50 protein-coding genes, 1 tRNA gene, 1 other RNA gene and 1 riboswitch (1 of these 53 only partly in view) are annotated in these 57,671 nt (G+C 64.4%); of the genes, 40 read left to right on the top strand and 12 right to left on the bottom strand.

Annotation, left to right across the window (positions count from 1 at the left end):
• The 5 genes in view from E1H16_RS11205 to E1H16_RS11185 are tightly spaced (at most 4 nt apart) and all read left to right on the top strand, a layout consistent with a single transcriptional unit that may run on beyond the window.
• Positions 1-510 carry the end of a magnesium chelatase subunit D family protein gene (locus tag E1H16_RS11205; protein WP_134323951.1) on the top strand. It extends 1,572 nt beyond the left edge of the window, so 510 of the gene's 2,082 nt are visible here — the last part of the coding sequence; the start codon falls outside the window, past its left edge; it ends in the stop codon at positions 508-510.
• Positions 510-1,124, top strand: coding sequence for a cob(I)yrinic acid a,c-diamide adenosyltransferase (gene cobO / locus E1H16_RS11200; RefSeq protein WP_134323950.1), 615 nt, complete (start codon positions 510-512; stop codon positions 1,122-1,124). The genes E1H16_RS11205 and cobO overlap by 1 nt, the downstream gene beginning before the upstream one ends.
• Before the next feature lie 4 nt (positions 1,125-1,128).
• Entirely contained in the window at positions 1,129-3,651 is a 2,523-nt protein-coding gene (cobBC, locus tag E1H16_RS11195; protein ID WP_134323949.1) for a bifunctional hydrogenobyrinic acid a,c-diamide synthase/histidinol phosphate aminotransferase CobBC, read from the top strand.
• A gap of 2 nt (positions 3,652-3,653) precedes the next feature.
• Positions 3,654-4,628 carry a uroporphyrinogen-III C-methyltransferase gene (gene cobA, locus E1H16_RS11190; RefSeq protein WP_134324032.1) on the top strand — a complete coding sequence of 325 codons (975 nt, stop codon included), beginning with the start codon at positions 3,654-3,656 and terminating at the stop codon, positions 4,626-4,628.
• The gene (locus E1H16_RS11185; protein WP_134323948.1) at positions 4,625-5,644 is read left to right on the top strand and encodes a cobalamin biosynthesis protein; all 1,020 of its coding nucleotides are present in this window, start codon (positions 4,625-4,627) and stop codon (positions 5,642-5,644) included. Before cobA ends, E1H16_RS11185 begins: the two co-directional genes overlap by 4 nt.
• Positions 5,645-5,714: 70 nt before the next feature.
• On the opposite strand, the gene E1H16_RS11180 is transcribed toward E1H16_RS11185, so the two are convergent.
• A complete protein-coding gene (locus E1H16_RS11180; protein ID WP_134323947.1) occupies positions 5,715-6,449 on the bottom strand; it encodes a cobalt-precorrin-6A reductase in 735 nt (244 codons plus the stop codon).
• A 64-nt stretch (positions 6,450-6,513) separates the two neighbouring features.
• Positions 6,514-7,143: a hypothetical protein gene (locus E1H16_RS11175; protein ID WP_134323946.1), complete on the bottom strand. Its 630-nt coding sequence runs from the start codon at positions 7,141-7,143 to the stop codon at positions 6,514-6,516.
• A gap of 110 nt (positions 7,144-7,253) precedes the next feature.
• Between E1H16_RS11175 and E1H16_RS11170 the strand changes: the two genes are divergently transcribed.
• Positions 7,254-7,715 (top strand): SRPBCC domain-containing protein, encoded by a 462-nt coding sequence (locus tag E1H16_RS11170; protein WP_134323945.1) that lies wholly within the window; start codon positions 7,254-7,256, stop codon positions 7,713-7,715.
• A 105-nt stretch (positions 7,716-7,820) separates the two neighbouring features.
• On the opposite strand, the gene E1H16_RS11165 is transcribed toward E1H16_RS11170, so the two are convergent.
• Positions 7,821-7,908: transfer RNA gene (locus E1H16_RS11165), tRNA-Ser, on the bottom strand.
• A 106-nt stretch (positions 7,909-8,014) separates the two neighbouring features.
• Positions 8,015-8,224, top strand: a riboswitch (cobalamin riboswitch).
• A gap of 28 nt (positions 8,225-8,252) precedes the next feature.
• Here E1H16_RS11165 and E1H16_RS11160 point away from each other — a divergent pair.
• The 7 genes from E1H16_RS11160 to E1H16_RS11130 all read left to right on the top strand — a co-directional run bounded on the left by E1H16_RS11160 (position 8,253) and on the right by E1H16_RS11130 (position 15,703).
• Positions 8,253-9,821, top strand: coding sequence for an ABC transporter substrate-binding protein (locus E1H16_RS11160; protein ID WP_134323944.1), 1,569 nt, complete (start codon positions 8,253-8,255; stop codon positions 9,819-9,821).
• A 2-nt stretch (positions 9,822-9,823) separates the two neighbouring features.
• Positions 9,824-10,843, top strand: coding sequence for an ABC transporter permease (locus tag E1H16_RS11155; RefSeq protein ID WP_134323943.1), 1,020 nt, complete (start codon positions 9,824-9,826; stop codon positions 10,841-10,843).
• Positions 10,840-11,730, top strand: a complete 891-nt coding sequence (locus E1H16_RS11150; protein ID WP_134323942.1) for an ABC transporter permease — start codon at positions 10,840-10,842, stop codon at positions 11,728-11,730. Before E1H16_RS11155 ends, E1H16_RS11150 begins: the two co-directional genes overlap by 4 nt.
• Positions 11,731-11,773: 43 nt before the next feature.
• Positions 11,774-13,312, top strand: a complete 1,539-nt coding sequence (locus E1H16_RS11145) for an ABC transporter ATP-binding protein (protein ID WP_208379005.1) — start codon at positions 11,774-11,776, stop codon at positions 13,310-13,312.
• Positions 13,309-14,049 carry a (2Fe-2S)-binding protein gene (locus E1H16_RS11140; RefSeq protein ID WP_134323941.1) on the top strand — a complete coding sequence of 247 codons (741 nt, stop codon included), beginning with the start codon at positions 13,309-13,311 and terminating at the stop codon, positions 14,047-14,049. Before E1H16_RS11145 ends, E1H16_RS11140 begins: the two co-directional genes overlap by 4 nt.
• Before the next feature lie 95 nt (positions 14,050-14,144).
• On the top strand, positions 14,145-15,317 hold the full coding sequence (locus tag E1H16_RS11135) for a thiolase family protein (protein WP_134323940.1): 1,173 nt from the start codon (positions 14,145-14,147) through the stop codon (positions 15,315-15,317).
• Positions 15,317-15,703 (top strand): Zn-ribbon domain-containing OB-fold protein, encoded by a 387-nt coding sequence (locus E1H16_RS11130; protein WP_134323939.1) that lies wholly within the window; start codon positions 15,317-15,319, stop codon positions 15,701-15,703. The genes E1H16_RS11135 and E1H16_RS11130 overlap by 1 nt, the downstream gene beginning before the upstream one ends.
• Positions 15,704-15,853: 150 nt before the next feature.
• Here the strand turns inward: E1H16_RS11130 and E1H16_RS11125 are convergent, their stop codons facing one another.
• Positions 15,854-17,044 (bottom strand): acyl-CoA dehydrogenase family protein, encoded by a 1,191-nt coding sequence (locus E1H16_RS11125; protein ID WP_243837825.1) that lies wholly within the window; start codon positions 17,042-17,044, stop codon positions 15,854-15,856.
• A 134-nt stretch (positions 17,045-17,178) separates the two neighbouring features.
• Here E1H16_RS11125 and E1H16_RS11120 point away from each other — a divergent pair, with 134 nt between their 5' ends.
• The 7 genes from E1H16_RS11120 to E1H16_RS11090 all read left to right on the top strand — a co-directional run bounded on the left by E1H16_RS11120 (position 17,179) and on the right by E1H16_RS11090 (position 24,603).
• On the top strand, positions 17,179-17,670 hold the full coding sequence (locus E1H16_RS11120) for a DUF3817 domain-containing protein (protein WP_208379004.1): 492 nt from the start codon (positions 17,179-17,181) through the stop codon (positions 17,668-17,670).
• A gap of 115 nt (positions 17,671-17,785) precedes the next feature.
• Positions 17,786-17,881: signal recognition particle sRNA small type (gene ffs, locus E1H16_RS11115), an RNA gene on the top strand.
• A gap of 114 nt (positions 17,882-17,995) precedes the next feature.
• Positions 17,996-20,524 carry a DNA polymerase III subunit gamma and tau gene (locus E1H16_RS11110; RefSeq protein WP_134323937.1) on the top strand — a complete coding sequence of 843 codons (2,529 nt, stop codon included), beginning with the start codon at positions 17,996-17,998 and terminating at the stop codon, positions 20,522-20,524.
• 74 nt (positions 20,525-20,598) lie between these two features.
• Complete coding sequence (locus E1H16_RS11105; protein WP_134323936.1) at positions 20,599-20,931, top strand: YbaB/EbfC family nucleoid-associated protein; 333 nt, start codon at positions 20,599-20,601, stop codon at positions 20,929-20,931.
• Positions 20,932-21,531, top strand: a complete 600-nt coding sequence (gene recR / locus E1H16_RS11100; protein WP_134323935.1) for a recombination mediator RecR — start codon at positions 20,932-20,934, stop codon at positions 21,529-21,531.
• Positions 21,532-21,667: 136 nt separating this feature from the next.
• Positions 21,668-22,858, top strand: coding sequence for a lyase family protein (locus E1H16_RS11095; protein WP_134323934.1), 1,191 nt, complete (start codon positions 21,668-21,670; stop codon positions 22,856-22,858).
• A gap of 395 nt (positions 22,859-23,253) precedes the next feature.
• The gene (locus E1H16_RS11090; RefSeq protein WP_134323933.1) at positions 23,254-24,603 is read left to right on the top strand and encodes an MFS transporter; all 1,350 of its coding nucleotides are present in this window, start codon (positions 23,254-23,256) and stop codon (positions 24,601-24,603) included.
• Positions 24,604-24,690: 87 nt separating this feature from the next.
• Here the strand turns inward: E1H16_RS11090 and E1H16_RS11085 are convergent, their stop codons facing one another.
• Both E1H16_RS11085 and E1H16_RS11080 read right to left on the bottom strand, forming a co-directional pair.
• On the bottom strand, positions 24,691-26,109 hold the full coding sequence (locus E1H16_RS11085) for an amidase (RefSeq protein WP_208379003.1): 1,419 nt from the start codon (positions 26,107-26,109) through the stop codon (positions 24,691-24,693).
• A 5-nt stretch (positions 26,110-26,114) separates the two neighbouring features.
• Complete coding sequence (locus E1H16_RS11080; protein WP_134323932.1) at positions 26,115-26,321, bottom strand: hypothetical protein; 207 nt, start codon at positions 26,319-26,321, stop codon at positions 26,115-26,117.
• 623 nt (positions 26,322-26,944) lie between these two features.
• On the opposite strand from E1H16_RS11080, the gene E1H16_RS11075 reads away from it, so the two are divergent.
• From E1H16_RS11075 to E1H16_RS11030, 10 genes are read left to right on the top strand one after another with little or no spacing between them, the layout of a single operon-like run.
• On the top strand, positions 26,945-27,970 hold the full coding sequence (locus E1H16_RS11075; RefSeq protein WP_134323931.1) for an ABC transporter ATP-binding protein: 1,026 nt from the start codon (positions 26,945-26,947) through the stop codon (positions 27,968-27,970).
• Between the two features lie 34 nt (positions 27,971-28,004).
• Positions 28,005-29,648 (top strand): ABC transporter substrate-binding protein, encoded by a 1,644-nt coding sequence (locus tag E1H16_RS11070; RefSeq protein ID WP_166741723.1) that lies wholly within the window; start codon positions 28,005-28,007, stop codon positions 29,646-29,648.
• Between the two features lies 1 nt (position 29,649).
• A complete protein-coding gene (locus tag E1H16_RS11065; protein WP_134323929.1) occupies positions 29,650-30,597 on the top strand; it encodes an ABC transporter permease in 948 nt (315 codons plus the stop codon).
• On the top strand, positions 30,594-31,553 hold the full coding sequence (locus E1H16_RS11060; RefSeq protein WP_208379002.1) for an ABC transporter permease: 960 nt from the start codon (positions 30,594-30,596) through the stop codon (positions 31,551-31,553). The genes E1H16_RS11065 and E1H16_RS11060 overlap by 4 nt, the downstream gene beginning before the upstream one ends.
• Before the next feature lie 15 nt (positions 31,554-31,568).
• Positions 31,569-32,615 carry an ABC transporter ATP-binding protein gene (locus E1H16_RS11055; protein ID WP_134323928.1) on the top strand — a complete coding sequence of 349 codons (1,047 nt, stop codon included), beginning with the start codon at positions 31,569-31,571 and terminating at the stop codon, positions 32,613-32,615.
• Positions 32,612-32,821, top strand: coding sequence for a hypothetical protein (locus E1H16_RS11050; protein ID WP_134323927.1), 210 nt, complete (start codon positions 32,612-32,614; stop codon positions 32,819-32,821). Before E1H16_RS11055 ends, E1H16_RS11050 begins: the two co-directional genes overlap by 4 nt.
• A gap of 34 nt (positions 32,822-32,855) precedes the next feature.
• Positions 32,856-34,283, top strand: coding sequence for an amidase (locus tag E1H16_RS11045; RefSeq protein ID WP_134323926.1), 1,428 nt, complete (start codon positions 32,856-32,858; stop codon positions 34,281-34,283).
• Complete coding sequence (locus E1H16_RS11040; protein WP_134323925.1) at positions 34,280-34,468, top strand: hypothetical protein; 189 nt, start codon at positions 34,280-34,282, stop codon at positions 34,466-34,468. The genes E1H16_RS11045 and E1H16_RS11040 overlap by 4 nt, the downstream gene beginning before the upstream one ends.
• Before the next feature lie 24 nt (positions 34,469-34,492).
• The gene (locus E1H16_RS11035) at positions 34,493-35,887 is read left to right on the top strand and encodes an amidase (RefSeq protein ID WP_134323924.1); all 1,395 of its coding nucleotides are present in this window, start codon (positions 34,493-34,495) and stop codon (positions 35,885-35,887) included.
• A complete protein-coding gene (locus E1H16_RS11030) occupies positions 35,887-37,146 on the top strand; it encodes an MFS transporter (RefSeq protein WP_134323923.1) in 1,260 nt (419 codons plus the stop codon). Before E1H16_RS11035 ends, E1H16_RS11030 begins: the two co-directional genes overlap by 1 nt.
• Here E1H16_RS11030 and E1H16_RS11025 read toward each other — a convergent pair.
• Positions 37,140-37,958, bottom strand: coding sequence for a GntR family transcriptional regulator (locus E1H16_RS11025; protein WP_134323922.1), 819 nt, complete (start codon positions 37,956-37,958; stop codon positions 37,140-37,142). The two genes, E1H16_RS11030 and E1H16_RS11025, sit on opposite strands and share 7 nt — an antisense overlap.
• A gap of 633 nt (positions 37,959-38,591) precedes the next feature.
• On the opposite strand from E1H16_RS11025, the gene E1H16_RS11020 reads away from it, so the two are divergent.
• The 4 genes from E1H16_RS11020 (at position 38,592) to E1H16_RS11000 (ending at position 45,682) form a co-directional block, all read left to right on the top strand.
• Positions 38,592-40,145: a hypothetical protein gene (locus tag E1H16_RS11020; protein WP_134323921.1), complete on the top strand. Its 1,554-nt coding sequence runs from the start codon at positions 38,592-38,594 to the stop codon at positions 40,143-40,145.
• Between the two features lie 1,237 nt (positions 40,146-41,382).
• Positions 41,383-42,852, top strand: a complete 1,470-nt coding sequence (locus E1H16_RS11010) for a hypothetical protein (RefSeq protein ID WP_134323919.1) — start codon at positions 41,383-41,385, stop codon at positions 42,850-42,852.
• 305 nt (positions 42,853-43,157) lie between these two features.
• Positions 43,158-44,543: a mechanosensitive ion channel gene (locus tag E1H16_RS11005; protein WP_208379001.1), complete on the top strand. Its 1,386-nt coding sequence runs from the start codon at positions 43,158-43,160 to the stop codon at positions 44,541-44,543.
• 245 nt (positions 44,544-44,788) lie between these two features.
• Positions 44,789-45,682 (top strand): alpha/beta fold hydrolase, encoded by an 894-nt coding sequence (locus E1H16_RS11000; RefSeq protein WP_166741722.1) that lies wholly within the window; start codon positions 44,789-44,791, stop codon positions 45,680-45,682.
• Between the two features lie 98 nt (positions 45,683-45,780).
• On the opposite strand, the gene E1H16_RS10995 is transcribed toward E1H16_RS11000, so the two are convergent.
• Complete coding sequence (locus E1H16_RS10995) at positions 45,781-46,065, bottom strand: hypothetical protein (RefSeq protein ID WP_134323917.1); 285 nt, start codon at positions 46,063-46,065, stop codon at positions 45,781-45,783.
• A 264-nt stretch (positions 46,066-46,329) separates the two neighbouring features.
• Here E1H16_RS10995 and E1H16_RS10990 point away from each other — a divergent pair, with 264 nt between their 5' ends.
• Positions 46,330-46,668: a helix-turn-helix domain-containing protein gene (locus E1H16_RS10990; protein WP_134323916.1), complete on the top strand. Its 339-nt coding sequence runs from the start codon at positions 46,330-46,332 to the stop codon at positions 46,666-46,668.
• Positions 46,669-46,796: 128 nt separating this feature from the next.
• Here E1H16_RS10990 and leuA read toward each other — a convergent pair whose 3' ends face one another.
• Positions 46,797-48,542, bottom strand: coding sequence for a 2-isopropylmalate synthase (gene leuA / locus E1H16_RS10985; protein ID WP_134323915.1), 1,746 nt, complete (start codon positions 48,540-48,542; stop codon positions 46,797-46,799).
• 280 nt (positions 48,543-48,822) lie between these two features.
• Here leuA and E1H16_RS10980 point away from each other — a divergent pair, with 280 nt between their 5' ends.
• From E1H16_RS10980 to E1H16_RS10965, 4 genes are all read left to right on the top strand, one after another.
• The gene (locus E1H16_RS10980) at positions 48,823-50,292 is read left to right on the top strand and encodes an MFS transporter (RefSeq protein ID WP_134323914.1); all 1,470 of its coding nucleotides are present in this window, start codon (positions 48,823-48,825) and stop codon (positions 50,290-50,292) included.
• 315 nt (positions 50,293-50,607) lie between these two features.
• The gene (locus E1H16_RS10975) at positions 50,608-51,873 is read left to right on the top strand and encodes an aspartate kinase (protein ID WP_134323913.1); all 1,266 of its coding nucleotides are present in this window, start codon (positions 50,608-50,610) and stop codon (positions 51,871-51,873) included.
• A 5-nt stretch (positions 51,874-51,878) separates the two neighbouring features.
• A complete protein-coding gene (locus E1H16_RS10970) occupies positions 51,879-52,913 on the top strand; it encodes an aspartate-semialdehyde dehydrogenase (RefSeq protein ID WP_134323912.1) in 1,035 nt (344 codons plus the stop codon).
• A gap of 275 nt (positions 52,914-53,188) precedes the next feature.
• On the top strand, positions 53,189-54,487 hold the full coding sequence (locus tag E1H16_RS10965) for a DUF4921 family protein (RefSeq protein ID WP_208379000.1): 1,299 nt from the start codon (positions 53,189-53,191) through the stop codon (positions 54,485-54,487).
• 28 nt (positions 54,488-54,515) lie between these two features.
• On the opposite strand, the gene E1H16_RS10960 is transcribed toward E1H16_RS10965, so the two are convergent.
• On the bottom strand, positions 54,516-54,809 hold the full coding sequence (locus E1H16_RS10960) for a hypothetical protein (protein WP_134323911.1): 294 nt from the start codon (positions 54,807-54,809) through the stop codon (positions 54,516-54,518).
• Between the two features lie 27 nt (positions 54,810-54,836).
• Positions 54,837-55,160 carry a hypothetical protein gene (locus E1H16_RS10955; protein ID WP_134323910.1) on the bottom strand — a complete coding sequence of 108 codons (324 nt, stop codon included), beginning with the start codon at positions 55,158-55,160 and terminating at the stop codon, positions 54,837-54,839.
• A 161-nt stretch (positions 55,161-55,321) separates the two neighbouring features.
• On the opposite strand from E1H16_RS10955, the gene E1H16_RS10950 reads away from it, so the two are divergent.
• On the top strand, positions 55,322-56,575 hold the full coding sequence (locus E1H16_RS10950; RefSeq protein WP_134323909.1) for a glycoside hydrolase family 3 N-terminal domain-containing protein: 1,254 nt from the start codon (positions 55,322-55,324) through the stop codon (positions 56,573-56,575).
• Between the two features lie 81 nt (positions 56,576-56,656).
• On the opposite strand, the gene E1H16_RS10945 is transcribed toward E1H16_RS10950, so the two are convergent.
• Positions 56,657-57,637 carry an LLM class F420-dependent oxidoreductase gene (locus E1H16_RS10945; protein ID WP_134323908.1) on the bottom strand — a complete coding sequence of 327 codons (981 nt, stop codon included), beginning with the start codon at positions 57,635-57,637 and terminating at the stop codon, positions 56,657-56,659.
• Positions 57,638-57,671: the final 34 nt, after the last annotated feature.

The raw sequence follows: 57,671 nt of genomic DNA, 5'->3' as shown, positions 1-57,671 counted from the left end.
GAAGTCAAAGCCGCTGTGCTGTCCTTGCTGATCGATGCTTACCGCAAACGTGACCGGGTCGGACTCGTCACCTTCCGTGGCCACGATGCGGAACTCAGCTTGTCGCCCACCTCGTCGGTCGAAGCCGCAGAACGCTGCCTGCGGCAACTCCCGCACGGCGGCCGTACGCCGCTGGCCGAGGGTCTGGAACAGGCCGCGCACACGCTGCGTGTGGAACATATTCGCGATCCGCGCCGCCGCGCGCTTCTCGTGTTGCTCACCGACGGTCGCGCGACCAGCGGTAAGGACGCGCTCGCGCGCGCCCAGCGAATCGCCGATGCATGGCCGGGGCTCGGTGTGGACAGCGTCGTGATCGACTGTGAGACCGGAAAGTTCCGGCTAGGGCTTGCCGCTGACCTTGCGGCGCGGATGGGCGCGACTTACGTGCCGCTGCCGCAGGTCGCCGCGGACGCAATCGTGGATATCGTGCATAACTCGAAAACCGACCTGCAGAAGGGACGGGCCGCCTGATGGTCCAGGGCAAGACACCCGTCGAGGCGAACGACGGCAAGACCACCCGCCAGCGGCGCAACCAGCCGTTGGTCATCGTCAACTCCGGAGCGGGTAAGGGGAAATCGACTGCGGCGTTCGGTCTGGCGTTGCGCGGGTGGAACCAGGGCTGGTCGATCGGCGTGTTCCAGTTCGTGAAGTCCGCGAAGTGGCGTATCGGCGAACAGAGCGCGCTGGAGACTCTCGCAGAGGTGCACCGCGACACCGGTAAAGGTGGCCCAATCGAGTGGCACAAGATGGGCTCCGGCTGGTCATGGTCGCGCAAAGAAGGCACCGAAGAGGACCATGCCCAGGCGGCCGTCGAAGGATGGGCCGAAATCAAGCGTCGCCTGGCCGAGGAGACGCACCAGCTCTACATCCTCGACGAATTCAGCTATGTATTGAAATGGGGCTGGATCGACGTAGCAGAGGTCGTCGAGACGCTGCAGAATCGTCCGGGCTACCAGCACGTAGTGATCACCGGACGTGACCCGCACCCGGACCTGCTGGCGATCGCTGATCTCGCCACCGAGATGACGAAGATCGCGCATCCCTTTGACCGCGGCCAGAAGGGGCAGAAGGGGATCGAGTGGTGAAGCGATGCTGAGCGTCCCGCGGGTCGTCATCGCGGCCGCAGCATCCGGGCAAGGAAAGACCACCGTAGCGGTCGGCCTGATGGCCGCACTGACCCGGTCCGGGCATCAGGTAGCGCCAGCGAAGGTTGGACCCGACTTCATCGACCCGGGCTACCACGCACTCGCGACCGGACGCGCTGGGCGAAACCTCGATCCCTGGCTGTGCAGCGAAGAACTGATGATGCCACTGCTCGCGCACGGCCACTTCAGCCCGCAACCCGCTGCGCTGTCGCTGATCGAGGGCGTAATGGGGCTGTACGACGGCCGGATCGGCACCGACGGGTACGCCTCCACCGCGCACCTGGCCGCGATCACCGGAAGTCCGGTGATCCTGGTCCTCGACATTTCCGCCGCCGCGCGCACGATCGCCGCAACCGTGCATGGATTGGCCACCTTTGACCCGGCGATCACCGTCGCTGGCGTCATCCTGAATAAGTCGGGGTCGCAGCGTCACGCGGACGAGGTACGCCGATCGGTTGAAGCCGCCGGCTACCCGGTGTTAGGCGTGCTGCCGCGCGATGCCGGCGTGAGCGCACCCTCGCGCCACCTCGGTCTCGTTCCGGTCGCCGAACGGCGCGATGTCGCTTCCGCCCTTGATCTGCTCGCCGAGCAGACCGCGACGTATATCGACCTCGATGCGGTACGCCGGATTGCTGACGGCGCACCGCAGGTAGCGATCGATCCGTGGTCGCCGCCGGTGCGGGAGCGGCCATCGAAACCCGTCGTCGCCGTAGCGGGTGGGCGAGCATTCACGTTCCGATACGCCGAGACTGATGAACTGATTCGCGCCCAGGGTGCTGAGCCCGTCGTGTTCGACCCAGCCACAGACTCGTCGCTGCCAGCCGGCACCGCCGCGATCTACCTCGGCGGTGGGTTCCCCGAAATGCATGCCGTCGAACTTGCCGGGAATCAATCGTTGAAGCGTCAGATCCGCGACGCCGTACTCTCGGGTATGCCAACGGTCGCCGAATGCGCCGGGATGCTGTACCTCTCCGAATCGGTCGACGGACACGACTTTGCCGGCGCGATCCCCGCCAGGGCAGCGATGGGCCCGCGCCTGAAGCTTGGTTATGAACGCGCGACGCTCGGTGCCGACAGCGTTATCGGAGGAGCGGGCCTGGAGGTTCGGGGCCACGAATTCCACCGAACCCAGATCAGCCCGGTGACCGCGAACCCGCCCGCGTGGCGGTACGAGACCGGAAACGCAGGATTTGCGCTCGATCCAGCCGCGACCGGCCGCGCGACAGTGCATGCGTCGTACCTGCATGTGCATTGGGCCGGAGCGCCATCGCTGGCCACCGCGTTCTGCGACGCCGCCGCCCAGTTCGCCGCATCATCGACCGCTACCGTCCCGGTGAGTGTGGACCAGAATGACCCTGCCGAGCGAACCATCACGCTAGCCAGCACGAGTTCACCAGGACTCGCCGACGAGCCCACCTCCGGTGCGTCAGCAGGGCGCGAATCGCTCGCGTCCCTCGATCACCACGGCGACGCGGAAGTCGCCAGCGGGCTGGCCGACTTCGCGGTCAACGTCCGCGCCGCCGCGCCGCCGGCCTGGCTGTCCACCCAGTTGCGGGACGCCGTTGGTGACGTCGGCCCTTACCCCTCCGTGGATGCGGCGCGCACCGCGATCGCCCGCAGACATGGGATCGCAGACGATATGGTGCTGCCCACCAATGGCGCCGCCGAAGCGTTCACGCTCATAGCGCGAGCTCTCAACACGCGGCGCCCGGTTATCGTGCACCCTCAGTTCACTGAACCCGAATCGGCGCTGCGCCGCGCCGATATCGCGCCCGAACATGTGCTGCTCAGCGAGCGAGACGGATTCGCGTTGCATGCTGCCGCAGTACCGGACGATGCCGATCTGGTGATCGTGGGAAACCCGACCAATCCCACCGGCGTCCTGCATCCCCGCGGTGCATTGGAATCTCTGCGACGCGCGGACCGGATGTTGGTCGTGGACGAAGCATTCGCGGATGCGATTCCCGGAGATCCACAGACGATGATCGCGGCCGATATGTCAGGTGTGGTGGTGATCCGGTCCTTGACCAAGACGTGGTCGATGGCCGGCGTACGCGCGGGTTACATCATCGCTGAGCCCGAGGTGATCGCTCGGCTCGCCGCCCAGCAGCCACATTGGTCGGTCTCCACGTTCGCCGCCGTGGCGATGGAGGTGACCGCTCGAGGAGACGCCGTTCGTGAGGCCGAAAACGGGGCGCGTGAGCTGCAACGCTGGCGGACGGAGCTCATCGAAGGCCTGCAGAAGTTGGGGCTGCGGTCTGTGCCCGGACACGCGCCGTTCGTGCTGGTCCGGGTCGGCATCGGTGCCCATCGCGCGCTACGCGAGGCTGGAATCGCAGTCCGCAGCTGCGATAGCTTCCCCGGACTCGACGGATCGTGGGTGCGCATCGCGGTCAGAGAACCTGCGGCCACCGCTCGGCTGCTGGAAACATTGGAACGAATCACTAGCTCGGAGAGCCTCGCGTGAGCATGCCCTTTTCCTTAGATGGCTGCAAAGTACTCCTGCACGCCCCCGCTGCCGGTGTCGCGGAGCGAGTGCATGCCCTACTCGATGCAGGTGCCCAGGTGAGCGTCATGGCGACCGAGCCAGACGCGACACTTCGGGACATCGCCTCCCGCGAGCTCATCGATCTGGTGACCGATGCCGACCCGCTGCAGTACGACGTCGTACTGCGCGACCGACCACGCGCCGAAGCTGTCCGGCCCGCGGCCGATGACGGCGGCGCGGTCACGCTCGTCGGAGGTGGACCGGGTGATCAGGGATTGCTCACCATCGCCGGTATGCAGGCGATCGCCGAGGCCGACGTCATTGTCTGCGACCGGCTAGCACCGTTGGGTGCGCTGTCGCGAGCCAAGCCGGACGCCGAGGTGATTCATGTCGGCAAGATCCCGCGAGGCGAGTTCACGCCGCAGGAAGCCATCAACGAGTTGCTGGTAACGCGTGCGCGTGCAGGGCTTCGAGTGACCCGGCTCAAGGGCGGGGACAGTTTCGTATTCGGCCGCGGTGGCGAGGAGTGGAACGCGTGCGTCGCTGCAGGCGTGCCGGTGCGGTCGATACCTGGTGTTAGTTCGTCTATCGCCGCGGCCGAATTGATCGGTGTGCCGGTGACGCATCGCTCCCTTACCCAAGGATTTATCGTCGTGTCTGGGCACGTCGCTCCCGACGATCCACGTAATACGGTCGATTGGGGAGCGTTGGCGCGATCGGGCCTGACGATCGTGGTGCTGATGGGTGTGGCGGTACTCGACGCCATTGCCAAGACCCTGATCGCCGCGGGAATGCCGGAGCACACTCCCGCGGCGTGCATCGCCGACGCGAGCATGCCGAGCCAACGATCGGTCACCTCCACGCTGAGCGAGATCGACCGGACGGCGTCCGACGCAGGGGTGGGTGCGCCCGCGGTGACCGTCATCGGTCCGGTCGTGTCCGCGCTCGCGCGATGAGCTTTCGCCGCACTCGTCCCGCAGCGTCAACTCGCGCTCGAGTTCGGCTAGGTGCCGCGTTCGGAGCCGGTCCGCCGCAGCGTGCGCGGACCCTCGATGCGGTGAGCATCGGGTTGCTGGCAGGCTTCACCGCTGACCGACTGCTCGGCGACCCACAACGCGGCCATCCCGTGGCCGGGTTTGGGCGGGTAGCGGCGGCGCTACAACGCCCGCTGTATCGCGATTCCAAGATCAATGGTGCGGCGTACGAGGCGGTACTAGTCGGCGGCGCAACCGCCCTCGGCGCCGCCCTGTACCGGGGGCCGGTGTGGCTTAGAGCGGGCGTTACTGCCGCTGCGACCTGGGCGGTACTCGGCGGGCGGACCCTGGAAAGCGAGGCGCGCGCGGTGGCTCACAGCGTCCAAGGCGACGATCTCAGCACGGCGCGTCGTCGAGTGCGGTCACTCGTGGGACGTGACCCGAGCAACCTGAGTGGCGATGAGCTCGCGCGAGCGTGCGTGGAATCGCTCGCGGAGAACACGTCGGACGCGGTCGTCGCTCCGCTGGTGTGGGGTGCTGCAGCGGGCGTGCCCGGATTACTTGGATATCGCGCGATCAACACCCTTGATGCGATGGTTGGTTATCGCTCGCCGCGCTGGGCGCGATTCGGCTGGGCCGCGGCTCGAGTGGATGACGCGGCAAATTTCGTTCCCGCGCGGCTGGCCGCGGGCCTGACGGCCCTATTGTCCGGGCGGCCTCGGGAGGTGCTGGCCGTCGTGCGACGCGACGCACGGCAGCACCCCAGTCCCAACGGCGGGCGGATAGAGGCGGCGTACGCCGCGACGCTCGGAGTCCGCCTCGGTGGCAGCAATACGTACGGCGGGGTGATCGAGGACCGCGGCGTGCTGGGCGACGGTGCGCCGGTCCGCGTCGCGGACGTTGATAGAGCCGCTCGACTCGGCCGTCGTCTGTCGGCCGCGTCGCTCGCGGTCTGTGTGATCTCGCGCATCGTCGTTCGTCGCCTCGCCCGCCGGTAGCACGGGTCACGGCCGGTCACTGACGTCGAGAAGCCATACGCGGCAACGGCGAAAGAGACTGCGACACGCGTCAACCGACTACCGCGGACAGCGCCTCGTGCAGTGTGGGAACCTCGAGGACCCCAGCGGGCGCCTCGGGACGCCCCACAACCACGACCGGTACCCCCAACGACGCTGCGGCGTCCAGTTTCGCGGAGGTGTAAGAACCGCCGGAATCCTTCGTCAGCAGCACATCGACTTCGTGCTGGCGCATCACGGCCAGTTCCCCATCAACGCTGTACGGCCCCCGATCGAGGAGTACCCGCCACGCCGTGGGCGGGGTCGATGACAGTGGCTCAACTACCCGGACCAGCACCGAACGCGACGCCCACGGCTCGAGGAAATGAGGCAGCGTCTGACGGCCCGTTGTCAGGAATGGTTGCGATCCAAGCTCCTGCGCGGCAGTGCGAGCCTCATCGTAGGACCGAACCCACGTCCATGATGCTGAGTCCGGCCGGGCACGCCATCCAGGCCGGGCGTACCGCACGAACGGTACGCCCGCGGCATCCGAGGCGTCGGCGCCGTGCCGAGTCATCGTCTGGGCGAACGGATGGGTGGCATCGATGACATGGGTGATGCCGTCAGTCTGCAGAAATGCGGCGAGTCCTTTGCTACCGCCGAAACCGCCGATCCGGACCTCGCCCGCAGGCAACCGCGGATTCTGTACCCGGCCAGCCAATGTGGAAATCACCGGGACGCCGAGGTCGACCAGTGCCGCGGCCAGCCCACGCGCTTCGGCGGTGCCGCCGAGAATCAGCACTCTCATTGATCCTGCTCCAATGGTTTCAACCCGTGTCGGGTACGCGTTGAAGTATCGCCTGCGAGGGGTGTCAGATGTGTGTGCACCCGATGCTCTTGTCCACGGAGATCAGAAACGTGGTGCACAGCAGCACGTTCGAGCGGTCAGTCTCGGATCGATCGAACGTGTACACGGCTGTGAACTCGTCTGACTCATAGTCCGGGATCGATGCGGAGTCGCCGACCACTTCGCCGACCGACGCCATCTGACCGGTGGTGTCCGTGAGGGTCGGAACCACCTGACCCGTGCTCAGTCCAGGCGCACTGATCAGGCTGGTCACCCGGAACTCGACGAGCATCCACACCGGGTCGTCGGCTGCCTCGTACGGCCAATGAGGTTCAGCTTCTTCGGCGGGCGCGTCATAGGCGACGTCGAGCAACTCCATCGCGTAGTACGCATGGCAGAACACCTCTCCCGGGGACGCGGGGCTCGCGAGCGGGTGGTCGGCACACTCATCGACGATCGCAGGAGTCTGCGCGCTCGTGGCCTCGGCGTCCGACGTCGGCGCTGATTCGTGCGAACTATGTGGCTCGTGCGATTCATGCGAACTGTGCGACTCAGAATGGCCACTGCCGACGTCAAGATCGTCGCTGGCCCCGCAACCAGATATCAGCAGGGCAAGCGAGGCGAGTACCGCGATGGCACTGGCTGCTCGGCGCATGTCCCGAACATACCGGTCCGGTCACGTCGTAGCCGACCCATAGCCATGTGCGGAGACGCCAGGCTCCCGCGAGGTCGCGGGGCCGGTGGTGGCGCGCCTAGGGTTGGGGTATGGGAAGAACCGATCGCGCCAGTCTCCTCATTCACGTCGACCGGGATGAGGTGTTCGCGGCGCTGGCCAGTCGTGATGCGCTGCAGACCTGGCTGCCTCCGAAGGGGATGCAGGGTCGGTTCGAGCAGTTCGATATGCGCGAGGGCGGCTCATACCGGCTGGTGTTGACGTACGAGGATGCGTCAGGTGCGCCCGGCAAGACATCCGTCGACTCGGACGTGGCCGACGTTCGCATCTCACAGATTGTTCTCGGTGAGCGCATCGTGCAGGAGATTGACTTCGACTCCGATGACGCAGCGTTTCAGGGAACCATGCAGATGGAGTGGAACCTGCGCAGTGTGGAGGAAGGGACCGATGTCGAGGTGGTGGCTCGGAATGTCCCCGACGGGGTCCGTGCACGTGACCACGCCGAAGGGATCACGTCGTCGCTGACGAACCTTGCCACCTACCTGGAGCCGTGACAGCTGGCGGAGGATACGAGACCCCGTCGCTGCGCTCCTCCTCGAATCACTGTGCCGTCTACAAACGATTGTGGGCCGGACACTTCGTGCCCGACCCACAACCGTTGGCGGAGGATACGAGATTCGAACTCGTGAGGGCGTGAACCCAACCCGCTTTCCAAGCGAGCGCCATAGGCCTCTAGGCGAATCCTCCACGCGGCGCGATGCCGCGACACACAAGGTTACCGGTACTGGTGTCCGCACCGCACGCCAGGTAATAGTGAGATGGGCCGCGGCCGCGGTGTCCGCCGTGAGCGCTGCTATTGTTCACTTGCTGCGGTGTACGGGAATTCGGTGCAATGCCGAAGCGGCCCTCGCCACTGTAAGCAGAACTGACTCGAACCTCGATCGGCGCGCTTGCGCCGGAAGTCACTGGATAACCACATCCGGGAAGGCTGTTCGAATCGGACTTCGGCGTACCTGCCGGAGATTCTGTGAGCCAGGAGACCGATCGCAGCGATCCGATGCATTCCACGAGGTTCTGGAAAGGCGGCTCGCATGCGCGTTCCGTATGTACGTTCAATTCGTCGATTTAGCGCCGGGGCACTCGCCGTCGCACTCGTCCTGGCTGGGACCGCGTGCGGAACGAGCGATCCCGGGCAGCAGGATGGCGAGGACCCCACGTCGCTGACGCTGGCGACCAGTTTCCCCATCGATGACGTAGACCCGATGACGAACGGGTTCTGGTTCATCGAGTTCGGCGCTGCCGAATTGCTGATGCGGCCCGTACTCGCCGCCGAGCCCGAGCCATGGCTGCTCCAAGATCTACAGAACGTCGACGAACACACCTGGGTGTTGACCCTGAACGAGGGCACCGCGTTCCAGAACGGGAATCCGCTCGACGGCGAGGCGCTCGCCGCAGTGATGAACTATGACCTGGAGAACGTCCCCGGTCTTAAACCGTTGGCTGGGACGACGGTCGAGGCGACCGGTGAACGCGAGGTCACCGTGACCACCGCGGAACCGACCCCGAATCTGCCGTACCTGCTCGCCGACGAGTCGAAGTTCGTCATTTTCGACCTGGCCGCGTACGAGGCTGCGGACGAAGACGTGGCCAAACTCGACGATGCGCAGATCTACACCGGCCCGTACGTCGTCGACACGCTCGATCCGCAGACCATGACGATGAGCGCCGACGATGACTACTGGGGCGGTACGCCGCCGCTGGAGACGGTCACGGTCAAGTTCATCGAAGAGGCGCAGTCACGCATTCTTGCCGTGCAGAACGGCGAAGCTGACCTCGCGTTGTACCCACCGACCGACTCTGCCAAGAGCATCGAGGGCCGCACCGATGCGTACTGGATCACGGGTACGCCGAAGGGCCCAACTTTCCAGTTCCGAATGAATCAGAAGACCGGTGTGCTGACTGACGGCGACGTGCGCCAGGCGCTGCTGGCGGCGATCGATTACGACGAGATCGCCGACGACGTGATGAATGGTCTGTACGAGGTTTCGAACGGTATGTACTCGCCGCAGGCGCCGTACTACCAGGACATGTTCGATACGGATCTCGACAAGGCTGAACAGCTGCTGGATGATGCCGGCTGGGCCGAGGGTGCGAATGGCACCCGCAGCAAGGACGGTGAACCGCTGGTCCTGAACCTGCTGACGTTCCCGCAGCAGCCAGATTCAGAAACGCTGGCGTTGGCCGTGCAGGCTCAACTCGGGGACATTGGTATCACCGTCGAGATTCAGCAGGTCCCGGACATTGATGAGGCCGAGCAGGACCCGAACGTGAACTGGCAGCTTGCCCCGCACAGCAACGGGACGACGTCATTCTCGGGCGATCCAACGACGACCCTGCAGAGTACGTTCGCCAGCGATGGCGACGGCAATCACAGTGGAATCAAGGACCCGGAACTCGATGCGCTGATCGACGAGTACGCCACCACGATGGACCCGGAGGCTCGCAATGCGGTCCTCGGCGAAATACAGACCGTGATCGCCGATAACGCCTACATGGGCTGGCTCGGCATGCGGATCCCTGGCATCGTGGCGGGACCCGCGTGGCAGGACTACGAGATCCCGATGGCGAACCTCTGGGTCGGTTTCGAAACGACGCCGTAGCGATGCTGGTAACCCTCGCGCGCAGGGTGGGGATCGCTGTCCTCACCCTGCTTGCCGCGAGCGTGATCATCTGGAGTCTGCTCTTGCTGGCGCCAGGAGATCCGGCTGGTGGGGTGTTGCGAGCGCGCGGCATCCTCGAGCCAGACGCGGCGCAGATCGCCGCGATGCGAGCCGAACTCGGACTGGACGGCAACCCGATCGGGCGCTACTTAGATTGGCTGGGCACTGCGTTACAGGGCGACTTCGGGGTGTCCTGGCGATCCGGTAGATCGGTGATGAGCGAGTTCGCGACGCGACTGCCGGCGACCCTGCGGTTGACGGCTGCAGCTCTGGTAATCGGCATCGTGATGGCGCTCGTGATCGGCATCGCTTCGGCCGCGGCACCGCGCCGCTGGCCCGACCGGGTCGGGCGTGTCGTATCGCTCGCCCTGGTCATCGCCCCTGGCTTCCTCGTCGGCCTGATCATCCTCAATGTCCTGGTGCTGCAGTTGGGACTAGGTGTGATCGTCAGCGACGGCACCTGGGGGACGGTCGGCTGGCCGGCCTTCACTCTCGCGCTCGGTTCCGCCGGCTATTGGGCCAGGATTCTGCGCGCATCGATTCTGGAGGCGCAGTCATCCGCCTATATGCAGGTGTGTCGCGCGCGCGGCATCAGTCCGACGCGGCGCATGTTCACCCATGCCTTGCCGAACGCCGCCGGCCCATTCCTGACCGTCGTGTCCCTGGGCGCGGCCGGGTTGATCGGCGGGGCACCGATCGCTGAAAGCGTGTTCACCTGGCCTGGTGTCGGCGGCTACACGATGCAGGCGATCAACGCCCGGGACCAGCCGGTCATCGCGACGTTCACCATGCTGGCGGTACTCATCTACGTCATCGTGAGCCTGCTCATCGACCTACTCCTTGCCGTGATTGATCCGCGGCTGCGTGGACATGGGCTCAGCCGCCGCCAGCTACGCCTAGCGTTGCGCGATGCCGCCCGCACCGAGCAGACCGAAAGTCGCGAACTGGAGGTGAGTCGATGAGCCTGGCCGTGAACCAGATCGCCGATATCGTCGATGAACCGCGTGCTGCACGCGAGCTAGCACCGAAACTATGGGCCCGCCTGCGGCGCCACGGCGGCTTCCGCGTCGGCGCAATCGGGCTGCTGTTGTTGTTCGCGATCGCGCTGATCGGACCGCTGCTCGTCGGTGATCCGAATGCCACCGATTACCGCAACCAACTCGCGCCACCGTCCACAGCGCATTGGCTTGGTACCGACGGTAACGGCCGTGACCTGTTCGCGCGGACCGTGCACGCCGCAGGGGTCTCGACGTACGCCGCGGTGATCGTTTTCGTTATCACCACGGCCATCGGACTCGTGCTCGGAGTGTCCTCTGGGCTGATCGGTGGGTGGTACGACACGCTCGTGTGCCGACTTTGCGACATCATGCTCGGCTTGCCGTCGCTCATTCTCGCGTTGGCTATCGTCGGCGCACTCGGCCCAGGATTCGGCAACCTGATCCTCGCCATGTCACTGACCGGCTGGGCCGGATTGACCAAACTGGCGCGGACCCTTTCCTTGGGGGCGAGACACCGACTGGACGTCGTCGCGGCCCGAATGGCCGGCGTCGGCGGCGTGCGGATCGCGATGACGCACGTGCTGCCTGGCGTTTTCTCGCACACCCTGATCGCGGCGACTCTCGGCTTCGGCGAAACGATCCTCGCGCTCGCCGGCCTGTCCTTCCTTGGACTGGGGGTACAACCACCGACAGCCGAATGGGGCAGCATGCTCAATGAGAGTCGCCTCGACCTCACGGTTGCGCCCTGGCTGTTGATTGGGCCGGGCGTCGGGCTCATCCTCGCGGTCGCGAGCGTCACGTTGATCAGCGACGCGTTGCGCGATTGCGCCGACATCGCGGAGACCGCATGACCTCGACAGCCCACGCGATCCGCCGCAGGACTCGGGAGACGACATGAGCCACAAGAGCGACATGTTGCGGATCGAGGACCTGACGGTGACCTATCGCGGCGGCTACCGTGCCCTCGACGGAGTGAGTCTGACGGTCGGCTGTGACGAGGTGGTCGCGCTGGTCGGCGAATCGGGTTGCGGTAAGACCAGCACGCTACGGACCGTACTGGGGCTGCTGCCAGCGGGCGCACGCGTCGCTGGAGCGATCGAGCTGGACGGCCAACCGCTGGCGGGGCTTCGAAAGCGGGAGCGCTCGGCGGCGCGCGTCCGCGCCGGCTACGTCACGCAGGATCCGTACTCGGCATTTGATCCGCTGCGGACGGTGCGTCACCACATCCTTGAGCCGCTGCGACCGGCGGGCGTCGAGATCAGTGAGGTCGCCGTACTGGACGCGCTGCGCTCGGCGGGTATCCCCGACGCGTCGGAGCGGTGGACGCAGTATCCGCATCAGTGGTCCGGCGGGATGTTGCAACGTGCCGATATCGTCGCGGCCGCACTGCTGGAGCCGTCGGTCACGCTCGCGGACGAACCCACCAGTGCGCTGGATGCCGAACTTGCCGACGACATGATGCATCTGCTTCGGCGTTCCTCGAAGGGGTTGCTGTTCGTCACGCACGACCTGGACCTCGCCGCGCGGCATGCCGACCGGATCATCGTGCTGGACGGCGGCCGAATAGTGGAGGAGGGCGCGTCGGGCGCCGTGATGGCGCGACCGCGGGCGCGGCGGACGATGCAACTTGTGCAGTCTGCGGAGATCCGTGCGACTGCTCAGCCAGCAGTGTCGCCGGATGACAGTGCACTGCAGGATCGTGTCGTTGCCCGCCTTGATCGGGTAACCAAGCGATACGTGACCCGTCGCGGTGTGCACACAGCGGTAGCCGGCATCGACCTGACGGTGCATCCCGGCGAGATAGTCGGCATCTGTGGCCGTTCCGGTTCCGGCAAGTCGACCCTGCTGAGACTGTTGGGCGGGATTGAGGAACCGGATTCCGGCACGGCGACGCGCGCCGGCGAACCCGGCAACGTGCTTCCGATCTTCCAGGATCCCGTTGGCTCGCTCGATGCCCGCTGGCCGATCTGGCGCTCCATCACTGAGCCGATTGCCGCGGCAGCGCGCCGCGACGGCGTACGCCCGCCGCATCGCGCACGGCGTCGTGAGCTCGCCGCAAAGGTCCTCGCGGACGTCGGACTCGGCGATATCGATCCGGATGTGTATCCACGCGGCTTGTCCGTCGGACAATGCCAGCGTGTCGCGATCGCGCGAGTGATCTGTGCGCAGCCGGCGCTGATGATCGCCGACGAGCCGACCTCAAGCCTGGATGTCACCACGGCTACGGAGATCGGAAAGTTGCTACATCGGCTGCGCGAATCCGGCACCGCGCAAGTCATTGTCAGCCACGACATCGCCTTCCTGCGCTACGTGAGCGACCGCATCTATCGAATGGCCGACGGAAGCTTGACGCAGGAGCACGCGGACGCGCCCGTGGAGGAGCAGACGGGGAGTACGGCGCCGCGACGCGAAGATCAGGTGGCTCGCGCATGACCGGGCACGCGGATGAACTATGGGCTGAATTGCTTAGGGTGCTGCCGACCGACACGCTGGTAAGGGCGGCGCCTGCCGTCGAGATCCCAGCGACGTGGTGTCTGGATTCCGACTGGATACAGGAGCAGATCCGGCTTCGCGGCGATATCTGGGGAATCGATGACAGGTTCGTGCTCGGCACGCTTTGGTGGTACTCGGCCAGTACCTGGCTGGTGATGCCTGCAGTGACGAGTTGGTACGTCACTGGTCGCGCGCTATCGCCACGACTTGAGGACACGCGGCTGTTCCATCGCCCGGACAGCAGGATTCCCGGATCACGATCGGTCTCGATCGGCCCGGAGCCGATTGCTGATGTCGCTGCACTGCTAGGAAATTCGCTAGCGCAGGTAATCGACGTACTCGCCGCGATCATCGGTAAGGGAGAACGTCGGCTCTGGTCGTTCGCGGTCGATGCGATCGTGGGTCGGCTGTTGTGGGCCGGTCAGCTCACCGGTCGTACGGCGGAGGTCCTGACCAGTGCGGACCGGTTGATTTCTCAAATGGGTCGTGCCCTGGGCGTGACGCTGCCCGCACCACGGCTGACCACGACACCGACGGGCGAGTCGCATCTGCGACGGGGGTCATGTTGCCTGCTTTATCGGGTGCCGGCGGAAGCCAAGTGCAGCACGTGTCCGCGCCAGCTGCCACAGGAGCGGCTGGCCCGCCTAACCGCCGCCGGGGCCCGTCCCAAGCGTTGATAACGTCAGTTGTTCGTCGGCGCTGCATGTACGTATCGCGACTAATTGATGAGCCACGCTAAGTATCGATCATCCGATAAGGCAGAATCGCGAACATGACGAAACTTGATGCCGCCATCGTCGGTCTCGGGATGACCGACATGGGGAAGGTGTACGGGCGAACAGGTACCCAGTTCGCCGTCGAAGCGATCGGAAAGGCTGCCGCTGACGCCGGGCTCAAGGTCAGCGATATCGACGGTCTGCTGGTGAACTACGGACTCACCCGGGCCGTTGGCATGCCGCTGGCCGCGGACCTTGGGCTGCGGAATCTCTCGGTGCTCTCCGAGATCCAAGCGTACGGATCTTCGGCCGGCGTAATGGTGATGCAGGCCGCGGCAGCCGTCGCGTCCGGGCAGGCGACCGCGGTCGCCTGCGTGTTCTCCGATGTGCCGCTCACCGAAGGAAAGCGCGCCGGAGCGACCTACTCCGACCCGAAGAACCGCCTGCATCCCGGATTCCTCGGGATGCCGGCCGGTGGCGGGCTGCTCGGACCGAACGTGGGGTACGCCCTGGCCGCTCGCCGGCACATGGACAAATATGGCACCACCAGCGAACAGTTCGGGCATATCGCGATCAGCACGCGCAAATGGGCCGAACTGAACCCGATCGCGCAGATGCGCACTCCGCTGACGATGGAGGATCATCAGGAATCCCGCTATATCGTCGATCCGCTGCACTTGTTCGACTGCTGCCTGGTCAGCAACGGGGCGATCGCGGTCATCGTCACCTCAGGCGAGAAGGCGCGCGATCTGGCCAAGCCCCCGGTGTACCTCCACGGCGGCGCGCAGTGCCACCCTGGCTATATCGATGAGCGCGACTCCGAGTTCGGGCTGGTCAGCGGTGCGAAACTCTCCGGCGAGCGAGCCTTCAAGATGGCTGGCGTCACGGTTGATCAGATCGGCGTCCGGGAAATCTACGACTGCTACACGTACACGACGCTGATCACCCTCGAGGACTACGGTTTCTGTGCGAAGGGTGAGGGTGGCGCGCTCGCCGAGTCAGGCGCCTTGGCCCCGGGCGGTTCGTTGCCGACCAACACCGGCGGCGGTCAGCTCTCCGGTTACTACATGTGGGGGATGACTCCGCTGAGCGAAGCGGTCATCCAGGGCCGCGGCGAGGGCGGTGAACGCCAGGTTGCCGATAACGACTACATCCTGGTCTCCGGCAACGGTGGCGTCCTGCAACACCATGCGACCCTGATCCTCAGCCCGCACCCTAAGGAGGCGTGATGTCCGCCGAGAACATGCTGCCCGTGCAGCGAGACGACGCATCGGCTGCGTTCTTTGACGCCGCTGCTGAAGGCCGACTGCTGGTGCACCAGTGTCCGCAGGGCCACCTTTTCGCGCCGCAGATCAGTACCTGCCCGCGCTGCCAGAGCACCGAGCTCAGCTGGTCGGAGGCCTCTGGTCGTGCGACGCTCGCGTCGTACGCCGTGATCAACCGACGGGGTCAGTCCGAGTTACCGGTCGCGATCGTCGAGCTCGACGAGGGCCCGTGGATCCGTATGCAATTGCAGGATGTCTCCACCGGAGACCTGAAGGTCGGACTGCCGCTGCAGATCCGATTTGCCGCTCCTGAAGGCGGCGAGCCCCTGCCGTACGCCGTCCCCGCGTAAATAGCGACTCACCGGACGCGGTGGGTGGTATCCCTCATCAACGAGGGGTATTGCCCACCGCTTCGTTGCCTACGGGGCAGCGGTGTGCTGGATGCTGGCTGGCGGCCATCGGCGCTGCTCAAGTTCGCCGTGGTGCAACTTGTGAACTGGCTAATTCGCGAACGCGCTCTGGCCGGTGAGCAACTGGCCAAGCACCAAGGTGTGTACTTCCTCGGTGCCTTCGTAGGTCAGCACCGATTCCAGATTCGCAGAGTGCCGCATAATCGGGTACTCATGGCTGATGCCGTTACCGCCGAGGATCGTGCGGGAGGTGCGGGCCGCATCGATCGCGACCCGGACGTTGTTCAACTTGCCGAAGGAGACCTGCTCCGCTGCGAGGCCACGCTCGGAATCCTTGAGCCGACCGAGGTGTAGCGCGAGCAGTTCGCCCTTGGCGAGGTCCATTGCCATTCCGGCCAACTTTTGCTGCGTCAACTGGAATCCACCGATCGGGCGGCCGAACTGTACCCGAGACTTCGAGTAGTCCAACGCGGTTTCGAAGCACGAGCGGCCGGCACCGAGAGCGCCGAACAAGATGCCGAACCGTGCTTCGCTCAGGCACGAGAGCGGTCCGCGCAGGCCCGTGACTTCGGGGAGTACGGCGTCGGCCGGAAGCCGCATGTTGTCGAACACCAATTCGCCGGTCTTGCTCATCCGCAGCGAACCCTTGTGCTTGACCTCGTTGGCGGTGAATCCCTTCGTGTCGGTCGGTACGATGAACCCGCGGATTCCTTCGTCGGTCATCGCCCACACGACCGCGACGTGCGCGATCGGTCCGTTGGTGATCCACATCTTCGAGCCGTTGATCACCCAGTCGGAGCCATCGCGGACGGCTCGGGTAGCCATATGTGCCGGATCGGAGCCGTGGTCGGGTTCGGTCAGCCCGAAGCAACCGATCGCGCGCCCGGCGGCCATATCGGGCAGCCACTGCTGTTTCTGCTCTTCGGAGCCGTACGCCCAGATCGGAAACATCGCCAGCGAACCTTGTACCGATACAAACGAGCGCAGACCCGAGTCTCCGGCTTCTAGCTCCAGGCACGCCAATCCGTAGTTCGTCGCGTTGAGACCAGCGCAGTCGTAGCCCTCGAGGTGCATACCGAGGAGGCCCATCTCGCCGATCTCAGGAATGAGGTCCTCGGGGAACACGCCGTCTTCGAACCATTGGCCGGCGTACGGGGTGATCCGGTCTTCTACCCAGGTCCGAACGGTGCTGCGGATCGCTAGTTCTTCGGCGTCCAACTGCTCGGTGAGGCCAAGCAGGTCGGTCGGGGCGGGTGCGGCGGCGCGCGGCTTGAGGCTCACGGGATTCTCCAATGGCGCAGGGATCGGAATGCTGACATCCTGCCAAACGTCTAGTGGCGGGTAGGCCACGGCTGGGTGAGCGACATCTATTCCCGCGGCGGGCCATTCCGTCGTACGCCGCATAACCTGTAGGGGTGACGACCACCGTGCCGCCCCAGACTGCCTTCAGCCCGCAACGCGCATACCGCATCGTCTCGGTCGCCGAAATGATCACCTGGGCGTTGCTGATTATCGGCATGGTTGGCAAGTACGTCTTCGACTTCGACGCGCTGGTGTTTCCATTCGGGTTGATCCACGGGACCGCGTTCGTCGCATATGCCGCAACTGCGTTGATTGTCGGGCTGAATCAGCGCTGGCCGCTCGCTCGCATCGTTGGTGCAGTCGCGATGGCTATCGTGCCCTTTGGGACGCTGCCACTGGATCGCTCGCTGGAGCGCCGCGGGCTGTTGACCGGTGGGTGGCGTACCGAGGCGAGTGATGATCCACGCGACGGGTCAGTGATCGACCGTGCGTTGCGCTGGGGTCTGCGCAATCCGGTGCCGTTCGCGATTCTGGTGGTCGTCATCGTTGTCGCGATCGTGTCGGTGCTGTTGGTCATAGGCCCGCCCGGCGAGTGGGGAAAGTAGGCGGCGTCCGGCCTGGCCTCACTGAATGCGTTCGGTGATGTTGCGTTGCGACAGCCGTGGGAAAGGTAACGGCCCTTGCTGAGGCGGGCGTGGCTGCACTCGCGTACTATTGCTGATCGACCCCTCGTGTGGCGTCACCCTGTGAACCTCCCCAGGGCCGGAAGGCAGCAAGGATAAGCGGGCTCTGGCGGGTGCGCGAGGGGTCCCTTCGTGTAGCAGCTCAGTGCCGCGTCGGCCGCTGCGCCCAACCGCCCGCCACGCCCGCGCGTTGTCCGAGCCACCGACTAGGCTCGCGGGGACGGACGAGGCTGATCAGAGGTGAGAGATGGCGCTAGCGCTCTACCGGAAGTACCGCCCGGCGACGTTCGCGGAGGTGGTCGGACAGGAGCATGTCACCGGCCCGCTGATGACCGCGGTCGACTCCGGCCGCATCAACCACGCCTATCTCTTTTCCGGACCACGCGGGTGCGGAAAGACGTCGTCGGCACGCATTCTCGCTCGCTCGCTGAACTGTGAGCAGGGCCCGACCTCGCACCCATGCGGTGCCTGCCAGTCCTGTATCGATCTCGCCCCGGACGGCGCCGGCAATATCGACGTGATCGAAATCGATGCCGCGTCGCACGGCGGCGTCGATGATGCTCGCGAACTACGTGAGCGCGCATTCCAACTTCCGGTGCAGAGCCGCTACAAGATCTACATCATTGACGAGGCCCACATGGTCTCGAATCAAGGCTTCAATGCGCTGCTGAAGGTCGTCGAGGAGCCGCCGGAGTCGGTTGTGTTCATCTTCGCGACCACCGAGCCGGACAAGGTGCTCGCGACGATCCGTTCTCGCACCCACCACTACCCGTTCCGTCTGGTGCCGCCGGCCGCGATGCGTGACCTGCTTGAGCGCAACTGCGCGGCAGAGGGCGTTCAGGTAGGCGCCGCCGTCCTGCCGCTCGTGGTTCGCGCCGGCGGTGGTTCGGTGCGCGATTCGCAGTCATTGCTGGATCAACTCATTGCCGGCGCCGGGCCGGACGGCATCACGTACGAAGAAGCGCTAGCGCTGCTTGGGGTAACCGATGCGGCGCTGCTAGATGACATGGTCGAAGCGGTCGGCGTGGCGGACGGCGCGACCGTGTTCGGGACGGTGAACCGTCTCATTGATGCGGGACACGATCCGAGACGGTTCGGCGCAGACCTACTCGATCGGCTGCGCGATCTGATTCTGATCGCAGCAGTGCCAGACGCTGGCGAGAAAGGCCTCATCGACGCGCCCGTCGACCACCTCGAGCGGTTGGTCGATCAGGCCAGTCGGCTAGGCCTGTCGACACTCTCGCGACTCGCGGACATCGTGCACGTCGGACTCACCGAAATGCGCGGTACGACGGCGCCGCGGTTGGGCCTCGAGCTGATCTGTGCGCGGATGCTGCTGCCTGCGGTCGGCGATGACGCGGCGTCGATGACCCAGCGGATCGAACGGCTGGAACGCCGGATGGAGATCGGCGGTGTGCCGACCCCAGGCAGCGGGTCAGCAGGCGATTCCCCAAGGGGCCGGGTGCGAGTGGCCGCATCTGCCGACGGTTTGACTCCGCGTCAGCGAGCCGAAGCCGAACTCGCCGCTGGGCGCGCGCCGACGCCGCAGGGCCCCGAGCCCAGCAGTGAGATTCCAGCGTCCGGTCATCAGGCGCCGAGTTCCGCCGGCACGCCGTCCGGCGCTGGCTCGGAGCCCAGCGATTCGGTGAGCGTGCCACCGAACTCCGCATCGCGGGACGAAACAGCACAGCCCGATCCCTCGCGCGCCGACGCCGCGAAGCGACGCGACCCGGGCGACACGCAACTCGATCCAGAGCGTTCTCAGACTGCCCAGGCCGAACCTGGCAACGACCCTGGTCCGGCACCGCGAAGCGGTACCCGTCGTGCAGAGCAACCGGCCGAACGGCCGTCGTCGCCTCGGCAGGAATCGCGCCCGGTCGCCCGCGACCCACGCGGTGCACAGCCCACTGGTGGGGCGGCTCCCGCGGTGTCGCCGCAGCCGGCGACTGAGCCTGCTGCCGGCTCCGGCTGGCCGGAGGTGAAGGTGCCCGGATCGGGTCGCTCGCAGCAACCCGTAGCGAGTGGCGACGACGCCGACTCGCCCGCGGAGCAATCCGATTTCAAGGCCACCGAGACTGCCGCACCGGACTCGTCCAACTCGGTGCGGGACGTCGCCGAGCAGTCGAGGGAGGTCGCCGTAGCGCCGTCGACGGGCGGATCGGAAACCGCTGGCCCCGCCGTACAGTCCGCAGCGACCGATCGCACGGAGCCGGAACGGCCTCCGGTGCCGCCCGTTGTGTCTGAGCGAACCGCGTCCGCCCTAGCGGCCTCGGTTCCCGCATCGGATACAGCGGCATCCGCTCCGCAAACAACGCCACCGGCACCGGCGTCCGCCGGGTCCGGCGCATTCGATGTGGCCGAAGTACGACGTCAGTGGCGTGTAGTCGTCGATGTCGTCAAACGCAGCAGTCGCGCCGGAGCCGCGCTGGTCGAGGCCGCGACGCCTGTCTCCGTACGCGAAAACACACTCATCATCACGACGCCACCGGCGTTGGTACGACGTCTCTCCCAGCAGCACGACGCGCTGAAGGGCGCCTTGCACGACGTACTCGGGGTTACGTGGGCGATTCAGGTAACTGATGGCGCGCCGCCGCAAGGCGCGGGCGGGGCGGACGCTGAAAGTCCTGATGCGCCGCCGGCGGATGACGAAGACGACTACTCCGCAGATCCCGAGGATGAATCGGTGACGGACCCGCGCGCTGGGCTCGATCCGGGCCAGGCGGCGGTGAACCTGCTTCGCGATGAACTCGGTGCCGAAGAGATCGTTGAGCAGTAGGTAGCACCGCGTCCGCGAGCGCTGCCGAACGACTACCCTAGAAGCCGCCCCACACCAGACGCGGAGGAGACCACATGCAGCCCGAAGGCATGCCCGACATGGGCGCGATTCTGCAGCAGGCCCAGCAGATGCAGGAAGGCTTGGCGCGGGCGCAGGAAGAACTGGCGCAGGCGAAGGTCGAAGGGTCCGCCGGTGGCGGCCTGGTGAAAGTCCAGATGACCGGTACGTCGGACATCGTCGGTGTGGAGATTGATCCTACGGTTGTCGACCCCGAGGACGTCGAATCGCTGCAGGATCTCGTCGTGGCAGCGGTTCGAGACGCGACCGCGCGGGCTGCCGAACTTACGCAGCAGAAGATGGGCGGCCTCACCGGCGGCATGGGCGGCCTCGGCCTCCCAGGCCTGTAAGTGGCCTTCGAGGGCGCCGTCCAGCAGTTGATCGACGAGCTCGGCCGACTGCCGGGCGTCGGGCCTAAAAGTGCACAACGGATCGCCTTTCACCTGCTCACGGTCGACGGTGAACAGATCGTCGAATTGATGGACGCGTTGCGGCGGGTGAAGGATGAGGTGCGCTTCTGCATTACTTGCGGAAACGTCAGCGAAGAGGACGTGTGCCGTATCTGTCGTGACCCGAAACGGTCCGAGAATGTCATTTGCGTTGTCGAGGAATCGAAAGACGTCGCGGCAATCGAACGCACTCATGAGTTCCGTGGCCGCTACCACGTGCTGGGCGGAGCGATCGATCCGGTGAACGGCGTCGGTCCCGACCAGTTGCGGATGAGCGAGTTGATGGCGAGACTACAGAGCCCCTCGATCGAAGAGATCATCATCGCCACGGACCCCAACCTCGAAGGCGAAGCGACAGCGACCTATTTGGTGCGGATGCTGGCTCCGATGGGTCTGCGCGTGACTCGGCTAGCCAGCGGGCTGCCAGTCGGCGGCGACCTGGAGTACGCCGATGAGGTCACGTTGGGGCGTGCCTTCGCCGGCCGTCGAGCGGTGGGCTGATCCACAACCTTCTTGGTTCCGCTGAAACACGGGATGGGCAGATCGGCGATCGGACTATGCCGATAAGGCTCGCGCAGGACGCCGGACATGTACGCCTACCGACGAATGGCTGCAATGCCGAAGGAGACGATAGTCGGTGACTTCTAGTCATAATCACGTTTCAGGACTGCCCGGGCAATTCCCATCCGGCGGAATCTTCGACTCGATGTCGGGCGACGCCGAGGTTGATCGGGAACTCACCGATGGCGCTTTCGTGCGTGCCGTAATTACGTTCGAGGCCGTAGTCATGGCCGCACAGGCGAATCACGGGATTATTCCTCAGGAAGCGGCCAACCTAATTGAGGATGCCACTGCGAGCATCGATATGGGCTCGTTACGGATCGGCTCACGCGCTGAGCAAGCCGCGACTCCTGTTATTGCGGTCGTTGAGGCGATCAGAGCGGCCGTGACTCCGGCCCTCGCCGGTCTCGTGCACCACGGACTGTCCAGCCAGGATTGCATTGATACGGCGTTCTCGATGATGCACGGGAGAGCCCTCGACGTGATCGGGCCGCGCATCGCCACGGTGATTGGTCGGTTGTCGCGCGTTGCCGAACGGCACGCAGCTACTCCGATGCTGGCACGCCTCCCGGGACGACCGGCGGCCCCGACGACATACGGCTGGCAGGTATGTCAGTGGATCGAGGGTCTGGAGCATACCGTGTCCGAGTTAGGGCGGGCGCGGGAATCTCTGGCCGTGCAACTGGGCGGACCGACGGACGACCTAGCAGACATGGGACCTCATCCGCGCGGTCTCGTCGCCGATGTGGCGGAGGTCTTGGAGTTAGAGGCGCCACGTACGTCGTGGCATAACGATCGCTCACGTGTACTGCAGGTGGCCTCCGCGTGCGTCCAGACGATCAACGCATGCGCCAAGATTGCCACGGACGTCGCAGCGATGGCCTCGCACGAGGTGGACGAGGTGGTGATCGGCGATGAGGATCAGTCGGGTCGGAGTACGTCATCGCCGATGCCGCCCAAGCGTAATTCAGCAGCGGCGATCTCGATTCGCTCGGCGGCCACGATGGCTCCCGGGCTGTTGGCGAACGTTGCCGCGGCGGGGGTGCAGGAGCCCGATCGCTCGGCCGGACGATGGCAATCGGAATGGCGCGCGATGCGCGAACTCGTCCACCTCACGGGAGGTGCAGCCCATGAATTGTCATTGCTGGAGAGGGACACGGACGTGAACGAGAAGCAAATGGCGCAGAACCTCAGCAGTGCGGGGTTTGCTGGGTCGCCGCTAGCGGCCGAACGACGAACAGTCGAGTACCTCCAGCGATTCAACTGAGCACCAGGACTCGGGCGCACAGAAACCAGCGCGGCTCGGGAGCATCCTGAACGCAGGATGGTCGACGTGGAGCCCGATGCGTCTAACCAAACACGTTCAATTGCTCGTCCGCCATCACGTCACGCTAGTCCGACGTCTGCCCGTCGACGAAACGCACCGCAGCGCGCGCACCGGCGTACAACCCGCGTAGCGCCTGCTGCACTGGCGGTGCGCGTGATCATGATGTCGCGCAAAGTCGGCGCAAAATAGACGAAATTTTGCCCGGCTAACCTTCTGGCGTGAAGTCCTCCTCGCGGCACCAAGTGTCCAGTCCGCCCACTCATGGTTCCCCCGTAAGCACCGGCCTGACGGACGCCGCGCATCCCCGTCGGAAACTGATCTTCACCATCGTTGCCATGTCGCTGGCGTCGGCATCCATCGATGCCACGATCGTTGCGACCGCGCTCTCACAAATCCAGGAGGATCTCGACGCGCCGATCACATGGGGCGCATGGACGATCACCGGTTATAACCTGGCCCAGGTTGTGGTCATGCCTATCGCGGGCAAGATCGCGGATATATATGGCCCGCGCCGCGTCTTCATCGGCGCAGCGTCGCTGTACATCGTCATGGCGATCTTGTGTGGACTGGCACCGACGATCTACACCCTGGTTGCTCTGCGCACCATCCAGGCAGTCGGCGGCGGCGCGTTCATGCCGACCGGCACCGCAATCGTGGCCGCGACATTCGGTGCCGGACGGGCGAAGGCACTAGGGCTGTTCACCAGTATCTTCTCGATCGGTTCGGTGCTCGGCCCGGTGATCGGTGGCGTCGTCGTCCACCTGTGGTCGTGGCGTGCGATCTTCATCTGCAACCTGCCGCTGATGATCGCCTCCCTGATCCTTGGCATCATCTTCTTGCCGAAGACGACGACCAGGACCGGCCAGCCACTCGATGTCATCGGTGCCCTTCAACTGGCGACGATGTTGCTCTGCGGCATGCTCGCGATCACGATGGTCGGCAATGGTGTCGAACTGCTCAGCGTCGGCTTCCTGGCGCCGCTCGTCACCGCAGCGCTGGCAGCCCTCTGGTTCGCCCGCCACACTCGGAACTTTCCGCATCCGTTCGTCCCTCCTCGGCTACTGGCGGGACGCGGGTTCGCGACGATGAACCTGGTCAACGTGCTCTTCGGTGCCTTCGCCATCGGTACGACCGCGCTGCTCCCGCTGTACGCGCAGGACCGTTACGGACTCGGCGCTCTCGAGTCGGGCTCGCTGCTGTCACTGCGCGCGATCGGGATGGTGTCGGTGACTGGAATCGCGGTGTTGCTGCTGCACCGAACCGGTTATCGGCGCCCGATAGCCGCCGGAATCATCATTGTGGCCGCAGGACTATGCCTGATCGCCGTATACCCCGCCGCGGGCGTGACGCCGTACCTGTGGCTGAGTATCGCCGCCGGCATCACCGGTATCGGCATGGGTGTGGCGATGCCGGCTGCCAACAACGCGACCCTGCATTTGGCGCCGGACCAGATCGCCGCCGTCTCGGGTCTTCGCGGAATGTTTCGGCAGATCGGCGGAATAGCGGCGATCTCGGTGGCAACCGCTGTCGCCGCTCAGTCCGCTGATCCGGGTCGCACCCTCGCGGTCGCGTTCGCCGCACTCGCTGTCGCGGCCCTGTGCGTGGTCCCACTGACCAGGCGAGTCCCCGAGGACCCAGCTGTCGTGGGCGTCGAGCTTGCCGTTGAATCTGCTCGCACGCGATGAACCGTGGCGCAGATGAAGGTAATGATGCGCGGTGATCGGGCGTCGAACAACGCCTCGATCACCGCGCATCAGAATTACTGCGACTAGTTAGCCGGCCAGCGGTGGTACGGCGAGATGGAAGTCGGTCTCCTGCTGGTAGGCGTACGCTCCGGCGAGCGCGGTCGCCTCGGCAAACGGCTTGGCGATGAGTTGGAACGACAGCGGTAGACCGTCGGCGTTGAATCCCATCGGAACGGCGATCGCCGGGTGGCCCGTCACGTCCCAATAGCTGGTGTTGCCGTGTAGCGGACGCTGCCACGGCTTCTCGATCAGCGCCTCGAGGGGTGTGGCGCCGACCCACGCCGTGGGCGAGAGGACCAGATCGACCTTGCTGAAGACGTCGGTGTTGACGGCTTTGACAATCACCCGTCGCACGCGCTGCGCCTGGACGTAGTCGGCGGCCGAGACGAATGTGCCGCGTCCCAATGCCATTCGGAAACTCGCGACGAAGTTCTCGAACTGGCTCTGTGCGTCAGGTCGGTGGAATGCGCCGTACTCTCCGGAGTTGATCGCGCTGAGTACGGCCGCGGCCTCGTCGTAGAAGGGGAGTGCGACGTCCACGACCGTTGCGCCACGTGCGAGGAGTACCGCGATGGCGTCATCCAACAGCGGGTCGAGCGCGGCGTCGACGATGTCGGCGGGGCGGCCGGAGGTTCGGTCGACGCCGATGGTGAGCCCGCTGAGGTCACCGCTGAGGGCGGCGGTGTAGTCCTCGGTCGGTACGTCGATGGCGGTGGCGTCCGAGTCGTCGTACCCGGCGAGGGCATTGAGCATGATGGCGCAGTCCTCGGCCGATCGTGCCAACGGTCCGATGTGATCCAGCGAGTATCCCAGCGGCAGACACCCCGACTTCGGGACTCGACCGGCGGTGGGCATGAGGCCGGTCACCGAGCAGAACGCAGCCGGATTGCGGATGGATCCGCCGGTGTCGGTGCCCAGCCCGCCCAGAATGACGCCGGCGGCAATACCGGAACCGGTGCCGGAGGATGAGCCACCGGCCCATGTGTCCAGATCCCAGGGATTACGGCAGATGGGAAATGGCTTGGCCGGATCCGGTAGACCCATGGCGAACTCCATGGTGGTCGTCTTACCGGTGATCAACGCACCCGCCGCGCGGAGTCGCTGGACGACGACGGCGTCGCCTATGCCCGGACCCCAGGACAAGTCCTGTACGAGTGACTGTCCGGTGGTGGGTGCCTCGATGGTGGTGATGATGTCCTTTATGCCGAGCGGGATTCCCGCGAGTGGGCCGAGTTCTTTACCGCTGGCCAGGTCTGTGTCGATCGCAGTTGCTGCCTCGAGCAGTTTCTCGTCGAAGCGCTTGATGTAGATGCCGACCTTGTCGTCGAGTGCATCGGCGCGGGCGATCGAGACCTGCGCGAGTTCGGTCGCGGTAGTTGTTCCGGCCCGTAAGGCTGCGGCTGCTTGGGCGATCGTGGACGGAGTTTCGTTCATCGGTGAGGTCATGTGCATCAGCCCTGTCGCGGATCGAAGGTAACTGCGGGCTCCTCGTAGCGGACCCCTGGTACTCCGTACAGCTTCTCGATGCCAGCGCGGTTCTCCTCGTAGGCATCGATGAGGTGGTCGACCTCCTCGGGAGTCGGGCTGATCTTCGCTTGCGCGAGCAACGTGGTGACGGTGTGACGGATATCGGTCATGAGTTCCTGCTTTCCTTTCATGCGGGGACTGTGGCCCGAACGTGTCGGGACGCCAACAGGCGGACGCCACCAACACTGGGCGTCATGGATTTCGTGCGAGGTGCCCGCAGGTAACGCGTCATTTGCGCGACTTCAACACCTGGGATTCTCTAGCGGAGCGGCCCCGTTGCGCCGGTTCGCGGTGCGGCTGCGCGTTGTCGCTGCTATTCGGGCGCACTATTTCCACGCATTGTTGCGTTTTCTCCACATTGCATAGCCGGGCAAGTCCGAACGCTCGCCGAAATTGCGCCGGCACCCGTGGAATTGCGGCCTCCTCGTCGTGTCTCGCCTCACAAACCGCCCGCACAGCACTCGCGGAGCGTTTCACCACCGATCGCATAACTGCAGGTCAGACGGGATATCTCGGTCGCGTAAACCCGCGAAACACATCGTTGATCGGTGCCGAGGTCACGCGAAACATCCGGCCGGGATTCTTAGTCATCACACGGCGAGTCCACCGCTGAAGCCCCACAACCTCGTGGGGTTGGCCGCCAAGTTAGCCACCGGCAACGACGCCGGGCAGCAAATCTCGGAGCCCGGCTCCGTTCCCCCTTCAACGTCGAAGGACCACAGATGAGACCTCTTCGAAAGTCTGGTGCAACCGAATGAGCACACTCCTGGAATCCCGCGAAACGGCAACAACGCAGGCTCCGCCCAGTTCGTTCACGCTCGACGTACGGGACCTGACCACGACCTTCCGCACGCGACACGGCGAGACCTCCGCAGTCAACGGGGTCTCGTTCACCCTCGAGCCCGCGAAGACGCTCGCCGTCATCGGCGAGTCCGGTTCGGGCAAGAGCGCGATGCTCCGCTCGATCATCGGGATCAACCCGCCGAGCGCGCTGATCACCGGCGAACTCGTCATGGGGGACCGCGACCTGCTCTCACTCGGCGCAAAGGAGCGCCGGTCGGTCCGTGGTCGCGACATCTCGATGGTCTTCCAAGACCCGCTTACGGCCTTGGATCCGGTATATACCGTCGGTGAGCAGCTGATCGAGACGATCGGCAAGGCAAACCCGGATATGGCGAAGGGCGAGCGGTCGGCCCGCGCGCTCGACCTACTCAACCTCGTGCAAATCCCATCACCGCAGACGCGGCTGAAGGCATACCCGTCCCAGCTGTCCGGCGGTATGCGGCAACGCATCGTGATCGCGATGGCGATTGCCGGCCGACCGCAGGTCCTGCTGGCCGATGAGCCCACGACCGCGCTCGACGTGACCGTTCAGGCCCGCATCATCCGGTTGTTCCGCCAGCTGCAGATCGAGAACCAGATGAGCATCGTGGTGGTAACTCACGACTTGGGTGTCGCGGCGGAACTCGCCGACGACGTGGCGGTCATGTACGCGGGGCGCTTCGTCGAATTCGGTACCGCCGAGCAGGTTCTCAACTCACCGGCGCATCCGTACACCGAGGGGCTGATCGAAGCCAACGTTCGCGCCGGCCAGCCGGACCGCCCGATGGCTATCGGTGGGATGCCGCCGTCGCTGCAGCGCATCCCACCAGGCTGCGCGTTCGCCCCTCGATGCCGATATGCGAGCGCCTCTTGCTGGTCCGGATATCCGCAGGCGCAACACCAGGACGACGGCCACTGGAGCCGCTGCGTCTTCGCCCCCGGCCAGCCCACCGACTAGCACGTTCGACCAGTCCGTTAAAGGAGAGCAAACAATGAAATTGTCCATGCGCAAGGCGGTCACCTTCGTCGCAGGCCTACTGGTCGCGGGCATGTCCCTGACGGCCTGCGGCGCATCCGGCAGTGGCGGATCGAGCGATCCCGGCGTGCTGAAGATCGCGATGACCGCCTCGGATATCCCATTCACCGGCACATACCCGGACAACGGCTACGAGGGCTTCCGCTTCGTCTCGAACAACCTCTACGACGGTCTCACTCGCCTGAACCTCGACCAGGATACGGAACTGCCGACGCCGCAGCCGAGCCTCGCCGAGTCGGTCGAGCCGAACGAAGACGGTACGGTCTGGACGTTCAAACTGCGCGAGGACGTTGAATTCACCGACGGAACGCCGTTCAACGCTGATGCCGTGATCTTCAAACTGGACACGGTCAAGGGTGATCCTGACGGCAAGTACTTCGATGCGGACGTGGCATCGCGCGGGTCCGCCGTATTCAAGTACGTGAAGGCCGGCGGGTACAAGAAGGTCGACGACTACACGGTGACCGTTGAGACCACGATGCCGTACGGCCTGCTCAATTACGACGCACTGTCCTGGTTCATTCCGTCGCCGACGGCCGTCAAAGCGGTCATCGATGGCGGCGGCACCTGGGCAGACTTCGCGAAGGCTCCCGTCGGCACGGGGCCGTTCACGTTGGAGGAACTCGTACCGGGCGACCACGCCTTGCTCGTTCGCAACGATGACTACTGGCATGGCCCGGCGAAGCTGGAGGAGATCTACCTCTACCCGGCCCCGGAGGCTGCCACTCGGCTCTCGATGTTCGAGTCGGGCGAGGTCAACTGGGCCGACGCGCCGGCCCCGGACGCCATCCAACAACTGCAGGACAGCGGCGCCAACGTCATTCTCGCGAAGTACCCGCATTCGATCTCGCCGCGGTTCAACGAGTTCCGGGCGCCGTTCAAGGACAACGTCGAACTGCGTCAGGCGTTGAACTACGCGCTCGACCGTGAGGCGACCGCCGCGATCATCAACGATGCTGGCTTCCCGGCATCGCAGTACGTGTATGAAGGTCACCCCGACTTCGTCCCGGACAATCCAGGCTACGGCTACGACAAGGCAAAGGCGGAGCAACTGCTCGCTGAGGCGGGCTATCCCGGCGGCGAGGGTCTCAAGCCCCTCGTGTTCGCCTACCCACAAGGCGGTTCGGGCAACATGTACCCGCCGGAGATGATGCAGTCGCTCCAACAGCAGTTCGCCGATATCGGCGTCGACGTCGAGCTCATGCCGGTCGAGTGGAACACGTTGCTCACCATGGGCATCGAGGGACTCAACAGCCCGCAATGGCAGGACATCGACATTCTGTGGGCTTCCCCGGCCGCCGGAATGCTCCCGACCACCTACACCACCACGGTGATGTGCGAACGGGTGCCCGGTACCCCGAACGCAGCCGGCATGTGCAACCCCGAGATCGACGAACTCTGGGACAAGGGCTTGGCCACCACCGACATCGAGCAGACCCACGAGTACTTCCGACAGGGGCTCGACATCGCCTTAGACGAGGCGGACTTCCTGTACTGGATGCACGACCTCAACCTGCGGGTACTCGCTCCCGAGGTGAAGGGCTTCATCCCGGTGCTTTCCTGGTGGACCGACTTCACCCTGATCTCGGTGGAGGACTGACATGTTCCGCCTCGCCGTACGGCGGCTGCTCTACTCGATTCCCATTCTGATCGGCGTTTCCATCATCTGCTTCCTGCTGATGAACGTCCTACCGGGTAGCGCCGCCGGCGGCCTCATCAACGATCAGATGACCGACGCGGAGAAGTACGCGGCAGAGGAACGCCTCGGACTTCACGATCCGTTGCCGATCCGGTACTGGGACTGGCTCGTCAACATCCTCCAGGGCGACCTCGGATTCTCCCAACAGCGTCACCGCGACGTCTCCGAGTTGCTCGGCCAGGCGTGGGCGAACACCTTCATCCTCGCGATCGTGTCCGCGGTCATCGGCGTCGCCTTGGGGATACTGCTGGGATTCATCGCCGGCACTCGGCGCGGCGGGTGGGTAGACAAGATCGTCTCCACCTTCAGCCTCGCGGGGCTGAGTATCCCGTCGTTCTTCCTCGGCGTGGTGCTGCTGAGCGTCTTCGCCTCGAAGTTGCAGCTGCTGCCGGCCGGCGGCTGGAACGGGATGGAGGACGGGATCGGCGGAGCGATCTCCTCGCTCATCCTGCCGGTCGCAACCGGGTCGCTGGTGACCGCAGGTATTACCGCTCGGGTGATGCGGGCAGCAATCGTCGACACCATGTCGGCCGATTTCATCGAGACGCTGCGAGCGAAAGGGCTCAGCGAAAACGAGGTCCGCAAACACGTGATGCGTAATGCGATCTCGCCGGTCCTGACCACCTCAGGCGTTCAATTCGGGTACCTGCTCGGCGGATCGGTTGTCGTGGAGACGATCTTCCGTTGGCCGGGCATGGGGACGCTGACCTACAACGCGATCTCCTCGCGGGATCTGCCGGTCATCCAAGGAACGATCCTCATCATCGCCTTCGCGTTCGTGCTCATCAACTTGGCCGTGGACATCATCCAGGCCGCGATCGACCCACGGGTAAGGGGGACCCTGACATGACCGAGACGATGGTTCGTCGGCTTCCTGCCGACTTCGCGAGCGCAGTCTCCGAACAGGACCGGGCCGAAGCAGAGCGGTTACGTCAGGAGTGGCTGGCCGTCGACGACGGCGCCAAGCCGCAGTCGTTCTGGGCGGAGACCGGTCGCCGGTTCCTGGAGAACAAGGTGGGTGTGGCGGCGGCAGGATTCATCGTCCTGCTTGCCCTCGCTGCCATCCTCGCCCCCTGGATCGCGCCGTACGACCCCCTGCGGGGTATCGCCGCCGACCGCTTGCTCGCACCGTTCAGCGAGGGCTACCTGCTCGGCACCGATGAGCAGGGCAGGGACCTGCTGTCGCGGTTGATCTACGGCGGTCGGCTTACCCTCGTCGCTGCGTTCGTTCCGACGATTATCGCGACGCTGATCGGCACGGCGATCGGCGTCACGGCAGGAATGCTCGGTGGCAAGGTCCAGACCGTCCTGATGCGCGGAATGGACATGCTGTACGCGTTTCCAGCCGTCCTGCTCGCCATCGCCGTCAGCGCTTCACTCGGCCCAGGTATGGCGAACGCGTTGATCGCGGTCACGATCGTGTCCGTCCCGCCGGTGGCCCGAGTCGCCGAATCAGCCACGAGGCGGGTGGTCACCAAGGAGTTCGTCGAGGCGGCGAAACTGTCCGGTGCCTCGCGGATCAAGGTCGCGACGTCTCAAATCATCCCGAACGTAATGAACGACATCATTGTCTACGCGTCCGGACTGGTCGGGGTCGCGATGCTCATCGCCGCCAGTCTGTCCTTCCTTGGCCTCGGTTCCCTGCCACCGGCGCCGGAGTGGGGATTCATGTTGAACTCCATGCGCAACTCGATCTCGATCGCCATGGTGAACGTGATGTTGCCCGGTCTGATGATCTTCCTGACCTCCGTCTGCTTCAACCTCGCCAGCGATGCGCTGCGCGAGGCAACCGATAGCCGTCTCTGAGAGGAGAAGTACGCCATGCCAGATGTCGCTACCGATGAAGAGCGCTCGGCGTTCAAGGAATATCCACTGCTGGAACTGCTCGGCGTATCCAAGCAGTTCGCGGTCAGCCATAACGGCAAGAAGGCCAAACTTTCGGCCGTCAACGACGTCTCGTTCACCGTAAAAAAGGGCTCGACCCTCGGCATAGTCGGCGAATCGGGCTGCGGCAAGTCGACGCTCGCCCGTGTGATCACCGGTCTGCACCCGCCAACGGACGGGGAAATGATCTTCGCCAACCGACAGATCAAGAGCCGCCGCGGAAAGGAGATGGCCAAGGCCATGCAGATGGTCTTCCAGGATCCGCACTCCGCGCTCAACCCGCGCTCGACGATCGGCGAATCGATCGGCTTCCCGCTGACCGTGCAGGGAGTGTCGAAGGCCGAGACCGCGAAACGGGTCGCCCAGGTGATCGCGGACGTCGGGCTACCGGCGGCGTACGCGTCGCACTATCCGCATCAGCTGTCCGGCGGACAGCGACAGCGAGTGAACATTGCCCGCGCGCTGGTGGTCCAACCGCAACTGGTGGTCCTGGACGAGGCGGTTTCCGCACTGGACAAGTCGATCCAGGCGCAGGTGCTGAACCTGCTGTCGGATCTGCAGGAGCAGTACGGACTGACCTATGTATTCATCAGTCACGATCTCAACGTGGTCGAGTACATCTCCGACGAGGTAGTCGTGATGTACCTCGGGCAGGTCGTCGAGCAGTCGCCGGCCGAGGAGCTCTACCGCAGGCCCCTGCACCCGTACAGCCAGGTGCTGCTGTCGGCCATCCCCAACCTCGACCCGACCCGATCGCGCCGGGAGGAGTCCGTCGATGAGATCGACGGCGAGATTCCGAGTCCGATCGATCCGCCGAGCGGCTGCCGGTTCCGGACGCGGTGCCCGTTCGCCCAGGACATCTGCGCAGCCGAGCGGCCCGAACGGGTCGAAGCCGAGCCGGATCACTTCGTCGCCTGCCACATCTACACCGGCAAGGTAACCGTCCCCACGACCGAATCACTTTTCGAAGGAGCCCACGCATGACCACCCCCGAGCAGTCCAAGGCGTACGTCGAGGCCGCGTTAGCGGCGGCACAGATCACCCCATCCCCCGAAGAGGTCGACGTGCTAGTCGCGGACTATCCGAAGCTGCGCCAGATCGCCGACGGGCTGTACGAGTTCGGCGATGATCTGGAGCCGGCGATGACCTACGACCCGCTTGAGTTCTTCCCCCTGTCCGCTGCGAACTGACCTGTCAGCCACCCTGCACGAAAGGACCACCCTCATGACGATCGCGAACAACCTGACGATCAAGGACGCGGCCGAGCAGCTGCGTGCCGGTACCCTGACCGCGACCGACCTCACGACCGAAATTGTCAGCAAGGCCAAGGCATATAACGAAGCGCTTGGCGCGTATGTCGAAATCACCGAGGAACTAGCCCTCGAGCAGGCTGCCGCCGCCGACGCCGACTTCAAGGCTGGAACCGACAAGGGCCTCCTGCAAGGCATCCCGCTGGCTGTCAAAGACATTATCGCGATGATCGGCGCACCCACGACGGCGAACAGCGAAGTGCTGGACCCGGCATGGGGTCCGGCTCAGGGCGACGCGCCGGTGGTCGCTCGGTTACGAGAGTCCGGGGCCGTCTTCGTCGGAAAATCGACCACCTCGGAGTTCGCGATCGGCAACCCGGACGAGTCCAAGCGGTTCCTGATCCCGCACAACCCGTGGGACACCACCCGCACTCCCGCCGGATCGTCCTCCGGCTCCGGCATCGCGGTGGCCGCCGGCCTCGCGCTCGGTGCGCTGGGCACCGACACCGGAGGTTCGGTTCGCGGACCCGCGACGGTGAATGGCCACTCCGGGCTCAAGGTCACCTACGGCAGGGTCCCGAAGAGCGGAGTCGTGCCATTGGGCTACTCGTTGGATTCGATCGGCCCGATGGCACGAAGCGCGTACGACTGCGCGATCCTGCTCGGCACGATGGCCGGCTGGGAGCCGAAGGACCCGAACGTGTCCAAGGCACCGGTCGAGGACTACGTGGGTGCCCTGAGCGGGGACGTGTCCGATATCAAGATCGGCCTACCGATCGAATACTTCTTTGACCACCCGCTGCTCGACCCGGAGATGCGCGACAGTGTGCTCGCCGCCGTTCAGAAACTCGTCGGTTTGGGGGCCGTCTCCGAGGACTTCGTGCTGCCGTACGCCGAGCTCGCCAAGGACGCCAACAGCATGATCCTGATGGCCGAGGCGCAGAGTTACCACCGCAAGAACCTACAGACCAAGTGGTCCGACTACGGGAAGTGGACCCGCGCGAACCTGGTCCGCGGCGCGATCTGGTCGGCCACCGATCTCTCTCAGGCCAACCGGTTCCGGCGCGATTGGTCCAAGATCGTCGCTCGGGCATTCGAGCAGTACGACGTCCTGATCACCCCGTCGGCCGGTACGCCGGCGCAGCGTCCCGACGAGATCACCCCGTCACAGCGACTGAACTCGCTGGCGTTCACCGGCCAGTGGAACCTGACCGGTCTCCCGGCACTGTGCATCCCCACCGGCTTCAGCTCATCCGGGCTCCCGCTGTCGATGCAGATCATCGGCAAGCCGTTCGCCGAGGCGACCGTGCTCAGGGTCGCCGACGCGTTGCAGCGAGTGACCGATCACCACCTCACCGCGCCGTCCCTCGACGGTGTCCTTGCGACCGAGGTCGCCGCATGAACGAGACAACAGACACCGCCGAGATGCTCGCGATTCTTGCCCAGCACGGACTCACGCCGCCGACGGAGGATCTGCCACTGATCACCGTCGCCTATCGGCAGGCACTCGACATGAAAGCACTCATCCACTCGGTCGACGGCGCCCGCTACGAGGAACCACTACTCGTAGCGAACGCCGTGCGCTGAGACTCATCCGAAAGCAGGAATTCGATGACCAATGAGATCTACACGATGACCACCGCGGCGGCTGCCCTCAAAGACGGAGCGGTGAGCGCGACCGAACTCGCCGAGGCAGCGATCGCAGCGGCCACCGCGAAGGACGAGGACCTCGGCATCTACATGCGGCGCTTCGATGCCCAACTCCTCGAAACCGCAGCCAAGGCGGACGCCCAGTTCGCGGCCGGCGGCCAGACACCGCCGATGCTCGGTCTACCGCTGGGCATCAAGGACATCATCTCCACCAGCGAAGGCGAGACAACGGCCCAGTCGTTGGTCCTCGATCGTGGATGGGGGGAGCGGCAGGGGGACGCCGAGGTCGTCCGTCGACTACGCGATCACGGCGCGCTGATCACCGGGAAGACCACCACGATGGAGTTCGCCACCGGAATCCCCGACCCGTCCAAACCTTTCCCCGTGCCGCGCAACCCGTGGAACTCGGAGCACTGGACCGGCGGCTCGTCCTCGGGCACCGGCAACGGCGTCGTCGCCGGTGCCATGCTCGGCGGACTGGGCACCGACACCGGCGGCTCGATCCGGCTACCTGCGGCGTACTGCGGTATCTCCGGACTCAAGGCCACCTTCGGCCGGGTACCGAAGTCCGGTTGCGTCCCGCTGGGTTACTCGCTCGATCACATCGGGCCGATGGCCGCCTCTGCGGCCGACTGCGCGCTGATGCTCAACGCTCTCGCCGGGGCCAACCAATCCGATCCCACGACGCAGGACGTACCCGTCGTCGACTATCTCGACGCACTGAGCGGTGACGTCGGCGGACTCAGGATCGGCATCGACCCACTGCTGGCGACCAACCCCGACCGCGAATCGGCGGTCGACGAGGCGCTGGCCGCTGCAGTCGCGCTCTTCCAGGCCGCGGGCGCGAGGGTCGAGGAAACCAGGTTGCCGCTGTACGCCGAGGTCGCGGCAGCGTGCCGCATCACGTCTCGCTGCGAGGCCCTGAGTTACCACCTTCCCGATCTGCAATCGCGTTGGGGCGACTATTTCAACTCGACCCGGACCGGGGTCGCTTCGGGCGCGTTCTTCACCGGCGCGGATTACGTACAGGCCCAGCGGGTACGGCGTCACGCCCGGAAGCTCGCAGCTGATGAGCTGTGGTCGAACTATGACCTGATCCTGACCCCGACCACGAGCTCGTCCGCTCCGGCGCTGGCGGATCTACTCGACGGTGGTTGGCAGTTCTCCACGACCCACACCGGTTACTGGAACGCATTGGGCAATCCGGCGCTGTCGGTGCCGATGGGCTTCGACTCCAAGGATCTGCCGCTGTCATTGCAGATTGTCGGGCGACCATTCGATGAGGCCACCGTACTTCGTGCCGGCGACACCTACCAGCGCGGCACTGCCTGGCACCTCGCCCGCCCTGCTGCCTGATGACGGCGGCCGGAGAGTTCGCAGCCCAACCGGCTTCGACGATCATCCGGCACCCGATCCCGAACGGCGTTCGCGTCCGACTGGTATTTCTCGCGTTGACCGCGGCATGCGGCCTGGCCACCGGGTTCACTGCGGCACTCACCGCGCCCCTGGCGATCGAGCTGGGGGCCAGTGAGTTCGCCGCAGGTGTTTCGGTCGCCTCGCTCACCATGGTTGTGCTGATCGGGGATATCTTTGGGACCCGCGCCCTGCCATACCTTGAGCCGCGCCGTTGCATCGTGATCGGCATGGCGCTGTGGGCGGTCGGTTCGATCGCCACCACCTTCGCGCCCACGTTCGCGACGATGGAGGGCGCTCGCCTGTTGCAGGGTGTGGGTTTATGTCTGTACGCGGCAGCGGGACCGGAGATAGCGCTGCGGTTGAGCCAGGACGGCGGATTCGGGAAGTCGCTGGGAGACTTCCAGGCGGCCCAGATCGTCGGTGCGATGGTGGCCCCGGTGCTCGGCGGGGGTGTGGTCGCCATCTGGCCGGGGATCCTTGGGCTGCGGATCGCTTTCCTGATCTGTGCGGTGATCGCCGTGGCGTGCGCGGCTGGCGCGCTATTGCTCCCGGCGATGCCCAGCGGGGTCCGACCACGGATCAGCGCGCCGCATCTTCCCGGCCTGACGCGACCTCGCTCACTGGTCGCGCTCGGCACGGCGGCGATTGGGCAGGGGATGCGCGGGGCGGTCGTCCTGACGGTCGTGCCACTGCTCGCCGCCACCATGATGGGAATGGCGACGTTCGCCGTCGGTCTGTTCATCTTCGCGACGTTCTTGATCGAGGCCGTGGTCGCCCGCATCGCCGGTTCATCGTCGGACCGGATCGGTAGGCGGCCCATCGTCATCGGCGGCGCCATCGCAGGTGGCCTCGGCGCGCTCGGACTGTTGATCGCATACCTGAGCGCACAGCAGTGGGTGTTTCTTGCGACGACGGTTCCGTTCGGGATCGCGGGCGGCATCTTCATGGGAGTACTGCCGACGACGGTCGTAGACCTGGCCGATCGGCCCGAGGTCGGGGTGGCAGGCATGCGGTTATCGCGCGATATCGGGTTCTCGCTGATGCCCGTCGTACTCGGCGCGCTATTGGCGGGACCTGGAACGGCATTCGGCATCGCAGCGTGCATGGTTGTTTTCGCGGTGGTCGCGATCTCCGCACTCGGGGTCGGCGAGACCCATCGGCGCCGCGGTACGAGCGCAGGAACACAGCGTTCTCAGTGAGGCTCGGTGTCCTTCGCGGTTCGCGATTCCATCGTGACTTCGAAGGACACCCGATCCGAACGCGCCCGCGACAGGCTGTATTCGATCGGCCTGTCGCGCGAATCGAAGATAACCCGGTTCGTGTCCAGCGTCGGTGCGCCGACCGGAATGCCGAGTATCGCGGCCGTTGACTCATCCGCGACGGCGGCGCTGATGCTGATCCGGGTCACACCGACGCACTGGCCCGTCAACTCACCCAGGATCTCGTACGGTGAGCGGTTGAAGTCGATCGACTCCGGACTCTGATCCGCAAAGATCACGCACGGCATGAACGCCGTACGCCGACTGAACGGAAACCCGTCGAGGTAGGTCGTAGTCTCGACGATGACGATGTCGTCCTCCGCGTCGATGTCGAGTTTCGCGGCGATGAAATCGGTCGCACGGTGACGCTCGACATGGGTGCGGAAGATCGTGGCGCGGGTTCCGGTCTCATTGACCTCCTGCGCAAAATCCTGAGAGATGTCCAGTCCATGACGGACGATGGTGGGGCTCAGACTGAACGTCCCGGTGCCGCGGAGCCGCTCAATGAGACCTTCTTCAGCCAACATTTCCATGACTCGCCGCACTGTGCCACGGCTGACGTCATACGTCTTGATGAGCGTGTACTCGCTGGGCAATGCTTGATCTGGAAACGCGCTCGACCTCAACTCGTGCCGAAGAAGGTCGTGGACCCACCGGACGGCATGCCCGTGAGTGCGTCTGCTTATCGCGCCTCGCCGCGTCGAGCTGGCGGCTCCGATCGGTAGGAATCGGGCAGGCGGAACGGCGTTCATCTGCACCTCCTGGATTCTCGCTTTTGCGATCCCAATTATAGGTCCGAACCGGCAGCGTGATCGCCGCGAAACAAACTGTTTACGTTGCGCCCGATTGACTCTGGTCCGAGCATCGCCGTCATATCCGTGCGTTCCAGGGATCGACCAAGGTCGGCGGGACGATGGCAATCGGGATGGCGCGAAGTGCGAAGTCGTTCATCTCGCGGGGGAGGTGCTCCGCACGAACTGTCAGTTGCGCGAGAGCGGCGCGGAGGTGAACGAGAAGCGAATGGCGCAGAACCTCCGCAGTGCGGGGTTTGCTGGGTCGCCGCTAGCGGCCGAACGACGAACAGTCGAGTACCTCCAGCGATTCAACTGAGCAGCAGATCTCTGGATGGCGCATATAGCTGCGATCTGGCTGTTTCGTCATCGATGGATCGGTTTCGGGAGCCGCCTCCTTACGAGGAGTGGGTCCGGGGGTTTCGTGGTGACGCGTTCGTGAAAGCACCTGAATAGGTCGTCCGAACAATTGACCTGAGGCGCGGAAATGTTCAACCCATAACAAACTAATTGTTCTAGATTTATTTCCTATTAGGGGTTGTTTCGTCGTCGGTTAACGGAATACCTTACGCACCATGAGGTGGCGTTGACGCCGTGCACGCAGCCGCGGTGATGACCAACGGCGACCTAGAGAAGACACCCTCTAGGTCGGCGATTCGGCGTGCGCTCACCTGGTTCTTCTTCGGCTTCTCGTTGGTGCTCGGTTGGTTGATTCTGTCTTCGGGCACAGCGAGTGCTGAGTCGATCGAAACCGAACCGACGCCTCTCCTACAGGACGTCGTCGAGGACGCGGCCGACCTCACGCTGGCGACGACGCCGACCAACGAGCTGCAAGAGCCAAACGGTGACCAGCCAGCCGCGGACTCGAGCCAGAGCGCCGACAATGCGCCATCGAGCACCGACGAGTTGGCGAAAATCGGCGAGAACGCGACGGTGGTTCCTGGGACCGGCGACGGGCAGCCGCCGACTGAATCCGAGCCGGTGTCAGGCGTCCCGGATGGATCGATAGACGCGAATGCTGATGTACCGCTCGATCCCCAAGCTACCGACGGTGGTTCGTCGGTCGAAGGCGTGGTTGCTGATTCAGCGGTCGCGGTGAGTGAACTGTCGCACGAGTTGTTGAGCACCGTCGAAACCGTGGTGGACACGGTGGATCCGGCGGATATCGCTGAAGTAACGGTCGACTCGGCGGAGCCTGAGGCTTCGGCAGTGAGCGAACAAGCCGACGACGTCGACGCGCGGTCGCAGCAGCCGGAATCCGAGGGCGATGTAGCCTCGGCCGTCGCTGCTGACGACGTGAACGTTGACGACGCCGCCGGGACAGTCGACCACGTCCTCGCGAAGGCGGGACTCGATGCCGATTTGACGGCTCCTGTAACCACGGTGATTGACGCGGTGGTCCCCGCTGCGGGTGGCGTTGTTCAGTCGGTAGGTCACGTCACGACCAGTGTCGTCGCCGCGGCCGCCAACCTGGACCTTGACGATCCAGTGTCCGCGGTAAGTTCTGTCATCGAGCCACTCGTTGCGGGAACTGTCGACCTGGTAGGCGTTGTCGTGGACACCGTGACCACAGTGACGCCGCAGTTGGCCGCCGACGTGCTGAATGTCGTGGACCAGACCGTGTCCCCAGTCCTTGACCTGAGTGGTCTGGGTCCGGTGCTGAGTGATGTGGTCGGTTCGACGGTCTTTCCGCCGCCCGTTGCGATCGACGTTGCCGACATCGCCGAGTCCCCCTCGGTAGTGGCGCTTGCGGACGAGGGCGGCGATCCTGCGGATGCCCTCGCCGACCTGCCCGCGTCGGTCACGGTGACGCCATCGGTGCGGGAGACGGCCGCCGAGCATGAAGCGGTCGAAGCGCTTGAGGTGAGCGTTGATTCCGTCGACGACCCGAACACGCGCACAACGTCCCTCGGGTTGAGCGATGGACCTAGCGTGCTTGAGTCGGCCGCTCAGCCCGGTGACGACGGCTGGCCCTCGCTGGCGTTCCCCAGCGGGTCGCACGTGATGCCGAGCGGGCATGACAATCAGTTCAATGGAGTCCTCGATGCTGCGGCGCATTCGGGCGCCGCAGCGTCCACACGAGTAGACGTGCGAAACCACGGCGCGGCGTCTTCGCCGGCCGCTGAACCGGGCAGTACCCCGGACTAGTTTCTCGCAGAGCGCGATCCCTTAGGGGTGAGCTGTTTGGTCTGCACTCCTGCAACGAATGCGTTGTGGCTGTTATTCGTAGATTGAATTTTGGAATGCGAGAAACTCGAAATGGAAAAGCGATTCATTAGATACGCTCAGGGAGCGTTCTTTGTGGGTGGTTTTATGCTGCTGGGAATGGGGGTGGCGAGCGCCGATGACGGCAATGATTCAGCTGAAGCGCCCGTCCCGATTTCAGCAGAAATAGAATCGTCCGAAACTGGTAATTCAGGTCCTGGTAGCGGGTCGTCAGGCGTCGCCGATTGCGGTTGCGATACCGGCGGTGCGGTGCCGGAAGTGAAGCTGCCCGACATAAAGCTTCCGGACGTGAAACTCCCGGAAGTGAAACTCCCGGACGTGGAGTTGAACGCGCCAGTAGACATCTCTGGCAATACGGCGACCGTTGATGTCGGCGGTAGTCCCGAAGACGGCGGAGATCCGACGGGCGCAAGCCCGGGTGAACCGGGCGGCGATGATGAAGGCTCGAGCGTCGAGAGCCCGGACGGCGGAACTCCCGCGGGCCCGCCTGATGCTGGAAATGATCAGGCGAACCCGGGGAACAGTCCGGGGGACTCGAACCCAGGTCAGCCCGATGATGGTTCCCAGGGCGATTCAGGCACCCCGAGCGACGATGGTGCTAACCCGGGTGGTGGCGACGGCGAAGGTCCTGGCCAATTGCCGGGTGTGCCTGAGCTTCCAGACCTGTCGGACGTGACGGACTCCTTGGGCCTGTCGGATCCTGAGGTGCCTGAGATGCCGAACATCCCGGGCGATGACGCGTCAGATACCCCCGATGCGCCGGACACTCCGAATGCGCCAGAGTCCCCAGATACCGCGGGGTCAGGTGTGGTGAGTGTTCCGGTTCCTGGTGTGGGTTCGGTTCATGCTGGCGTTGTGCCTGAGGGTGTGACGGTTGGTAAGGAGTTGGATGTGCTGGGTGTTCAGGATGATTTTGATGTGATGGTGGGCCCTGGTGGGGTCTGGGTGTCGGATTGGATTGGTCCTGAGGGTGTGCCGGTTGGTGTTGCGGTGGATGTGCCGTTGGATGGTGGTGTGCCGTCTGGTGCGGTGACGTTGCCGGTGGTGGGCACGGTTGGTGTGCCTGATGGTGATGGTCAGTTGCCGACTGTGCCGNGGTGTTCCCGGTGATGGTGGTTCGGATGTGCCGGGTCTGCCGGGTCTGCCTGGTCTGCCGGGTGTGCCAGATTTGACGTTGCCTGGTTTGCCGGATCTGTCGGATCTGATTGACTCGGTGGAGCTGCCGACTGTGCCTGGTGTTCCCGGTGATGGTGGTTCGGATGTGCCGGGTCTGCCGGGTCTGCCTGGTCTTCCGGATTTGTCGGATTTGATTGACTCGGTGGGATTGCCGACTGTGCCTGGTGTTCCCGGTGATGGTGGTTCGGATGTGCCGGGTCTGCCGGGTCTGCCTGGTCTTCCGGATTTGTCGGATTTGATTGACTCGGTGGGATTGCCGACTGTGCCTGGTGTTCCCGGTGATGGTGGTTCGGATGTGCCGGGTCTGCCGGGTCTGCCTGGTCTTCCGGATTTGTCGGATTTGATTGACTCGGTGGGATTGCCGACTGTGCCTGGTGTTCCCGGTGATGGTGGTTCGGATGTGCCGGGTCTGCCGGGTCTGCCTGGTCTGCCGGGTGTGCCGGGTCTTCCGGACTTGACGTTGCCCGGTTTGCCGGATCTGTCGGATCTGACAGGTGACGCGGGCTCCGGCGATGGTGAGCCGGGTGGCCCTAACGATGGTGAACAGAGCGCGCCGAATGATGACGATCAGGGAACTCCAGACGACAGCGATGCCAACGAAAACGGTCAAGGCGAACCGAATGACCAAACCTCGGGAGGCTTAACGATCGACCTTCCGGTGGTCGGCGATCTCTCGCTCGCGGTGGTCGAGGGCCCAGCTGGCGACGGAGGTTCTGACGGTGTTCACGACACGCCCGCTGATGACGGCGAGCACGGTGCGCCAACGGACGGCGATCAGGGTGCGCCAACGGATGGCGACGCTGGTGATGCCATCGCAGTCACCGCTGAGATCGCCACGCCGAACGACCGGGAACTAACGGTATCCCTAGAAGTCCGCGATTCGCTGTCGACTATCAATAATGGGTCGGATGGAGACGATTCCGGGGAATCCAACAATGATGGAGATACCGGAGGCGATGGCGACACCGGGAGTCCGGACGACAGCGTTGGTGGCGATGACAATTCGGGTGATTCCAACGGCTCCGACGGCTCCAGTGGAACCAACGGAGACGGATCCACTGACAATACGACCGGCGGTAGTAACCCTGCTGACGGCAACGGATCGACCGGAGACGGTGATGACGCTAACGGTGCCGGCGGCGATTCTGCCGGCAGCGGTGAAGGGACAGGTGTTGGGGACTCCGGCACCCTCCGCATAGCTGGATCGATCGATCATTATGCCGTGATCGGAGCCTCGGCAGGATATGGAGGCTCGATCTCAAGCAATATCTCGATTGAGGTTGCATCGTCAGATGCAGACGGCGACCCTGCGGTCGTCGGCGTGAACGCGGATGCGTCGTACGCCGGTGGGGTCTTGCCCACTACGGGGATGCCTCTCGCATTGCTATGGTTCGTTTGTGTCGGTGCGATTGTCTTGGGCGCTACGGCTGCCTATGCAGGTGCAAGGCGTTAGCGGCACATGACCGTCTGACGGGCCGGGGCTCGGGCCGCGAGGCTGAGCCCCGGTCTAGTCATGTCGACGTGGTCTCTACGGGGTAAAGCGCAGGTAAGCAGAATGTTTGGATTTCTTGATCTCATGCGTGTATGGCGGTTACTGGCGATAGCCTCCGGGTAGGCGAGCCATTCGTTCGCATACATGTAGGAAATCCGACCTGCATGGACGGCGCTGGATCGAATCGGCGCCCCGGCGGGTGTCCGCAGATTGGAGGCTGCGGCCGTCGACCACCATCGCGACTTACTCAAGGAGTTGAGCACGACGTGAACGATTTCTGGGACCGCTTTGACTGGGCCGACATGGTCCAGAAGGTGGTCATAGCTCTATTGATCCTTGTCATCACCTACTTCCTCGCCAAGGGAGTGAAGTGGGCGATCGGAAAACTCGTGAGCAAGGTTCCTGCGCTGCAGAGGCAGAACCAGGACGGCGGAAACCTAGGTGACTCCGTCGGACAGATCGGATCGCTCCTAGTTTGGCTATTCGGCCTCGTTGCGATCCTCCAGGTATTCGCACTCACACCGGTGTTGGAGCCCATCTCCACGATGCTGCATACGGTCATGCAGTACTTGCCGAACGTGATCGGCGCCGGGTTTGTGTTCTTCGTTGGCTTCATGGTGGCCAAGGTTGTGCGGCAACTGGTCGAGACAGCCTTGCGCGCCGCGAACGTCGACCGCTACTTAGGGAAACTCAGCGCTGGCGAATCGGGTGACTCTGCTGCTGGTGCGCAATCGGCGCCGCCCGCGCCGGCTCACCCGACCGCGCCGCCGTCCGGGGACGATGCGCCCGGCGCGCAGCCCGCTGGTCAGTTCGCGGCAGGTGGACCAACTGCGGGTCAGGCTCCACAGAATGCAGGTGCGGCGCCCGCTCAGTTTGGCCAGCCCGCCCCGACGCAGCCGCAGTGGACTCCCGCTCAGGCTCCGGTCACCGGGCCGCGGCGTGACGGCGGTAAGGAGCCCATGCGGATCTCCTCCATCGTGGGATCCGTGCTATTCGGTATCATTTTGATCGTTGTTGGTATTGCCGCGTTGCAGATTCTGGGTATATCGGCGATCTCTGATCCGGCAGAAGAAATGCTCAACATCATCCTGAACGCGATTCCGCTCATTCTCGCTGCGGGAATCATCCTCGGACTGGGATATGTGATTGCTCGCTTCGTGGGTGGCCTGCTGGAGCCGGCCTTGCGCGCCGCGGGCACGGATCGCGCCGCCAACAACCTCGAATTGCTTCCTGAGGGACGTAGCGCTTCGTCGTTGCTGACCATGGTGGCGAAGATTGCGATCATGATGTTCTTCGCGGTCGCGGCGACTCGGATGCTTGGTTTCCCCGAGATAACCGCGATTCTCGACGAAGTGCTGCGCATCGGCGGTCGAGTTCTGTTTGGTGTAGCGATTATCGCCGCCGGCTACCTGATCGCTCAGGTGATTAGCCGGATGTTCGACGGCACGGCTCGGCAGATCGCGAAGTACGGCATTCTGGTGCTGTTCGCTGCGATTGGGCTGCGCTACATGGGCCTCGCAGACTCGATCGTGAACCTGGCGTTCGGTGCGCTGGTAGTGAGCGCCGGCCTCGCCGCCGCGCTCGCATTCGGCATCGGTGGCCGTGACGCCGCCGCTCGTCGCCTACAGCGCATGGAGGAAAAGGCCGACTAACGGCTAGGAACTAACCGCGTGGGGGCCTCGCTTAATGCGAGGCCCCCACGTCGTGTTCGCAGTGAAATCTACGGCGTCGCCGAGTACGTCGAAGTCGACGCGGAGCGCCACTAGGCCATGGCGTAGGTTGCATTTCGGTGACGACAAGGTAGCTGTTTGCCGGTTCGCGCTCCCCATTTAGGTGAACGGGGCCTACATTAAGCCACCGGCATGTGATGCCTACATCGACAGATTCGAGACCCGGAATGACCTCCCTGACGAGCACGACGCCGCGCAGTCAGCGCGTTCCCGGCGAGCTGATCCGGGTTGGCGACGTACACGTACGCGTCAATGTGACCGGGGAGGGTCCGCCGCTGCTGTTGGTGCACGGGCTCGGCGCCGGACTTGACCTGTGGGCTCCGCTCGTATCCGAACTCAAGGGCTATACGGTCATTACGCTCGACAATCCAGGTGCCGGCGCCTCCACTGTCCCGTGGCCGCCCTGGTTCATGAACAAGTATGCCGAGACCCTCGATGCCGTACTCGACGAGTTGGGCTTCGACCGCGTCGACGTCCTCGGCTTGTCGTTCGGCGGCATGGTGTCTCAGGAGTTCGCGTTCCGGTACCCGCAGCGGGTACGGCGACTGATACTCGCCGGAACGACCGCAGGAATCGGTGTCACCTTCGGCAATCCTTTGGCGCTATCTGTGCTCGCGACCCCATTGCGCTACTACTCGCGCTCGTACATGGCGATGATCGCGCCATTCTTGTACGGCGGCGACGCGCATGCCGGCAGTGAACTCGTGGCCGAACAATCCAACCTGCGGCATCAGATGCGGCCATCGATCCCCGGGTACTTTGCGCAGTTGACGACCGCGAGCACGTTCAGTAGTTTCTGGTACCTGCCGACGCTTCGGATGCCGACCTTGGTGCTCGCCGGCGACGAGGACCCAATCACGAACCCATTGACGTGCTGGGTCATTTCCAAGCGAATCCCCGATTGCGAATACCAAGAAATCAAGGGCGGTGGCCACTTGTTCCTGATGGAGAAGCCAAAACTCTCTGCCGACCTAATCCGGGAGTTCCTGGAACGCGAGGCTCGGGAGGACGTCGACACTGAGCAGAAGACTGCGCGCCGCCGGATCAGCCGCAGCGCCTAGACCCTGCCCCGTCTCGCACGCGGGGCAGTAATTCGTGGCCAGACGCCACCGTGCCCGCCAGCGTGTTCGCTGGCGGGCACGGTTGGTGTGCGACGTGCTTACTTGAGCAGGTCGCGCGCGGCCTTCAGGTAGGCGTCCGAAGCCGAGCTCAGGAACGTGACGTGCGCATCGGTGAGCGCCTTCACGAAGTCGAGCTGAGTGGCATCGGCGGCCTTCTTCTCGAAATCAACAACCGACTGCAGGGCCTTCTCCCAGGCGTCGAGGCTGGTGTTACCCTGCTTCTTGGCCTGCTCGATAACCTGCTCGTTCAGGCTGCGGATGCGCTCGGCGGCGGCGTCGAAGTCGATCTTTGGCAGTTCGTTCTTAGCGTTGGCGGCGACCATGGTTCCTCCATTGGTTGATCCAGGCGGCGAGTTCGTCGCCCTTGCGTCATCCAGGTTAGCAGGGTTAGCAGATGATGCTAACCTTATTCAGGTGATCTGGCTCACCACTTCACGGTAGCGCCCTGGTGTGGTCGCTGTCTGCGGCGATCAGCAGATTTACTACTCACGCAGCGAAGCATGCAGGTGGCTGCCGAGTCGCGCGTGCCGCAACTAGATTGAGTGAGCGTCACCGATTGAGGCTGTAGCGCAAAGCGGGAGAGGGACATGACTGAGGATTCCAGTGGGCCACTTGGCGAGATGATCCGCAAACAGCGTGAACTCGCCTCGATGACCATGCGTCAGCTCTCATCAATGGCGGGGATCTCCAATCCGTATCTGTCGCAGATCGAACACGGGGTACGGGAGCCGTCCCAGGCCGTACTGCGGCAAATTGCTCGCTCGCTCGGGCTCGATCCCGACGACCTGCGACCCGACGATGAGGAACTGCCGGGCGTGCGTGCCGCCATCGACGCCGACCCCGGTCTCACCGCAACGCAGCGGCGGGCACTCAAGGAGGTCTATTCGTCGATGATCGCCGCGACTGAGGCCAAACGCGCAGATTAGCGATGCTCGCCGGGTAGACGGTCACGGCCAAACGCGGCACCCGACTCTCCGGACGAGAAAACGGGCGGCGCCCCGATCCGGTGTGCCGGATCCGGACGCCGCCCGCGACGTTCGAGCGCTAACCAGGATTACTGGTTCTGATCGCGATCAAAACGGTTCAGTGCCGACACGATCGCCCGGAAGGACGCCGTGACGATGTTCGGGTCGACGCCCACACCCCACAGGACGCGGTCATCGATGGCGCACTCGACGTACGACGCTGCCGTCGTATCGGAGCCGACGCCCGTCGCATGTTCGGCGTAGTCCAGCACGCGGACCTCGGTGCCGATGCTCTCCAGTGCATGACAGAACGCCGACACAGGCCCGTTCCCGGACCCTTCCAAGACCACCGGCTTACCATCTACCACCATCTCGACAGACACGGTGTCCTTGCCGTCGCCGACCGACTCACTGCGGTGCGAGACAAGGCGGTAACGCCCCCACGCCTCGCCGTCCTTGGTGGGCAGGTACTCGTCGGAGAAGATGCTCCACATGGCTTCGGGGGTAACCTCGCCGCCCTCGGAGTCAGTGTGCTGCTGCACGACGCCGGAGAATTCGATCTGCAGCCGTCGCGGCAGATCCATCTGGTACTCGGACTTCAGGATGTACGCGACGCCGCCCTTGCCCGATTGGGAGTTCACGCGAATGACTGCCTCGTAGGTGCGTCCGACGTCCTTGGGGTCGATCGGCAAGTACGGAACAGCCCACGGGATGTCTTCGACAGTTGTGCCGGCGGCTTCGGCGTCCCGGTCCATCCACTCGAAGCCCTTCTTGATGGCGTCCTGGTGCGACCCGGAGAACGCCGTGTAGACCAGGTCGCCGCCGTATGGGTGACGCTCATTGACCGGCAGCTGGTTGCAGTACTCCGCTGTACGCCGGATCTCATCAATATCAGAGAAATCGATCTGTGGGTCGACACCCTGGCTGAACAGGTTCATGCCCAGCGTCACCAGGCAGACGTTGCCAGTTCGCTCGCCCGAGCCGAACAGGCAACCTTCGATGCGATCCGCGCCCGCCATGTAGCCCAGCTCAGAGGCCGCGACCGCCTCGCCACGGTCATTGTGGGGGTGCAGTGACAGAATGACCGAATCACGGTTGTTCAGGTTGCGGCTCATCCATTCGATCGAGTCGGCGTACACGTTCGGCGTTGCCATTTCGACCGTGGCGGGCAGGTTGATGATGACCGGCCATTCCGGCGTGGGTTCCCACACCTCCATCACGCGATTGCAAATCTCGACCGCGAAGTCCAATTCGGTGCCGGTGTAGGACTCGGGCGAGTACTCGAAGCGGATCTTGGTATCGCCCATGCCTTCGGCGTACTTCTTGCACAGTCGGGCGCCGTTCAGTGCGATATCGATAATGCCTTCGCGGTCCAGGCCGAATACGACGCGGCGCTGCAGCGTGGACGTCGAGTTGTACAGATGCACGATCGCCTGCGGTGCGCCTTGCACGGCCTCGAAGGTGCGTTCGATCAGTTCGTCGCGTGCCTGCGTCAGCACCTGGATCGTGACGTCTTCGGGAATGCGGTTCTCTTCGATGATCCGGCGGACGAAGTCAAAGTCGGTCTGGGAAGCGGCCGGAAAGCCGACCTCGATCTCCTTGTAGCCCATCTTGACCAGCAGGTCGAACATGCGCATCTTGCGGGGCGTATCCATCGGGTCGATCAGGGCCTGATTGCCATCGCGCAAATCGACTGCGCACCAGATCGGCGCCTTTTCGATGACTGCGGTCGGCCAGGTGCGGTCGGGCAGGTCGATGGGGGTGAACGGGACGTACTTCTTGATCGGCATGCCGGACGGGCGCTGCGGATTGGTGAAACGGGTAGTGATGCTCATGGCGGTAGTTCTCCTAGAAACGCGATTAGCCGCGAAGGGTCATTGCGCGTGATGCGAAAGGGAAAATTCTCGACCGGCAGACATGGCTAACACCGCGACGAGAGCGCCGACCTCTAGAAGGTCTCGTCGCGGCGGCTAAGGAGAAGTAGTGCGCGGTACATCACCTAGCACGATAACGCACGTGACCGGCGATGCGAAAACCCGGGGCGTGATGTGACCCAGATCCTGTAGATCTCGAGAACACCTACCGCCGAGTAGTGATGTGGGACACAATGCTGGAATGGCTGACGAATCGCTGGGGCGTGGATTGCGCAGTGGCTACGCGATGGGGGCGCTCGCCAGTGGCGCCTTCGGTACGGTTCCCGGTCTGCTGCTGTTGCCGTACTTGACGGACACAGTCGGCATCTCGGCGCTGCTCGCCGGTGTCATCGTGTTCGCACCCAAGATTTGGGACGTAGTGACTAGTCCGATCGTCGGTCGAATCAGTGATCGCACCGCCGTGCGCTCCGGCTCGCGGCGGACCTACGTCCTGTGTGGCGGGCTGGTGCTGGCGCTGTGTTTTGGCCTGCTGTTCAGCGGGGTGACGTCGAGTCCGGCTGGAGGAGCGTGGTGGGCCGCAATTTTTTACTCGCTGTGCTCGGTGGCGGTCGCCGTTTTCACGGTGCCTTACCTTGCGATGCCGGCGGAAATGACTGATAGCTACCACGAACGCACCAGGATTCAGACCGTTCGCGTCGCGTTCCTCGCCATCGCCATCCTGATCAGCGGCGCGGGCTCGCCAGCCATCCGAAATGCGGTCGGCGGAGCCGAAGGTTATCGGGTGATGGGGTGGTTTATCGCAGTAGTAATCGCGATCGGTGTCTTGGGAGCGTATTTCGGTACTCGCAATGCGCGACGCTCGACGGTCCTGTTCAACGAGGGCTCGCTGCTGAGTCAGATGCGCAGCGTGATCAAGGTCCGGGACTTTACCATCCTGGCGTGCAGTTACGCGATTCAGTACATCTCGATCGGGCTCCTACTTGCCGGGGTCGACTACGTCGCCAACTACTACCTCAATAGCGATGTGGGCGCATCGATCCTCTTCGTGCTGTTCGTTGGTCCGGCCCTGGTGACGATGCCGTTGTGGAACCGGATCGGGCGACGATTCGGCAAGAAGAACGGCTTCCGATTCTCGACTGGGCTGATGGCTGCAGCCGTGGTGGTTGACGCGATCGTGATGCTCACGACCGATCCTTCGGTCGGCAAGTACGCGCTCTATGTGCTCACGGCGATCCTTGGTGTGGGGTATGCCGGGGCGCAGGTGTATCCGTCCGCGATGCTCGCAGATACGGCCGCCGTAGACGCCCGCCGTACCGGCGTGAACCGGATCGGTCTATTCAGCGGTGTGTGGGGCGCCATAGACACGGTAACGATGGCGGCCGGCACCGGCATGTTCGCGCTCGCGTTGGCGATCGGTAGCTATGAGCCGGGTATCGGCCTCACCGCCGATGGGCCGCGGAATCCCGCGATGACTGCGATCGTCGTCGCATTCACCGTGCTGCCGGCCGTGTTCTTCGTCGTGAGCTTGCTGTTGATCCGCGGGTACCGGTTGACCGGTGACGACGTCGAACTGCGGCTGTCGGACGATGACATACCCGCGGGCGCTGGTGACTCGAGCGAAGCGGTAGACCCCGTCGATGCAGGTGCGCTCGAACCCGGCCAGTATGCGCCTGGCGGACGGCGGGGATCGGGACTTCCGCCCGGCCAATAATCCGCGAGCGCCGGGACTTTCGCTCGGCCAATAATCCGCGGGCGCGGGGACTTCCGGTGGGGCAGTAATCCGCGGGGTCGCTCGTCTGGGCAGGAAGCGCGAGTGCCCGACACGTCGTTCGATGAGTCGCTCTGGGTCGGCGTGAGATGTGTCGGACTCCATGATCTTTTGGGAGAGAATCTGCGATCCCTGCGTACAATCGGCCTTTGCGGGTTCGGACGCGACCGTCGGTCCCTGCGGACAGATTCAACTAGAGGTCGACGGCCCGCTCGCGCATATAGAACGGGTCGTTTGCGTATACGGAGGTGTGTTTGAGTGGCGCTGGTCGTGCAGAAGTACGGCGGTTCGTCTCTGGAGAATGCCGACCGCATCAAGCGGGTGGCCGAGCGGATCGTTGAGACTCGCAAGGCCGGTAACGACGTGGTCGTTGTCTGCTCGGCGATGGGCGATAGCACCGATGAGTTGCTGGATCTTGCGACCCAGGTCTCACCCGTGCCGCCGGCGCGCGAGATGGACATGCTGCTTACCGCCGGCGAGCGCATTTCGAACGCACTGGTCGCCATGGCGATCCACAACCTCGGCGCAGAGGCGCGTTCGTTCACTGGATCGCAGGCCGGTGTGATCACCGACGCCTCGCACGGCAAGGCCAAGATCATTGACGTCACGCCTGGACGGGTGCGTCAAGCGCTCGATGACGGCGCGATCGCGCTGGTGATGGGTTTCCAGGGCGTCTCGCAGGACACTAAGGAAATCACCACGCTCGGTCGCGGTGGTTCGGACACGACGGCCGTCGCGTTGGCCGCGGGCCTGAACGCCGACGTCTGCGAGATTTACAGCGACGTGGACGGCGTTTACACGGCCGATCCGCGGATCGTGCCGAACGCCACGAAGCGCTCCGAAGTTTGCTACGAGGACATGCTCGAGATGGCTGCCTCGGGCGCGAAAATTCTGCATTTGCGCGCGGTCGAGTATGCGCGTGCCAACAACATTCCGCTGCGGGTCCGATCGTCGTACACGTCCGACGTCGGCACGCTCATTACTGGATTCCTGGAGGACATTCCGATGGAAGAGGCCATCCTCACCGGCGTCGCGCACGATCGCGGCGAAGCTCAGATCACCGTTGCCGGTGTCGCGGACAAGCCGGGAACCTCAGGGAAGGTCTTCCGGATCCTGGCGGACGCCGAGATCAACATCGACATGGTTGTGCAGAACGTGTCTCAGGTCAGCACTGGCACGACCGATATCACCTTCACGTTGCCGATTGGCGATGGCCCGGTGGCGATGGAGGCGCTGACCAAGAAGCAGGCCGAGATCGGCTTCGACAAGCTCACCTTCGATGAGCACATCGGCAAGGTCTCGCTGATCGGTGCAGGTATGCGCTCGCACCCGGGGGTCACTGCCACCTTCTGTGAGGCAATTGCCGCCGCGGGCGTGAATATTGAACTCATTTCGACCTCTGAGATTCGGCTATCGGCGCTGGTGCGCGATGTTGATCTCGATAAGGCGGTCCGTGCGCTGCACGAGGCATTCGACCTCGGTAGCGACCAGGTTGCCGAAGTACATGCGGGAACGGGGCGGTAAAGCACATGGGACTCAATGTTGGAGTAGTCGGCGCGACGGGACAGGTCGGCGGCGTCATGCTGCGGCTGTTGGCCGAGCGCAAGTTCGGAATCAACACGCTGCGGGCATTCGCCTCCGCGCGTTCTGCCGGATCGACCGTCGAATTCGCCGGGCAGCCGATCACTGTGGAGGACGCGTCCACGGCCGATCTGAGCGGGTTGGACATCGCGCTGTTCTCGGCCGGCGGCGCGACCTCCAGGGCGCTCGCAGAGAAGTTCGCTGCGGCGGGTGCGGTTGTCGTCGACAACTCGTCCGCCTGGCGTCTGGATCCGGAAGTGCCGCTCATCGTCAGTGAGGTCAACGGGGCGCTCGCGACGCAGGCTCCGAAGGGCATCATCGCTAACCCGAACTGCACCACGATGGCTGCGATGCCGGTTCTCAAGGCGTTGCACGACGCGGCCGGGCTGCGTCGGCTCATCGTCACGACCTTCCAGGCCGTGTCCGGCTCCGGCCTCGCTGGGGTTGAAGAACTCGCCTCGCAGGTCACTGCAGTCGGCGCTGACGGGCCGAAGCTGACCCACGACGGCTCTGCAGTCGCCTTCCCGCAGCCGAATACGTATGTCGCGCCGATCGCGTACAACGTGCTCGCGCAGGCCGGCAACTTCGTCGATGACGGCTCCGGTGAGACCGATGAGGAGCAGAAGCTCCGCAACGAGTCGCGCAAGATCCTCGATATCCCCGATTTGCTGGTCACTGGAACGTGCGTGCGCGTTCCAGTATTCACTGGACACTCGTTGTCGATCTCTGCCGAGTTCGACAAGGCGATCACCCCGGATCAGGCGCGCGACGTACTCGGCTCGGCGCCGGGTGTCGTCCTCACCGAGGTGCCGACGCCGCTGGAGGCCGCAGGTCAGGACCCGTCGTACGTCGGCCGGATCCGTCAGGATTCGACGGTCGACGGTGGCCGTGGCCTGACGCTGTTTGTCTCCAACGACAACTTGCGCAAGGGTGCCGCGCTCAACACGATCCAGATCGCCGAGCTCGTCGCCGCTGCTAAGTAGCGCCTGCGGCGAGCCATCCCGGTCGATAGCGCGCATCGCGCTGCCGGTGCGTTGAGCATCGCGCGGCTCGTGCGCTGACCGACGAGGGAATTCTCGTTCCACAGTGGGGTTCGGGTTCGACTGTAGGGAAACCTTCCCGCTGTCGAACCCGAACCCCACTCTGGATTGGCAACGCCCGTCTCGCGACGGTGAGTTCCGCGCGGGACGTGGGAGGGTGTGTTCCCAAGGCGGGACTTGCGATGGTGTGTCCCCAACGCGGGACAGAAGGGGCAACGATGGGTCCTACTGACTATCTGCGCGAGATGGCCGACGGTACTTTCAAGCAGGTCAACCCGTTTACCGGCACTCAGGTGTGGACGGTGCCGGGTCGTGGGGATCGCCCGCTCGGCCTGACCGCTGTCGCACCCAAGCCGCTGGACGAAGCGGCGCGTACCTCGGCCTGTGCGTTCTGCAGCGATCGGTACGTGCAGACTCCGCCGGAGAAGTCCCGTGTGTCCCTCACCGCTGGTCGCTGGGTCAGTCAGCACGGGCTACCTCTCGGTGCGGTTCTTTCCTCGCTCGCTGAATTTCGCCGGATCCCGAACCTGTATGAGATTCTGCCGCTGGAGTACTGGCGCGCCAACTACGACTACCGGATCCGGGCGGCGGATCGTGCCCGGATGACGGCGTACCTCGCTGATCCCGCCGGTCGCGAGCACGTGTTGGAACTGCTGACGACCAAGGTCCGCGCCGATCAACGCGACGGTCTCAGTGACGACGCGCTGCTGGAGCGCGACGCGAGTGCCTTCTTCGGCGGAACGCACGACGTCATCGTTGCGCGCCGACACTACGCCGACGAGGCAAGCAACGACTCTCAGTTGGCGTCGTCTGGAACGCTGAACGTCGACGAGCATCACCAGTACGTCGCATTCACCATCGACGCGATACGTGATCTCTACGAGCGCAATCCGCACGCGCAATACGTTGCCGCATTCCAGAACTGGCTCAAGCCCGCCGGCGCTTCGTTCGATCATTTGCATAAGCAGGTAGTGGCGATCGACGAGCGCGGAGTCCAGGTCGAGTTGGAACTTGGCCGGGCGCGGGTCAACCCGCAGATCTACAACGAGGCCGGTGTCGACTACGCGCGCGAGCACAATCTGATCATCGCCGAGAACGACCACGCGATAGCGTTCGCCGGCTTCGGGCACCGTTACCCGACCCTTGAACTCTTCTCGCGCAGCGAACACTGCGCTCCGTGGGACCACGCGGCACAAGAGATCCGTGGTATGTCAGACCTGCTGCATGCGCTGCATTCCGCGGGCGGGCCGGACGTTCCGTGTAACGAGGAGTGGCATCACCAGCCGCCCGGCGTCGACGTCGCCATGCCGTGGCGAATCATGATCAAATGGCGCGTCTCCACCCTCGCCGGATTCGAGGGCGGCACGAAGATCTACCTGAACACGATCAGCCCCACGGCGTTGCGTGAGCGCGTGGTCACCCGACTGCGCGAACTTCGGGCGGACGGCGCGATCGCCGCCGACATTCGGATAGGGGACGACGCGAACGTCGAGCAGAGCCCGCTTCGTTATCGTTGACCGGCGGCCGCGGCTCGGGGCTAGCGCGCTAGCCGCTGAGCGTCTTGACCATTGCGATCCCGGTGTCCTGGGCGATCTGCCCGATGCTGGCAGTCGCCTGTGCGCGGGCGAGCAGTTGCTGCGTGTAGAGGTCTGACTTCTGGTGATAGCTCACGGTGCGTTCGTCCAGGCTGAGGCCCGTAGCGGCGTCGAGGGCCTCGCTGATAACGTCGCCAAGTTTGCTGCGCACCCCGTTCCAGATGGCGTCCCACTCGCTGCGGTGGGCCTGCGTGGCGTTGGCGATATCGGCGATGTGTTCGGTGTTGAAGGCGATGAGGGGCACGACACTCCTTATATTTCGATGAGAAAGTCAGATTCCGGCGGCAACAGTGGCAGCGAGACCTCCTTGCTGTGCGGCGGCGGTGGCCTGATCAGACCCGGACTCGGCCACGGTGATCAGCGAGCCGAGGTCGACCCGTAGTCGATCGAGTTCCTCGGCGAGCGCTTTACCCGCACCGCCGAGGTCGCTGAATGCGCCCGCGGTGATCTGGCCCGCCGGCGCGGTCATCGCCGCTTGTGCGGCATCCGCCTGCGCGAGGACCTTGCTCGTGACCGCGTTCATCTGCGCGATCGCGTCGTCCACGACACCGATCGATACCTGCACCTGTTCAACGTCGATCTTGGGTCCGCTCATCGAGTTTTTCTCCTTGCGTCGGTGGTCCTCGGATACGGCTACGACACCACGTCCAGCGACCAATCAGAACCTCTTCGAGGCGCGCTGTGGACAATCGCCGGTGCTGTGGATAGCTCGCGTGTGGTGCAGGACAAACGTCGTGGCCACGAGGTTCGCTTAAGGTGGACTCAAGCCGATTCGAGGAGTACGCCGTGCGCCAACGCGTCACCGCACTGACTGCCGTGGCATTGCTGACGCTCGTCGGTTGCACCGATGGGTCCGCAGATTCAGCGGACGCTAGTAGCACCGGCGCCAACAGCGCCGGTGCCAGTGAAACGAACCCGCCGAGTTCTGCTGAAGCATCGACGTCCGCCGCGCCGACATCGTCTGACGCACCGCTCAGTTGCGCGCAGCAGACCGCTGCGGACCTAGCGCCGAAGGAGAAGATTGCCCAGCTCGTGCTCGTGGCGATGACGCCAGATTCGGTCGATGCCGCAGCCGCTCAGATCAGCGAGGGTAATGCGTCTGGTGTGTTCTTGCTTGGCGGATGGCCGAGTATCGAGACAACCGCCGCGGCCAGCGCGCAAATCCACGAGCTGTCGGGCGACGTCGACACCTGGGTCGCTATCGACCAGGAGGGTGGTGAGGTTCAGCAGCTGCGTGGTGGCACGGTCGCGAACATTCCCGCCGCGGTTGAGCAGGCGGCGATGGACCCGGTCGACCTGCAGACGCAGGCGGAGACCTGGGCCGCGTCGCTAGTAGAGGCTGGCATCGACATCAACCTCGCGCCTGTCGCTGACGTCGTCCCCGCCGATATTGGAGCCGCGAACGCGCCGATCGGGCAGTTTGGGCGTCAGTACGGCACCACCCCCGATGCTGTTACTCCGCCCATGATCGCCTTCATGAAGGGGATGCAGGACGGCGGGATTTTACCGACCGTAAAGCATTTCCCAGGGATCGGACGTATACAAGGAAACACGGACGTCACGACCGATGGGATCAGTGATCCGACCACGACCCCGGACGACCCGGCGCTAGCGCCGTTCGAGGCTGCGATCGCCGACGGTGCGCCGATCATCATGGTCTCCACCGCTATCTATCCCTCGATCGACCCCGATAACAACGCGGCCTTCTCGGCGCCGATCATCACCGACCTACTCCGCGACGATCTTGGCTTCGACGGTGTTGTCATGAGCGACGATCTGGGCGCCGCAGCCTCGGTCTCCGACGTACCGGTCGGGCAGCGGCTCACCAGGTTCGTCGACGCTGGCGGAGACGTCGTACTGACCGCTGATCCGAACCAGGCAGTCGAGATGAATTCGGATGCGCTCGCGAAGTATGACAACGATCCACAATTCGCCGAGAAGGTCGATGCTGCCGCATTGCGGATCCTGACTTTGAAGGATGAACAAGGTTCGCTCGCCTGTTCAGGATGACGACCGTTTGGATCGCCCGGGCTCTCTGCGGCGGTATCGACGGCGTGCTCGAGCGCGCCGCAGGGTGGCACAGGACGCCTGTCAGTCAGTAGCGCGGGGACCGAGTTCGCGAAGCACGTCGGCGATCGGTCGACCCGTGGGGTAGATCGACAGCACTGGCACGGTGACTCCAGCATCGACGTACCGCTGGATGTGCGCGCGGCATTCTTCGGGCGTGCCATGAATGAACAACTCGTCCACGACCTCGCTGGATACCTCGGCGAGCGCGCGCTTGCGATCGCCGGACCGCCAGGCATCCCACATCGACTGCAACTTTGATCCGCGGCCTAGCCACGCCTGATAATCGGCGTACGTCGGGACGTTGAGGTAGGCAGTTATCGCGCGACGCGCCATGTTCTCCGCCTCGGTGCGGTCGGCGGTCGGAATTACGAAGATCCGTGCGACGACGTCAGCGGGAGTGTGGCGGCCGTCGTTGACGTACCCGGTGACTTGTCTGATGTCGTCCGCCGAGAGCCAGTTGAGGATCACGCCGTCCGAGTGCGTGCCGGCCAGGCGCAGCATCTTCTCGCGCAGCGCGGCAACCAACACTCGTGGGCGGCGCTTCGGCATGAGCCCGAGCCGGAACCCGTCGATGTCGAAGCTGTGGCTTTTCATCGATACGCGCTCGCCGTCGAAGGAGCGGCGTAGGAACTCGAGCAGGTCTTTTACGCGGGTCAGCGGGCGATCGAAGGGGATGCCGTTCCAGTTGCGGACGATCGGCATTGACGATGACCCGATGCCGAGTTGCAGCGGCTGATCGGTGAGTTCGGCGAGGGTCGCCGCTTGCATCGCGACGACGCCAGGTGCCCGGGTGTACGCCGGAACAATCGCCGTACCGACGTGCAGTTGCGGCTGCAGCGTGGCGGCGTGTGCGAGTGGGATGAACGCGTCTGCACCGTTGGATTCGCTACTCCACAGGTCCGTGTACCCGGCCTCGGCAGCCGCGGCGTACGCCGACGCGTGCTCGGGGAGCGATAATCCGCCCAGGGGAATGGTCACGCCGAATCGGTTCTGCTGGGTCATGCGGTGCTCCTTCTGGAGTGGGCCGTGAACTCTT

This window comes from Cumulibacter soli (genome assembly GCF_004382795.1).
In the GTDB taxonomy this organism is placed as follows: domain Bacteria; phylum Actinomycetota; class Actinomycetes; order Mycobacteriales; family Antricoccaceae; genus Cumulibacter; species Cumulibacter soli.
Note: the sequence above shows the minus strand (reverse complement) of the source record. Positions and strands in the feature narration are given on the sequence as shown.

Bases quoted from the DNA above. Each gene is read 5' to 3' on its own strand.
- cobO (WP_134323950.1), top strand. From the start codon at position 510: ATGGTCCAGGGCAAGACACCCGTCGAGGCGAACGACGGCAAGACCACC.
- cobBC (WP_134323949.1), top strand. From the start codon at position 1,129: ATGCTGAGCGTCCCGCGGGTCGTCATCGCGGCCGCAGCATCCGGGCAA.
- cobA (WP_134324032.1), top strand. From the start codon at position 3,654: ATGCCCTTTTCCTTAGATGGCTGCAAAGTACTCCTGCACGCCCCCGCT.
- E1H16_RS11185 (WP_134323948.1), top strand. From the start codon at position 4,625: ATGAGCTTTCGCCGCACTCGTCCCGCAGCGTCAACTCGCGCTCGAGTT.
- E1H16_RS11180 (WP_134323947.1), bottom strand. From the start codon at position 6,449: ATGAGAGTGCTGATTCTCGGCGGCACCGCCGAAGCGCGTGGGCTGGCC.
- E1H16_RS11175 (WP_134323946.1), bottom strand. From the start codon at position 7,143: ATGCGCCGAGCAGCCAGTGCCATCGCGGTACTCGCCTCGCTTGCCCTG.
- E1H16_RS11170 (WP_134323945.1), top strand. From the start codon at position 7,254: ATGGGAAGAACCGATCGCGCCAGTCTCCTCATTCACGTCGACCGGGAT.
- E1H16_RS11160 (WP_134323944.1), top strand. From the start codon at position 8,253: ATGCGCGTTCCGTATGTACGTTCAATTCGTCGATTTAGCGCCGGGGCA.
- E1H16_RS11155 (WP_134323943.1), top strand. From the start codon at position 9,824: ATGCTGGTAACCCTCGCGCGCAGGGTGGGGATCGCTGTCCTCACCCTG.
- E1H16_RS11150 (WP_134323942.1), top strand. From the start codon at position 10,840: ATGAGCCTGGCCGTGAACCAGATCGCCGATATCGTCGATGAACCGCGT.
- E1H16_RS11145 (WP_208379005.1), top strand. From the start codon at position 11,774: ATGAGCCACAAGAGCGACATGTTGCGGATCGAGGACCTGACGGTGACC.
- E1H16_RS11140 (WP_134323941.1), top strand. From the start codon at position 13,309: ATGACCGGGCACGCGGATGAACTATGGGCTGAATTGCTTAGGGTGCTG.
- E1H16_RS11135 (WP_134323940.1), top strand. From the start codon at position 14,145: ATGACGAAACTTGATGCCGCCATCGTCGGTCTCGGGATGACCGACATG.
- E1H16_RS11130 (WP_134323939.1), top strand. From the start codon at position 15,317: ATGTCCGCCGAGAACATGCTGCCCGTGCAGCGAGACGACGCATCGGCT.
- E1H16_RS11110 (WP_134323937.1), top strand. From the start codon at position 17,996: ATGGCGCTAGCGCTCTACCGGAAGTACCGCCCGGCGACGTTCGCGGAG.
- E1H16_RS11105 (WP_134323936.1), top strand. From the start codon at position 20,599: ATGCAGCCCGAAGGCATGCCCGACATGGGCGCGATTCTGCAGCAGGCC.
- E1H16_RS11090 (WP_134323933.1), top strand. From the start codon at position 23,254: ATGTCGCTGGCGTCGGCATCCATCGATGCCACGATCGTTGCGACCGCG.
- E1H16_RS11085 (WP_208379003.1), bottom strand. From the start codon at position 26,109: ATGACCTCACCGATGAACGAAACTCCGTCCACGATCGCCCAAGCAGCC.
- E1H16_RS11080 (WP_134323932.1), bottom strand. From the start codon at position 26,321: ATGAAAGGAAAGCAGGAACTCATGACCGATATCCGTCACACCGTCACC.
- E1H16_RS11075 (WP_134323931.1), top strand. From the start codon at position 26,945: ATGAGCACACTCCTGGAATCCCGCGAAACGGCAACAACGCAGGCTCCG.
- E1H16_RS11070 (WP_166741723.1), top strand. From the start codon at position 28,005: ATGAAATTGTCCATGCGCAAGGCGGTCACCTTCGTCGCAGGCCTACTG.
- E1H16_RS11065 (WP_134323929.1), top strand. From the start codon at position 29,650: ATGTTCCGCCTCGCCGTACGGCGGCTGCTCTACTCGATTCCCATTCTG.
- E1H16_RS11060 (WP_208379002.1), top strand. From the start codon at position 30,594: ATGACCGAGACGATGGTTCGTCGGCTTCCTGCCGACTTCGCGAGCGCA.
- E1H16_RS11055 (WP_134323928.1), top strand. From the start codon at position 31,569: ATGCCAGATGTCGCTACCGATGAAGAGCGCTCGGCGTTCAAGGAATAT.
- E1H16_RS11050 (WP_134323927.1), top strand. From the start codon at position 32,612: ATGACCACCCCCGAGCAGTCCAAGGCGTACGTCGAGGCCGCGTTAGCG.
- E1H16_RS11045 (WP_134323926.1), top strand. From the start codon at position 32,856: ATGACGATCGCGAACAACCTGACGATCAAGGACGCGGCCGAGCAGCTG.
- E1H16_RS11040 (WP_134323925.1), top strand. From the start codon at position 34,280: ATGAACGAGACAACAGACACCGCCGAGATGCTCGCGATTCTTGCCCAG.
- E1H16_RS11035 (WP_134323924.1), top strand. From the start codon at position 34,493: ATGACCAATGAGATCTACACGATGACCACCGCGGCGGCTGCCCTCAAA.
- E1H16_RS11030 (WP_134323923.1), top strand. From the start codon at position 35,887: ATGACGGCGGCCGGAGAGTTCGCAGCCCAACCGGCTTCGACGATCATC.
- E1H16_RS11025 (WP_134323922.1), bottom strand. From the start codon at position 37,958: ATGAACGCCGTTCCGCCTGCCCGATTCCTACCGATCGGAGCCGCCAGC.
- E1H16_RS11000 (WP_166741722.1), top strand. From the start codon at position 44,789: ATGACCTCCCTGACGAGCACGACGCCGCGCAGTCAGCGCGTTCCCGGC.
- E1H16_RS10995 (WP_134323917.1), bottom strand. From the start codon at position 46,065: ATGGTCGCCGCCAACGCTAAGAACGAACTGCCAAAGATCGACTTCGAC.
- E1H16_RS10990 (WP_134323916.1), top strand. From the start codon at position 46,330: ATGACTGAGGATTCCAGTGGGCCACTTGGCGAGATGATCCGCAAACAG.
- leuA (WP_134323915.1), bottom strand. From the start codon at position 48,542: ATGAGCATCACTACCCGTTTCACCAATCCGCAGCGCCCGTCCGGCATG.
- E1H16_RS10980 (WP_134323914.1), top strand. From the start codon at position 48,823: ATGGCTGACGAATCGCTGGGGCGTGGATTGCGCAGTGGCTACGCGATG.
- E1H16_RS10970 (WP_134323912.1), top strand. From the start codon at position 51,879: ATGGGACTCAATGTTGGAGTAGTCGGCGCGACGGGACAGGTCGGCGGC.
- E1H16_RS10965 (WP_208379000.1), top strand. From the start codon at position 53,189: ATGGGTCCTACTGACTATCTGCGCGAGATGGCCGACGGTACTTTCAAG.
- E1H16_RS10955 (WP_134323910.1), bottom strand. From the start codon at position 55,160: ATGAGCGGACCCAAGATCGACGTTGAACAGGTGCAGGTATCGATCGGT.
- E1H16_RS10945 (WP_134323908.1), bottom strand. From the start codon at position 57,637: ATGACCCAGCAGAACCGATTCGGCGTGACCATTCCCCTGGGCGGATTA.